At 49.9% G+C, this 56,816-nt stretch carries 59 protein-coding genes and 2 tRNA genes (2 of these 61 only partly in view); 12 read left to right on the forward strand and 49 right to left on the reverse strand.

Going from position 1 to position 56,816, the window contains the following annotated elements; genetic code table 11:
• The 5 genes in view from CBW46_RS00735 to CBW46_RS00755 are tightly spaced (at most 44 nt apart) and all read right to left on the reverse strand, a layout consistent with a single transcriptional unit that may run on beyond the window.
• On the reverse strand, positions 1-46 hold the start of the coding sequence (locus CBW46_RS00735) for an RraA family protein (RefSeq protein WP_089198120.1). 635 nt of this gene lie to the left of the window's left edge; 46 of the gene's 681 nt are visible here — the first part of the coding sequence; the start codon lies at positions 44-46; its stop codon lies off the left edge, out of view.
• A gap of 44 nt (positions 47-90) precedes the next feature.
• Complete coding sequence (locus tag CBW46_RS00740) at positions 91-519, reverse strand: aconitase X swivel domain-containing protein (protein WP_089198121.1); 429 nt, start codon at positions 517-519, stop codon at positions 91-93.
• 4 nt (positions 520-523) lie between these two features.
• The gene (locus tag CBW46_RS00745; protein ID WP_165842163.1) at positions 524-1,765 is read right to left on the reverse strand and encodes an aconitase X; all 1,242 of its coding nucleotides are present in this window, start codon (positions 1,763-1,765) and stop codon (positions 524-526) included.
• 28 nt (positions 1,766-1,793) lie between these two features.
• Positions 1,794-2,474 carry an RraA family protein gene (locus tag CBW46_RS00750; RefSeq protein ID WP_089198123.1) on the reverse strand — a complete coding sequence of 227 codons (681 nt, stop codon included), beginning with the start codon at positions 2,472-2,474 and terminating at the stop codon, positions 1,794-1,796.
• A 22-nt stretch (positions 2,475-2,496) separates the two neighbouring features.
• Positions 2,497-3,558 carry a tripartite tricarboxylate transporter substrate binding protein gene (locus tag CBW46_RS00755; RefSeq protein WP_089198124.1) on the reverse strand — a complete coding sequence of 354 codons (1,062 nt, stop codon included), beginning with the start codon at positions 3,556-3,558 and terminating at the stop codon, positions 2,497-2,499.
• A gap of 218 nt (positions 3,559-3,776) precedes the next feature.
• Here CBW46_RS00755 and CBW46_RS00760 point away from each other — a divergent pair, with 218 nt between their 5' ends.
• On the forward strand, positions 3,777-4,439 hold the full coding sequence (locus CBW46_RS00760) for a GntR family transcriptional regulator (RefSeq protein WP_089198125.1): 663 nt from the start codon (positions 3,777-3,779) through the stop codon (positions 4,437-4,439).
• Positions 4,440-4,580: 141 nt separating this feature from the next.
• Here the strand turns inward: CBW46_RS00760 and CBW46_RS00765 are convergent, their stop codons facing one another.
• From CBW46_RS00765 to CBW46_RS00790, 6 genes are all read right to left on the reverse strand, one after another.
• Entirely contained in the window at positions 4,581-5,462 is an 882-nt protein-coding gene (locus tag CBW46_RS00765) for a carbohydrate ABC transporter permease (protein ID WP_089198631.1), read from the reverse strand.
• A 20-nt stretch (positions 5,463-5,482) separates the two neighbouring features.
• The gene (locus CBW46_RS00770; RefSeq protein WP_243633147.1) at positions 5,483-6,385 is read right to left on the reverse strand and encodes an ABC transporter permease; all 903 of its coding nucleotides are present in this window, start codon (positions 6,383-6,385) and stop codon (positions 5,483-5,485) included.
• A gap of 120 nt (positions 6,386-6,505) precedes the next feature.
• A complete protein-coding gene (locus tag CBW46_RS00775) occupies positions 6,506-8,137 on the reverse strand; it encodes an extracellular solute-binding protein (protein WP_089198127.1) in 1,632 nt (543 codons plus the stop codon).
• A gap of 235 nt (positions 8,138-8,372) precedes the next feature.
• Complete coding sequence (locus tag CBW46_RS00780; RefSeq protein WP_089198128.1) at positions 8,373-10,766, reverse strand: helix-turn-helix domain-containing protein; 2,394 nt, start codon at positions 10,764-10,766, stop codon at positions 8,373-8,375.
• A 168-nt stretch (positions 10,767-10,934) separates the two neighbouring features.
• Positions 10,935-16,709: a HAMP domain-containing protein gene (locus CBW46_RS00785; protein ID WP_089198129.1), complete on the reverse strand. Its 5,775-nt coding sequence runs from the start codon at positions 16,707-16,709 to the stop codon at positions 10,935-10,937.
• Positions 16,710-17,010: 301 nt separating this feature from the next.
• Positions 17,011-17,541: a type 1 glutamine amidotransferase domain-containing protein gene (locus tag CBW46_RS00790; protein WP_089198130.1), complete on the reverse strand. Its 531-nt coding sequence runs from the start codon at positions 17,539-17,541 to the stop codon at positions 17,011-17,013.
• Positions 17,542-17,833: 292 nt separating this feature from the next.
• Between CBW46_RS00790 and CBW46_RS21580 the strand changes: the two genes are divergently transcribed.
• The 3 genes from CBW46_RS21580 to CBW46_RS21590 all read left to right on the forward strand — a co-directional run bounded on the left by CBW46_RS21580 (position 17,834) and on the right by CBW46_RS21590 (position 19,298).
• Positions 17,834-18,319, forward strand: coding sequence for a lipopolysaccharide biosynthesis protein (locus tag CBW46_RS21580; protein WP_243633121.1), 486 nt, complete (start codon positions 17,834-17,836; stop codon positions 18,317-18,319).
• A complete protein-coding gene (locus CBW46_RS21585) occupies positions 18,313-18,783 on the forward strand; it encodes an MATE family efflux transporter (RefSeq protein ID WP_243633122.1) in 471 nt (156 codons plus the stop codon). Before CBW46_RS21580 ends, CBW46_RS21585 begins: the two co-directional genes overlap by 7 nt.
• A gap of 248 nt (positions 18,784-19,031) precedes the next feature.
• Positions 19,032-19,298: a hypothetical protein gene (locus CBW46_RS21590; RefSeq protein ID WP_243633123.1), complete on the forward strand. Its 267-nt coding sequence runs from the start codon at positions 19,032-19,034 to the stop codon at positions 19,296-19,298.
• A 226-nt stretch (positions 19,299-19,524) separates the two neighbouring features.
• On the opposite strand, the gene CBW46_RS21130 is transcribed toward CBW46_RS21590, so the two are convergent.
• Entirely contained in the window at positions 19,525-19,665 is a 141-nt protein-coding gene (locus CBW46_RS21130) for a hypothetical protein (protein WP_165842164.1), read from the reverse strand.
• A gap of 309 nt (positions 19,666-19,974) precedes the next feature.
• Here CBW46_RS21130 and CBW46_RS00800 point away from each other — a divergent pair, with 309 nt between their 5' ends.
• Positions 19,975-20,754, forward strand: coding sequence for an MBL fold metallo-hydrolase (locus tag CBW46_RS00800; RefSeq protein ID WP_089198632.1), 780 nt, complete (start codon positions 19,975-19,977; stop codon positions 20,752-20,754).
• Positions 20,755-20,934: 180 nt separating this feature from the next.
• Positions 20,935-21,237, forward strand: coding sequence for a hypothetical protein (locus tag CBW46_RS00805; protein WP_089198131.1), 303 nt, complete (start codon positions 20,935-20,937; stop codon positions 21,235-21,237).
• Between the two features lie 148 nt (positions 21,238-21,385).
• Here CBW46_RS00805 and CBW46_RS00810 read toward each other — a convergent pair whose 3' ends face one another.
• From CBW46_RS00810 to CBW46_RS00820, 3 genes are all read right to left on the reverse strand, one after another.
• Positions 21,386-21,844, reverse strand: a complete 459-nt coding sequence (locus CBW46_RS00810; protein ID WP_165842165.1) for a DinB family protein — start codon at positions 21,842-21,844, stop codon at positions 21,386-21,388.
• 94 nt (positions 21,845-21,938) lie between these two features.
• A complete protein-coding gene (locus tag CBW46_RS00815; RefSeq protein WP_207802216.1) occupies positions 21,939-22,934 on the reverse strand; it encodes an MFS transporter in 996 nt (331 codons plus the stop codon).
• A gap of 238 nt (positions 22,935-23,172) precedes the next feature.
• The gene (locus CBW46_RS00820) at positions 23,173-23,871 is read right to left on the reverse strand and encodes a PIG-L deacetylase family protein (RefSeq protein WP_089198133.1); all 699 of its coding nucleotides are present in this window, start codon (positions 23,869-23,871) and stop codon (positions 23,173-23,175) included.
• Positions 23,872-24,060: 189 nt separating this feature from the next.
• Between CBW46_RS00820 and CBW46_RS21135 the strand changes: the two genes are divergently transcribed.
• Positions 24,061-24,213, forward strand: coding sequence for a hypothetical protein (locus CBW46_RS21135; protein WP_165842166.1), 153 nt, complete (start codon positions 24,061-24,063; stop codon positions 24,211-24,213).
• 53 nt (positions 24,214-24,266) lie between these two features.
• Here CBW46_RS21135 and CBW46_RS00825 read toward each other — a convergent pair whose 3' ends face one another.
• A complete protein-coding gene (locus CBW46_RS00825; RefSeq protein ID WP_089198134.1) occupies positions 24,267-24,575 on the reverse strand; it encodes a Dabb family protein in 309 nt (102 codons plus the stop codon).
• Between the two features lie 265 nt (positions 24,576-24,840).
• Here CBW46_RS00825 and CBW46_RS00830 point away from each other — a divergent pair, with 265 nt between their 5' ends.
• Positions 24,841-25,107 (forward strand): DUF2533 family protein, encoded by a 267-nt coding sequence (locus CBW46_RS00830; RefSeq protein ID WP_089198135.1) that lies wholly within the window; start codon positions 24,841-24,843, stop codon positions 25,105-25,107.
• A gap of 179 nt (positions 25,108-25,286) precedes the next feature.
• Here the strand turns inward: CBW46_RS00830 and CBW46_RS00835 are convergent, their stop codons facing one another.
• Positions 25,287-25,508, reverse strand: coding sequence for an NUDIX hydrolase (locus CBW46_RS00835; protein WP_089198136.1), 222 nt, complete (start codon positions 25,506-25,508; stop codon positions 25,287-25,289).
• A 177-nt stretch (positions 25,509-25,685) separates the two neighbouring features.
• Positions 25,686-27,071, reverse strand: coding sequence for a class II fumarate hydratase (fumC, locus tag CBW46_RS00840; RefSeq protein ID WP_089198137.1), 1,386 nt, complete (start codon positions 27,069-27,071; stop codon positions 25,686-25,688).
• 190 nt (positions 27,072-27,261) lie between these two features.
• Here fumC and CBW46_RS00845 point away from each other — a divergent pair, with 190 nt between their 5' ends.
• Positions 27,262-28,011 (forward strand): PAS domain S-box protein, encoded by a 750-nt coding sequence (locus tag CBW46_RS00845; protein ID WP_089198138.1) that lies wholly within the window; start codon positions 27,262-27,264, stop codon positions 28,009-28,011.
• Between the two features lie 450 nt (positions 28,012-28,461).
• On the opposite strand, the gene CBW46_RS00850 is transcribed toward CBW46_RS00845, so the two are convergent.
• Complete coding sequence (locus tag CBW46_RS00850; RefSeq protein ID WP_089198139.1) at positions 28,462-29,397, reverse strand: aldo/keto reductase; 936 nt, start codon at positions 29,395-29,397, stop codon at positions 28,462-28,464.
• A gap of 452 nt (positions 29,398-29,849) precedes the next feature.
• Between CBW46_RS00850 and CBW46_RS00855 the strand changes: the two genes are divergently transcribed.
• Complete coding sequence (locus CBW46_RS00855) at positions 29,850-30,152, forward strand: hypothetical protein (protein ID WP_243633124.1); 303 nt, start codon at positions 29,850-29,852, stop codon at positions 30,150-30,152.
• 330 nt (positions 30,153-30,482) lie between these two features.
• Here the strand turns inward: CBW46_RS00855 and CBW46_RS00860 are convergent.
• The 7 genes from CBW46_RS00860 to CBW46_RS00890 all read right to left on the reverse strand — a co-directional run bounded on the left by CBW46_RS00860 (position 30,483) and on the right by CBW46_RS00890 (position 33,068).
• Positions 30,483-30,567: transfer RNA gene (locus CBW46_RS00860), tRNA-Leu, on the reverse strand.
• A 12-nt stretch (positions 30,568-30,579) separates the two neighbouring features.
• Positions 30,580-30,664: transfer RNA gene (locus tag CBW46_RS00865), tRNA-Leu, on the reverse strand.
• A 392-nt stretch (positions 30,665-31,056) separates the two neighbouring features.
• Positions 31,057-31,473: a spore germination protein GerPE gene (locus CBW46_RS00870; protein WP_089198140.1), complete on the reverse strand. Its 417-nt coding sequence runs from the start codon at positions 31,471-31,473 to the stop codon at positions 31,057-31,059.
• Complete coding sequence (locus tag CBW46_RS22120; protein ID WP_341538158.1) at positions 31,470-31,883, reverse strand: hypothetical protein; 414 nt, start codon at positions 31,881-31,883, stop codon at positions 31,470-31,472. The genes CBW46_RS00870 and CBW46_RS22120 overlap by 4 nt, the downstream gene beginning before the upstream one ends.
• Complete coding sequence (gene gerPC, locus CBW46_RS00880; protein WP_165842167.1) at positions 31,883-32,530, reverse strand: spore germination protein GerPC; 648 nt, start codon at positions 32,528-32,530, stop codon at positions 31,883-31,885. The genes CBW46_RS22120 and gerPC overlap by 1 nt, the downstream gene beginning before the upstream one ends.
• Positions 32,531-32,623: 93 nt before the next feature.
• Positions 32,624-32,830 (reverse strand): spore germination protein GerPB, encoded by a 207-nt coding sequence (locus CBW46_RS00885; RefSeq protein ID WP_089198142.1) that lies wholly within the window; start codon positions 32,828-32,830, stop codon positions 32,624-32,626.
• A gap of 1 nt (position 32,831) precedes the next feature.
• Positions 32,832-33,068: a spore germination protein gene (locus tag CBW46_RS00890; RefSeq protein WP_089198143.1), complete on the reverse strand. Its 237-nt coding sequence runs from the start codon at positions 33,066-33,068 to the stop codon at positions 32,832-32,834.
• Positions 33,069-33,214: 146 nt separating this feature from the next.
• Between CBW46_RS00890 and CBW46_RS00895 the strand changes: the two genes are divergently transcribed.
• Both CBW46_RS00895 and CBW46_RS00900 read left to right on the forward strand, forming a co-directional pair.
• A complete protein-coding gene (locus tag CBW46_RS00895; RefSeq protein ID WP_089198144.1) occupies positions 33,215-33,667 on the forward strand; it encodes an Hsp20/alpha crystallin family protein in 453 nt (150 codons plus the stop codon).
• 54 nt (positions 33,668-33,721) lie between these two features.
• The gene (locus CBW46_RS00900; RefSeq protein WP_089198145.1) at positions 33,722-34,054 is read left to right on the forward strand and encodes a L,D-transpeptidase; all 333 of its coding nucleotides are present in this window, start codon (positions 33,722-33,724) and stop codon (positions 34,052-34,054) included.
• A 360-nt stretch (positions 34,055-34,414) separates the two neighbouring features.
• Here CBW46_RS00900 and CBW46_RS00905 read toward each other — a convergent pair whose 3' ends face one another.
• The 23 genes from CBW46_RS00905 to sleB all read right to left on the reverse strand — a co-directional run.
• Entirely contained in the window at positions 34,415-34,810 is a 396-nt protein-coding gene (locus tag CBW46_RS00905; RefSeq protein ID WP_089198634.1) for a YlbF/YmcA family competence regulator, read from the reverse strand.
• A 78-nt stretch (positions 34,811-34,888) separates the two neighbouring features.
• Positions 34,889-36,238 carry a tRNA (N6-isopentenyl adenosine(37)-C2)-methylthiotransferase MiaB gene (miaB, locus tag CBW46_RS00910; RefSeq protein ID WP_424445852.1) on the reverse strand — a complete coding sequence of 450 codons (1,350 nt, stop codon included), beginning with the start codon at positions 36,236-36,238 and terminating at the stop codon, positions 34,889-34,891.
• A gap of 274 nt (positions 36,239-36,512) precedes the next feature.
• A complete protein-coding gene (locus tag CBW46_RS00915) occupies positions 36,513-37,094 on the reverse strand; it encodes a phosphate propanoyltransferase (protein ID WP_089198147.1) in 582 nt (193 codons plus the stop codon).
• A 124-nt stretch (positions 37,095-37,218) separates the two neighbouring features.
• Entirely contained in the window at positions 37,219-38,085 is an 867-nt protein-coding gene (locus CBW46_RS00920; RefSeq protein WP_089198148.1) for a 2-oxoacid:ferredoxin oxidoreductase subunit beta, read from the reverse strand.
• Entirely contained in the window at positions 38,073-39,824 is a 1,752-nt protein-coding gene (locus CBW46_RS00925) for a 2-oxoacid:acceptor oxidoreductase subunit alpha (RefSeq protein ID WP_089198149.1), read from the reverse strand. Before CBW46_RS00925 ends, CBW46_RS00920 begins: the two co-directional genes overlap by 13 nt.
• Before the next feature lie 225 nt (positions 39,825-40,049).
• On the reverse strand, positions 40,050-40,994 hold the full coding sequence (locus tag CBW46_RS00930) for a dipeptidase (RefSeq protein ID WP_089198150.1): 945 nt from the start codon (positions 40,992-40,994) through the stop codon (positions 40,050-40,052).
• A 94-nt stretch (positions 40,995-41,088) separates the two neighbouring features.
• Positions 41,089-41,349 carry a stage V sporulation protein S gene (locus tag CBW46_RS00935; protein WP_006036664.1) on the reverse strand — a complete coding sequence of 87 codons (261 nt, stop codon included), beginning with the start codon at positions 41,347-41,349 and terminating at the stop codon, positions 41,089-41,091.
• A gap of 207 nt (positions 41,350-41,556) precedes the next feature.
• Positions 41,557-42,351: a TIGR00282 family metallophosphoesterase gene (locus CBW46_RS00940; protein WP_089198151.1), complete on the reverse strand. Its 795-nt coding sequence runs from the start codon at positions 42,349-42,351 to the stop codon at positions 41,557-41,559.
• Between the two features lie 86 nt (positions 42,352-42,437).
• A complete protein-coding gene (gene rny / locus CBW46_RS00945) occupies positions 42,438-43,985 on the reverse strand; it encodes a ribonuclease Y (protein ID WP_089198152.1) in 1,548 nt (515 codons plus the stop codon).
• Positions 43,986-44,273: 288 nt separating this feature from the next.
• On the reverse strand, positions 44,274-44,975 hold the full coding sequence (locus CBW46_RS00950) for a RecX family transcriptional regulator (protein WP_243633125.1): 702 nt from the start codon (positions 44,973-44,975) through the stop codon (positions 44,274-44,276).
• A gap of 64 nt (positions 44,976-45,039) precedes the next feature.
• Complete coding sequence (recA, locus tag CBW46_RS00955) at positions 45,040-46,086, reverse strand: recombinase RecA (protein WP_089198153.1); 1,047 nt, start codon at positions 46,084-46,086, stop codon at positions 45,040-45,042.
• Between the two features lie 179 nt (positions 46,087-46,265).
• Positions 46,266-47,519 carry a competence/damage-inducible protein A gene (locus CBW46_RS00960; RefSeq protein WP_089198636.1) on the reverse strand — a complete coding sequence of 418 codons (1,254 nt, stop codon included), beginning with the start codon at positions 47,517-47,519 and terminating at the stop codon, positions 46,266-46,268.
• Between the two features lie 56 nt (positions 47,520-47,575).
• On the reverse strand, positions 47,576-48,163 hold the full coding sequence (gene pgsA, locus CBW46_RS00965; protein ID WP_089198154.1) for a CDP-diacylglycerol--glycerol-3-phosphate 3-phosphatidyltransferase: 588 nt from the start codon (positions 48,161-48,163) through the stop codon (positions 47,576-47,578).
• A complete protein-coding gene (gene rimO, locus CBW46_RS00970) occupies positions 48,160-49,488 on the reverse strand; it encodes a 30S ribosomal protein S12 methylthiotransferase RimO (protein ID WP_089198155.1) in 1,329 nt (442 codons plus the stop codon). Before rimO ends, pgsA begins: the two co-directional genes overlap by 4 nt.
• 135 nt (positions 49,489-49,623) lie before the next feature.
• Positions 49,624-50,115, reverse strand: coding sequence for a YajQ family cyclic di-GMP-binding protein (locus CBW46_RS00975; RefSeq protein WP_089198156.1), 492 nt, complete (start codon positions 50,113-50,115; stop codon positions 49,624-49,626).
• A gap of 94 nt (positions 50,116-50,209) precedes the next feature.
• On the reverse strand, positions 50,210-51,064 hold the full coding sequence (locus tag CBW46_RS00980; RefSeq protein WP_089198157.1) for a helix-turn-helix domain-containing protein: 855 nt from the start codon (positions 51,062-51,064) through the stop codon (positions 50,210-50,212).
• A 35-nt stretch (positions 51,065-51,099) separates the two neighbouring features.
• A complete protein-coding gene (locus CBW46_RS00985) occupies positions 51,100-51,864 on the reverse strand; it encodes a DUF3388 domain-containing protein (RefSeq protein ID WP_089198158.1) in 765 nt (254 codons plus the stop codon).
• A gap of 106 nt (positions 51,865-51,970) precedes the next feature.
• Positions 51,971-52,798, reverse strand: coding sequence for a hypothetical protein (locus tag CBW46_RS00990; RefSeq protein ID WP_089198159.1), 828 nt, complete (start codon positions 52,796-52,798; stop codon positions 51,971-51,973).
• Between the two features lie 257 nt (positions 52,799-53,055).
• Positions 53,056-53,319, reverse strand: coding sequence for a DUF3243 domain-containing protein (locus tag CBW46_RS00995; protein WP_089198160.1), 264 nt, complete (start codon positions 53,317-53,319; stop codon positions 53,056-53,058).
• A 76-nt stretch (positions 53,320-53,395) separates the two neighbouring features.
• Positions 53,396-54,154: an elongation factor P 5-aminopentanone reductase gene (gene ymfI, locus CBW46_RS01000; RefSeq protein ID WP_089198161.1), complete on the reverse strand. Its 759-nt coding sequence runs from the start codon at positions 54,152-54,154 to the stop codon at positions 53,396-53,398.
• On the reverse strand, positions 54,151-55,437 hold the full coding sequence (yfmH, locus tag CBW46_RS01005) for an EF-P 5-aminopentanol modification-associated protein YfmH (RefSeq protein ID WP_089198162.1): 1,287 nt from the start codon (positions 55,435-55,437) through the stop codon (positions 54,151-54,153). The genes ymfI and yfmH overlap by 4 nt, the downstream gene beginning before the upstream one ends.
• Positions 55,438-55,440: 3 nt before the next feature.
• Positions 55,441-56,724 carry an EF-P 5-aminopentanol modification-associated protein YfmF gene (gene yfmF / locus CBW46_RS01010; RefSeq protein ID WP_089198163.1) on the reverse strand — a complete coding sequence of 428 codons (1,284 nt, stop codon included), beginning with the start codon at positions 56,722-56,724 and terminating at the stop codon, positions 55,441-55,443.
• An 87-nt stretch (positions 56,725-56,811) separates the two neighbouring features.
• On the reverse strand, positions 56,812-56,816 hold the final stretch of the coding sequence (sleB, locus tag CBW46_RS01015; RefSeq protein ID WP_089198164.1) for a spore cortex-lytic enzyme. 766 nt of this gene lie beyond the right edge of the window; only the last 5 of its 771 coding nucleotides appear in the window; its start codon lies off the right edge, out of view — the gene reads right to left on this strand; the stop codon is at positions 56,812-56,814.

Below are 56,816 nucleotides of genomic sequence, written 5' to 3' on the forward strand. Positions count from 1 at the left end.
ACGTTTTCATAAACTCTCGCACCATTTCCTGTATGCTCATAGCCATTTTGCTTTGTTCCTCCTTATACGCTTTCGACACCCCTGCACCGGTCACTCTGTCCGCTTTATGACAACAACCGTGCCGGCATCGGCGTCCACTTCCACATAGTCTCCGGTTTCAATCACCACTGTAGGATCTTGATCACAGCCTGCCACGATCGGAATGTTCCCCATAATGGCGCCCACGGTGGTGATCGGTTCCGGCGTGACCTGCACAAAAGCGACAGGCGCCGTGCCGCGCACCGCCATATCATAGATTTTGTAAGAGCCGCCCGTCGAGCCCTTACCGGTGGTGAACACCAACACCTTGCCCGCCACATTGACCCCTTCCAGTTGATGTCCCGGTTCCGTCACGACGCCGGTCATGTTGTCCACTCCGCCATTGAAGCTAATGGCCTCCCTGGCCACGACCGCCTCTCCGCCAACATTGCCCGTTACAATTTTTTGCCCCTGCAGGATGAACTTGTTCTCTTTCGTCATATTTCTACCTCCAAACTCCGTTGATCGCCGCCTGCATAACACGTTTCAAATTGCCGTAATGTGTTGGCAGCCCGAACTGTCCGGGCGCGTAATACGCCATTTTCGCCGAATTGGTCGTGAGGGTTTTGTACCCCTTTTTCGGCGCGATCACGCGGCTGCGTGCGAGAAACGGACAGGTCTCACGCACGACTGTTCCGCCCGCCTGTTCGATGACACGAACGTAACCGACCCGGTCCGCCATCGCATACATGGAGCTGGCCGTGGTTACCCACAGCGAGACGTTAGGGGCAACCTTTTTGTCTTGCAGAGCTTCAGCCACTTCCCTGATTTCCTGCACGGATGCGTTGGGGCATCCGACTAGCACCCAGTCCACGTGATCAGACGGCTCCTTGTTCAAAGCTGCTTCCGCCGCCGACTTCTCCTTGTCGCCGAACACCAGCACCTTCTCCGGTAGACGGCCGCCAAACGCTTCATCCAGCGTCGCTGCCTCCGGTGTGATCCCAACGGCATGGAACATGCTCACCGCGCCCGAAGAGGCGAGGGCTGCGCTTAACGCCTTCAGTTCCTCCAAGGTGGGATTGTCGGGAATACCGAAGAAGACCGGCGTATCCTGACCGGCAATTTTGCCGGTGAAGTAACCTAACGTGCCATAATCCGTCATATCATTCAGCGGCGTCTCCACCTTGACCAAAAATTTACCGTAGCGGTTCTCCTTCAAATGAAAGCCATACTTCGGCGTGCGCCCGGTCAGAGCGGCCGCGAGTGCGCTGGGTCCGCCTTCCCGGTTCGTGCGCGCCCCGCATACCGAGTTCGCGAATACAACGGCGGAAGACTCGCCCCAGGCCATATGCTCGCCAAAGCGGGGCATGTTGCCTGCGAGATAAGGGATACAAGTATTGCAGGTGTTGGCACCCAGCTTGGCGTAAGCACCGGTCAGCCGGTTCTGCAGCTCATAGTCGGATTCGTCTATTCCGATTTCGCGCCATTGGGAGGGATCGATAGCGGTCGGGTTTGTCGTAACGTTTGTGACAAACTTACCGCCCTGCCTCTGCATTTCCTCCACAAACATCGTGCCCGCCTCTTCCGTCACCAAAACCGAGGAGCCCGCCATATGCACGTTCTTAATCGGCTGCATCTTCTCCGCCCTGAAGCTCTCTCCAAGCGCGACCAGAATCTCCATTGCCTTTTTCACGGCCGGTCCCATGTCACCATTCAGCATCTGTTTTTCTTCATCCGTCAGCAGCATGTTAACACCCCCCCTACTGTGAATAACCTCAGCTTTTGTCCAACATTTTGTCATAGCCTGATTTACGATCCACTTCCGAGAACGGAACTCCCGACTGCAGCAGACGCACCATTTCTGCCTCTCTGTCAAACAGCTCCTTGCTGACTCGCAGCACCTCCTCAGCTCGCTCTGCCGGAATAACCACGACACCATTCATATCTGCCATTACGATATCGGAGGGACGCACTTGGGCTCCGCCTAACTGAACAGTACAGTTGTAGTCGCCCTGCACATTGCGGCCCCGTGCAGTGAATGGCACAACGCCTCGCGCATATACAGGGAAGTTGATTTGCCGGATGATATCCACGTCACGTGCGGCGCCGTCTATGACCACCCCGGCAACACCCTGCTGCCGGGCGGCAAATGCCAGGATCTCCCCCCAGCAGTTTTGGTCGACGCGGCCGGCATTATCGATGACAATCACGTCTCCCGGCTCAGAAGCGTTCAATGCATCGGCGCCGAGGTGTCCGGAAGGCATGTCGGGGCCGAAGGGGATGATCCGCATCGTGACGGCCGGGCCTACCACCTTGGCGCAATCGTACAGCGGCCGAATGCCCGCCACTCCGCTCTTTAAGCCGAGCTTATCCAGCGCATCGGACACGTTGCAGGTGGATACCTCCATGAAGCCTGCAATCAACTCTTTCGAGGGGCGTTGTAATTCAGCAGTCATATGTTTTTTCTCTCCTTGCACTTTATTTTTTTGCCGCGTTTATCTCCTTGAACAGCTCGCCGTAAGCTGCGTCATCCTTGTCCATAAAGGCTCCGAAGTCTTTCGCGGGAACGTGAAGGATGCCGTAGCCGCCTGTATTCATAAAAGCCTTGTATTCATTCGACGCGACAGCCTGCGCAACCGCCTTGTCCAGCGCCTCCACAATGGCCGGCGGGGTACCCTTCGGCGCAACCAAACCGCGCCAAACACCGATGACGGTGTTAATCCCCTGCTCCTTTAGTGTAGGCACGTCGGGAAACTGCGGCAGCCGCTGTTCGGAGGCAATACCGAGCATCTTCAGTGAACCGTCCTGCACCAAAGACTGCACTTCACCGGCACTTGCTGTAGTCGCTTCCACGTGATTGCCTGCCACGGCTATAGCTGCGGGATTGCCTCCTTGGAACGGAACATGCGTGAACTTAGCGCCGGTATCTCTGCCCAGCGCGAGAGCAGCGACGTGCCAGATTGCGCCGGGACCTGAGTTAGAGATCCGGATTTTTTCCGGCTCTTTTTTGGCCGCGTCAATGAACTCCTTGGCGGATGCCCATGGTGCCTTGCCGCTGACGGTAATGGTGGCTGCGTCCTGGTTGATTACCGCAATAGGCTCAAAGGACTTATGATCCACATGTGTCTCACCGGCGTATTTTTGCAGTATCAGCGAGTTCCTGATGAGGCCGATCGTATAGCCGTCCGGCTTCGCCTTGGCAATCTCCTGAAATCCTACCAGCCCTCCGCCGCCATTCCTGTTGACGACTACAATAGGCTTGCCCAGCTGCTTTTCCATAAGCGATGCCACTTGCCGACCGATGACATCGGTGCCGCCCCCCGCCGCCCACGGAATGATGAGTGTGATATCTTTCTTCGGATAATCGGTCCCGGCCGATTTCCCGGTGGCGGAACCACTGTTGGCCGCGGTAGATCCGGTATCAGTGGCAGATGCGCCGCTTGCCGCAGAGCTGTTGGTATTAGACGTCCCGCAGCCGAACAACGCGAGGCACGCGCAGAGCACGGCTGCGCACGTCAGCGATAGACGGGTCTTGAGCATTCCTACCTCCTCCTTATTTCTCACTTCTGTGACTACAGAGTTTTGAACCCGTTTGTATACATTACTTGCGATAATATTTTTTATGCATAAAAGATTTCCGGTTTTCGGGCCGATTTTGTGTCGTCAGAGGAAATTTTCCGTCTTTTTGCGCAGCTTTCTTAGTAAAATAAATTCAGGCATTTAACTTTGTATACAACTGGAAAAAACGGGGTGTTTTCTTGTCTGCGTACGAATCGATCAAAGACTTCATCATACGGGGAGTATATAAGCCTGGGCAGCGCCTTACTGAGGAACACCTGGCAAGCGAACTGAGTCTGAGCCGTACACCCATACGTGAGGCGATCATGCGGCTGGAGGCAGAAGGCCTCATCACTCCGCTCAAGCGTGGTATGATGGTCCGAAACTACACACGCGCAGAAATCCGTCAATTCTATGATCTCCGGGCACTGTTAGAGGGTTACGCGGCGGGGCAGGCAGCTATCCATCGCAGCGAGGAGGACATCCGGCGGCTGCAGGAGGCGAATAAGCCCTTTATTTGGCTGGTCGAAAATTATCGGCAGTCGGACTTCACCACAAACAATCAAATTATGGAATCGAACAGCTTGTACCATGATGCAGTATTTTCCGCGTCCAAAAATGAATACATCCGTTTTCTCATCTCTAATGTTGTCGTTGTCCCACTAGTGTTCCGTTCGCTGAATTGGTACACGCTCGAACGGCTGCAGCGTTCGATCACCACCCATGAAACCATCACCGCGTCGATCATCCAACGCGACAGCGAACGTGCGAAGACTGCAATGCTGGAGCATGTGTACCAAGGGCGGGATTTGGTGCTGCAATCGTTGGAGGCGGTCGATAACGTAAGTGAGCCGGAAACATAATGCTTCCATACAGACGCAGCAAAAAGCCGACGGAAGGTACCGCCGGCGTAATCTTCCAAAATAAAAAACGCCCGGCCGAAGCCAGGCTGATCACTTCTAGCGTTGAGTGAACGAACAGGCGGAGATCCATCGGGGTGTCTTTTAACCCTTCAGCGCACCTATCATAACACCCTTCACAAAGTACTTCTGCACAAACGGATACACGCAAAGCACAGGTACCGTCGCTGCCATAATGGTTGCGTACTTGATCGTCTCTCCAATCTGAAACCTGTCCGCTGCACTGGCACCTTCGGTCATGCTTTCCGTCGAGTTAGCAATCAAAATCTCACGCAGGATCAGCTGCAATGGAAAGAGCTCGCGATCCTGTATGAAAATGGATGCATAAAACCAGCCGTTCCATTTCTCCACCGCGTAATAGAGAATCATCACTGCTATGACGGGCATGGAGAGCGGCAGAATAATCCGGAACAAAATGGTAAAGTGATTCGCCCCATCCATTTTAGCCGACTCCTCCAGGCTGTCCGGTACGGCCATAAAGGCGGTTCGCATAATGATCAGATTGAACGTGCTGATTGCAAACGGAATGATCGTTGCCCAGAGACTGTCGATTAAACCAACGTTTTTGACGGTCAAGTATAAAGGCACCAAACCGCCATGGAAAAACATAGTCAGCACAATGATAAAAATAAAGGCTTTGTTCCACATTACATTTTTGCGGGACATGACGTACGCGCCCAGCGCGGTCATGAATAGGTTGAGGATCACACCCACAACCACAATGAACAGCGTATTCCGGTAGCCGGTAAGGATCGATGGGTTGTTAAACACTCCTTTGTAAGCCTCCAAGCTGAAACCCAGCGGTTTGTAGAGCAGTCCCTTGTGGCTTATCAATTGACCGGCGTCGCTAACGGAGGCGAAAGCTACGTACAATAAAGGATACAGTGTAACAATGACCAACAGAATCAGCGCAATGTGTATACCCCAATCGATAATTCTGTCAAACCAGCTTTGTTCAACTTGCATTTTCAGCACTCTGCCTCCCCCTACCATAAGCTGCTCTCATTCACCTTACGGCTGATGTAGTTGGCCGAAATGAGCAGGATGAGATTGATTACGGAGTTAAATAAGCCAACCGCCGCGCTGTAACTCCAACCAAATTCCAGTAATCCTTTGCGGTATACGAAAGAGGAGATTACGTCCGCCGTCTCATATGTCACGGGAGTATAGAGCAGGATAATTTTCTCAAAGCCCACATTCAGCATATTCCCCATACGCAGAATAAACATAATCATTATCGTCGGCATGATACCGGGAAGCGTAATATGCATAATTTGCTTCCAACGGCTGGCTCCGTCCATTCGTGCGGCTTCATACTGCTCTTGGTCGATGCCCATCAGCGCGGCAATGTAGATAATAGACTCCCAGCCGATCTTTTGCCATATTTCAGATAGGATGTAGATGGCACGGAACAGCTCCGGCTTCTGCAGCATCGGATTGCCATCGTAGCCCCAAAAAGTAAGCAGGCTGTTGATGACCCCTTTGGAATTCGTAAAATCGGTGACCATACCGCAAATGACAACGAGCGACACAAAGTATGGCATGTACGTGATCGTCTGAACCGTGCGCTTGAACACCTGATGGCGGACCTCATTGATCATTACAGCCAAAATGATGGGAGCCGGAAACTCAAACAACAGCGAATACACGCTGATGATGACCGTGTTCCTTAGAATGCGCCAAAAATAATGGCTGCCGAAAAAATCAATAAAGTGCTGAAAACCCACCCAGTCACTGCCCAGAATACCCTTCATGGGGGTGTACTCTTTGAACGCTATGACAGCTCCATACATCGGCACGTAATGGAAGACGGCGTAATACACCAAAACGGGAATCATCATGATATACAAATATTTATTTAGAGCAAAATCGCGGATCACCCGCTTCATAAAGCTTAGCTTAGCGTGCCCTACCGTGCGGGACGACTCCAGCGGCATCGTTTTGTCCATGCTGACCCCTCCTTCTCTGATAATAGGGGGAGGCCCAGCGGCCTCCTGTCGGCGAGCTGCTTAACGTTTGTTATAGCGATCCAATGCGGCCGTCTGGATTTCGATGGCACGGTCGATCTTCAGCGACTTCATTTTCTCCATATACTGCTCAAAGCTGTCCACGGGTTCTGCACCCAGAATAATTTTCAGCGTCATTTCGTCTACCAATGTGTTGACATCCGTCATGATTTTAGCGAATTCCGAGCTCTCTTCAGGTGTTGGCGTGATCGGCGGCAGTTCATGCTTGATCATGTCCGTTTTCTCCCAGATCGCTACAGCCTCGCGTTGGTTCGGCATCTCCAGATATTGTTCGATGTAGCGTTTATCCTGAATAAACGGACCGTTGTAGTTGGATCTGAAATGCAGCGTCATTGCTTGGGAAACCGCCAGTTTGTCCGGATTTTTCATGATCAAATCAGTGTACTTCGGATAGCCGTTTTCCATCTTGTAGCTGACATCTTCTACGCCGAAGTTATATAACATATGACCTTCCTCACCATAGCCGTAGTCCAGCATGCGCACGGCCAGCTCCGGATTCTTCGAGCTTCCGGTTATCGCAACCATACCGTTCGTTCCGAACGCCAGGTCTCTTTGGCCAAACGGCGCGATATCTCCCTTCTTCAACACAGGATAAGGGGCCGCCACGAGCATCGCCTTGGGATCCTTCGCCTGCATGAGCGGCTGCCATTTACCGATACCTCCGCCGGCATTGCCCACAGTGGCGCCTGATGCACCGGAAGCCATGTTCGCATCCATTGCTTTGGAGTCAACCGTTGCGATGTTTTTATCCAGTAATCCGTCTTTATACCACTGGCTGAACAGCCTTAGGAATTCCTTATACCCCGGCTCCGCGGGGCCGAACTTGATCTCGTCGTCATCGAGATAGAAATTACGGGTTACTCCGAATGCACCCACAAAGGCACCGCTGTTGAAATCATTTAAAACCCTCGGTTTGCTGTTAAACGTGATCGGCGCGGCAGCACCTTTCTTTTCTTTGAAAGCGGTAAGTGCCGCTGTCCATTCATCAATAGTGGTCGGAACGGGAAGTCCGAGCTCATCCAACCAGTCTTTGCGGACGATCGGCCCCTGGAAGACCATCAGGGAAGCATCCCCCCGGATAAATGGAAACGCATAGTAGCTGCCGTTATCCGTTTTTATCATCTTATCTATTTCCGGGTGCTCTTTTAAATATTTCTTCAAGTTTGGTGCGTGCTTATCGATTAGGTCGTTCAGCTTCAAAATATATCCGTCTTTGATCGCTTTCTCCGGGCCTCCGGGGAACTCGGTGCGGAAAGTATATTCGATCATGTCAGGCAGGTCCCCTGATGCCATCATCACATTGAGCGCTTCCTTCGCTTGATTGGCGGGCGGTGCAATGAACTTGAGCGGAACGCCTGTTCTCTTCTGCAGTTCCTGATAAAACGGAATGTCCTGATGGGTTGCCTTGATTCCCGCCAGACTCGTGGGAAATCCCAACCAATAGGTCAGGGTCTGGTCGGTCTTGATCGGATACGTCGTTGGAGCACCTGGCGCCGTGTCGGATGTCCCGCCTTCAGATGTCGGCTGTGCGGTGTCATTGGAACATGCCATCGTGATCGAGCTCATCATACTGGTTAAAACAACTGCCGAAACGAGTTTCCTTGCTCTTTTCATAACGTTGACCTCCTTTAATTTACCGGCAGCCGGCTGATACTTGGCGGCCGGCGTCACATGGGATGCAGCTCATGGTTTCACTATATGGCAAACGCTTACATTAACGGTATCGTAAATATCGCCAAACCCATCGGCATTTTGCCAAATCCATATTGAAAAAGTACAATTGAGTAAACAAAACAGCCAAACGCGCCGGCCCCTAGGGGCATGCGAACGCAAGAAAAAGCCGCCCTAATCAGTCGGCTTGACGTCCCAGCGTTTCCTTATATTTACCTGGCGTGATCCCCTCGTACTTTTTAAATGTCCGGATGAAGGCATTCACATCGTTAAAACCCACACAGACGGATACTTCACCAATTGTTTTACCGGCTTCCGCTACCAGCTGCTTCGCATGCGCAATCCTTGTCTTGTTGATGCCATCCAGTAAGCCTTCCCCGGTGCTGTCTTTGAACAGCTTGGACAGATAAGCCGGCTTCATATCAAAATGGTTGCCGATCATCGTGATGTTCAAGCTCGGGCTGTGGTAATTATGTTCGATAAAGCTATGCACCTGCCGGATCAGGTCACTCAGCAGCTTCTGGCGAGATTGCAGTATATTTTGCTGGCGTTTGGTTGAAGTATATTCGCACACCTGTTTTAACAATTCGGCCATTTGCCCCTGCATATCTTGAATCGTTGCGCATCGGGCAAGCTTCTCCACCCTTTTTTCGAACTTCGTGCGATTCGGCACGGGAAGACTCTCCTGCACATGTCCGATTTCGCTCAGCGTTTTCACCAAGGTGCTTACCAAATTGAGCATTAAACATCGGGCTATCGGGACGGATACCGCAGCGCCGCGGAAATTCCGGTCGATGATCTCGTCAAGCGTGTTCTGTGCCGAAGGAAAGTCGCCGATTTTGATATAGTTGATCAACTGCTGTTCTACCTGCAGCGGGTAATAGTATCCGACCTGCTGCCCAGCCTCCTCATGCTTATGAATATCCCAATAACACAGAATTTCCTTGCTGCCCATAACGAGCTTATATTCCATTGCATCCAAAGCCTCGACATATGCCTGCGAGAGACCCGCCAGAGAGCTGTGTACGCCGCTGACGGAAAGGGTGAGTTGGATATGGTATTTTGTTCTGAGAAAGGACTGCGCTTCGGTGGCGATTCTCAGCAGCTCCTGTTGACGGTGGTCCGGCTCCCAGTCGGAGAAATTGATCAAGCAGGCGGACATGTCGTCCAGCTCCGCAACGAATCCCTGGTGATGCCGTGCAGATAGCTCTTCCAATACATTTTGCATAATAAACTGCTGCAGCCTGAGCTTATCCGCCGGCTCCTTGCCCATGATCGATTCCATAAACGCGGTGTTGTCTTCGACGTACAGAAGCATAACTGCAAAATCGTTTGTCATTAACCGCATATTGAAGGTGGTCAGCGCTTCGTCGATCGGAATATGGCCGTCGAGCTTACCTTTCAGAAGCCGTACGATGAAATTCGATCGCACAATGTGCATCTGCTTCTTCCGCTCCAGCGTAAACCGGTCCATTGCGAGGAACGTCTGATCGACGGCCTGCTGCAGAAATTGAAATTCATTATATCCCCCGGCCGTATCGGAATCCGCTTTGGTTGTGAAAGCCTGCACCAGCCGCCGCACCGGATTGTAGTTTTTGCGAAGAAAAAAATATGTCAGCATGCCGCCCCCGAGCAGACTTATCAAAATGCTCATATACGTCAGATTACGGACCTGTTCGGCTTTTTGCCAGAACAGCCGGCTTGGGATAATCGAAACATATTTCAATTTGGACTGTACAGATTGAACGTAGGACACCTCATATCGTTCTCCGCCGTACTCCCAGAAAAAGAAGTCCGAAGTCGCCATTCGCTGTGTAAAAAGAAAATCCAGCGGCAGAGGCTCTTCTGAACTGGAGACAAGCACTTCATTATCCTCGTTCAAAATCAATACATGTCCCTTGTTAAACAGGCCTACATGTTCAATCGTATGAAGAATCCGGGACGGATCAATCATTATAACGTTGGTCGCGACAGGACGATTGTTATCCGGCGGATGCGTGCTGACATACGCGACAGCCTTCCGGCGGCTTCCGTCTTCCGTCACACGCCACATTGGAATGAATCCTTTAAAGTTCTTCTGAGTTATGTGCGTTTTCCAGGTTTCAAGAGGGAGTTCCGCACTGTCGTGCATGAGCTTATAGGCAAAAGTCGCGTCACGGTAGACGTCCGGCAGCAAAACCATGTTTTGATCCGCCAAGTAGATATAGAAGCTGTCGACCAACGAATAAGAGTTTTTATAAACATTTAATGTCTTCGTAATTTCATACAAATCATAGGTGTAGTCATTCGGGAAAAGAGTATATTTGTGCGAGTACAACAGCTCCCTTATACGTACGTTCCAGGTGAGCTCATAATTGAGCCGCTCCATCGTTTCGAATTGGTTATCCATAAGTGTGCGAGCCTGTTTGAGCAGCGATTCGTTGGCTGCGTGTATTTCATTCTCTAATGCCTGGCTAGATTGCACGTAGACGATGATACTGATAACAATCGGCAGAAGCAGAACGGCCATGTAGGACAACAGCCAAGTCAATAAAACGCTTTTCCGGTTGATTTGCGACATCCTGCGCAGCATCGGTTGTACCTCCCCGAGGATTGTATCCGCTTACAATTATGCCCCGAACACGGTTCGCTGTCCAGCACACTTTTGTGTATGATTCCGTGCCGTCGCCGTTCACTTCCGTATGACAAAAGAAACCCCAAGAGCGGTAGCTCCTGGGGTATTTCATGGATCATCATTGTCTCACTGCAAAAACATTTTTCCGTATCCTTCGTCGTCATCGTTTGCCTTATCTTTTGCTGAATCATCGTGCATCGCCAGCCAATTGCGGATCATGGAGAGCAGCTGCGCACTGTTCACCGGTTTGGTGATGTAATCTGACGCACCGGCTTCAAGACATTGCTCCCGGTCTCCCTTCATTGCTTTGGCTGTCAGTGCAATGATCGGAAGATCCTTGAATTCCGGTTTCTCACGTATGGCACGAGTCGTTTCGTAGCCGTCCATGACCGGCATCATAATATCCATCAGAACGATCTTGATGTCGGGTGTCTGCTCCAGAATGGTAATTGCATCGTGGCCGTTTTCCGCAGCGATCACCTTCATTCCGTGGCGCTCCAGTATGGTGGTTAAAGCGAAAATGTTGCGGATATCATCGTCCACCACCAACACCTTTTTGGTCTGGATCATCTCATCGGACTGATGCAGCTTTACGAGCGTGTCCTTGGCCCCGTCCGGCAAATCATCCGCCTTTCTGTGGAGGAACAAAGTCGTGTCATCCAATACCTGAGTGGATGATTTCGCCTCCCTGATCACAGCGGTTTTCATTAATTCTTCGAGTTCCTGCTCTTCTTCCCCGGTCATTTTCACTAGATTATGCAGTACGATCGCCCGGTGTTTGTTTTTCGGATTTTTTTGCATTTCCCGGACAAATTGCGCGATGCTCAAATCCGGCAGATCATTGCATGCAAGCACGCAATCAAATTCCTTGGATTTCAATTGGGCAAGAGCTTTGCGTGCCGTATCCACCGTTGTAATTTTTATATCATCATTAGCAAGCAATTCGATATACTGGTTGCTCTGATCCGGATTATTCACGGCGATGAGCAGGTCGTGCACGGTTTTATCGGCATAGCTGTTGAGGTTGTCCAATGCGTTGCTCAGATCCTCTCTCGATACCGGTTTGCAAATGTAATCCCGCACGCCCTTTTGCAGCAGCTGTACTTCGTCCTCTTCAACCGTTATCACACACACTGGAATATGGCGCGCCGCCATATCATTTTTGAGATGCTCCATCACGAGCCAGCCGTCCGTATCTTTGAGACGCAAATCAAGCGTGATGGCCGCCGGTTTATATTTATACGCCAGCTCCAAGGCGTCGGAGCCTTTGGTTGTGATGACGACCTTGATTCCTTTCTTTCTCAGTATGTCGAGCATAATTTCATTGAATTTGTGGTCGTCCTCGATCACCAGAAACACCCGGTCTCCCGGCTCGATGTGATCGCGGTCGTCCAACGTTTCATCATCACGTGAAGTGACCGCCAAAACGCGGGTCCGCTTCGGAGGTGCTACATCGATGACCTCCGGGACATATTTCGGCTTGGGCTCAGGATCCGCAAATTCGCCGTCCAGCGGCAGGTACAGATTGAACGTACTTCCTTTGCCCACCACACTGTAAAGTGAGATTTCTCCCCCCAGCATGGCCGCAATCTCACGAGAAATGGCAAGACCCAAGCCCGTGCCGCCATATTCGCGGTTGGTGCTGCCATCCGCCTGCTGGAATGCCTCGAATATGATTTGCTGCTTGTCCTCCGGAATACCTATCCCCGTATCGCTCACCGAGAAGCACAGCACCATTTTCGCACGATTCAATGTCTCGTTGTCCCGGTTCCACTCTTTGTAAGCTCTGCGGATGAGAAGCATCACTTCTCCTTTTTCCGTAAACTTGAAAGCATTGGACAGCAGATTTTTCAAAATTTGCTGCAGCCGCTTGGAGTCCGTCACGATATTGGCCGGAACGTTCGGTTCGACTTTGATGACGTACTCCAATTCCTTGTCATCAATCATGTGACGGAAGGTCCGATCCAGACCGTCGGTCAGTTCCCTGATGGATACTTCATTAAAGTCCGGCGTGATCGTTCCGGATTCGATCTTGGAAAGATCCAGGATGTCGTTGATCAGACCTAACAATTCATGTCCGGAATCCTGGATGGTTTTAGCAAATTTAACTTGGATGTCGGTCAGGTTCTCATCCGGATTTTCGACCAACTGCTCTGCGAGCAGCAGCAGCGAGTTCAGCGGTGTTCTTAGTTCATGCGACATGTTCGCCAAAAATTCGGACTTATACCGTGATGTTAACGCCAGCTGCTCGGCTTTCTCCTCAAGGATTCGCTTGGCTACCTCGACCTCGTTGTTCTTGCTCTCCACTTCGGCTTTTTGAATCACAAGGAGCTTTGCTTTGTCTTCGAGCTCTTCATTCGTGTTCTTCAGCTCCATCTGCTGCTTTTGCAGCTCCTCCGTCAAGGACTGGGACTGCATGAGCAGCTCCTCCGTCCGTTGGTTGGCCTGCATTGTATTAATCACGATGCCAATCGACTCAGTCAACTGATCGAGGAAAGCCAGATCGATCTCGCTGAACGCGCGGAACGATGCGAGCTCCAGTACTGCCAACACCTGGTCTTCGAAAACAATCGGCAGCAGCACGATGTTCAGCGGCGCCGCTTCGCCCAAGCCGGAAGAAATCACTACGTAATCTGCGGGCACATTGGTCAGCAGAATCCGTTGATTCTCTATGAGACACTGTCCAACCAGGCCTTCACCCTTCCTGAACTCGTTCGAGAGATTTTTGCGCTGTTGATATGCATAGCTCGCGAACAGCTTGAGCACCGGCTCTCCATCCTGCGGTTCGTTGATGTAAAACACACCGTGCTGCATGGAGACGAGCGGTGCCAACTCCGACAGGATCATGCGGGAGACGGCACACAGATCTCTTTGCCCCTGCAGCATCCGGGAGAACTTGGCCAAATTTGTTTTCAGCCAGTCCTGCTCGGTATTGATGCGGGTCGTTTCCTTCAAGTTGCGGATCATCTCGTTCATATTGTCTTTCAGCGTGGTCAATTCGCCGGCTGTCGTGACGTCAATGGTCCTTGACAAATCACCCTTGGTCACCGCAGTGGCAACGTTAGTAATTGCACGCACCTGAGTTGTCAGCGTACTCGCCATGTAGTTTACGTTGTCGGTCAAATCGCGCCAAGTTCCCGCAGCGCCCGGAACGTGCGCTTGCCCGCCGAGCTTACCTTCGGCGCCCACCTCCCGTGCTACGGTCGTGACTTGGTCCGCGAACGTAGCCAGCGTATCGATCATGTTATTGATCGTATCGGTCAGCTCTGCGATCTCCCCCTTGGCATCAACGGTGAGTTTTTGCTTCAGGTTACCGTTAGCGACAGCAGTAACGACCTTGGCGATGCCGCGCACTTGATCCGTCAGATTGGTCGCCATGATATTCACGTTATCCGTTAAATCCTTCCAGATACCGCCGACTCCGCGTACCAGCGCCTGACCGCCCAGCTTACCGTCCGTGCCTACTTCTCGCGCCACCCGGGTTACTTCCGATGCAAACGAGTTCAGCTGATCCACCATCGTATTGATCGTGTTTTTTAATTCCAGAAGCTCACCTTTCACATCCACGGTAATCTTCTTCGACAGGTCGCCATTGGCCACGGCAGTCGTCACGCCGGCGATATTACGCATTTGGGTCGTTAAATTGCTCGCCATGTAATTGACAGTGTCGGTCAAATCCTTCCATGTGCCTGATACGTCTTTCACATCCGCCTGCACGCCCAGCTTACCCTCGGTGCCCACCTCGCGCGCAACCCGTGTAACCTCGGCAGCAAAGTTACTGAGCTGATCTACCATCGTGTTCATGGTGATCTTAAGTTCCAGAATTTCGCCTTTGACGTCAACCGTAATCTTCTTCGACAGATCCCCCTTGGCCACCGCGGTGGTCACCTTGGCTATATTACGCACTTGGTCAGTTAGATTGCGGGCCATGTTATTGACGCCTTCCGTCAAATCCTTCCAGGTTCCGCCGACCCCTTTGACCTCCGCTTGGCCGCCGAGCTTCCCTTCGGTTCCCACCTCGCGGACCACCCGGGTCACCTCGGAGGCAAAGGTGGACAGCTGGTCTACCATGGTATTAATCGTGTTTTTGAGTTCGAGAATTTCTCCCTGGACGTCCGCAGTGATTTTCTTCGACAGATCGCCACCGGCTACCGCAGTGGTAACCACAGCGATATTACGCACCTGATTCGTCAAGTTGGAAGCCATATAATTGACACTTTCCGTCAGATCGCGCCATGTGCCCGCCACGCCAACAACCTGGGCTTGGCCGCCCAGCATGCCGAGCGTTCCGACCTCTCGGGCGACTCGTGTCACCTCGGATGCAAATGTGGACAACTGCTCCACCATCGTATTGATAGTGTTTTTGAGTTCCAGGATCTCGCCCCGTGCGTTCACCGTGATCTGCTTGGATAAATCCCCTTTCGCCACGGCCGTAGTTACTTCTGCTATATTGCGCACTTGATCCGTCAGAGTGCCTGCCATGAAATTCACACTATCAGTTAAATCCTTCCAAGTGCCGGACACGTCCTTGACGTCCGCCTGGCCGCCCAGTTTTCCTTCGGTCGACACCTCCCGGGCAACCCGGGTCACTTCGGAGGCAAAGTTGCTCAGCTGCGCCACCATGGTGTTGATAGTGCTTTTCAGCTCCAGGATCTCTCCTTTTGCGTCTACTGTGATGGTTTTGGACAAGTCGCCTTTTGCAACTGCGGTGGTGACCTCAGCGATGTTACGCACCTGGTTGGTCAAGTTGCTCGCCATGTAGTTGACGCTTTCCGTCAGATCACGCCAAGTGCCGGCAACTCCGCTCACCTCGGCTTGTCCGCCCAAGATGCCTTCCGTGCCCACCTCGCGCGCCATCCGCGTCACCTCGGAGGCAAAAGTGGAGAGCTGATCAACCATCGTGTTGATCGTATTTTTCAGCTCCAAAATCTCGCCTTGTACGTCCGCGGTGATTTTCTTCGACAGGTCGCCATTCGCGACCGCCGTTGTCACAACCGCAATGTTACGCACCTGGTTGGTCAAGTTGGACGCCATATAGTTCACGCTTTCGGTCAGATCGCGCCACGTGCCCGAGGCGCCTTTCACATCCGCCTGACCGCCCAGCTTTCCTTCCGTGCCCACCTCTTTGGCGACCCGGGTTACCTCAGATGCGAATGTGGACAACTGATCAACCATCGTGTTGATTGTATTTTTTAGTTCCTGAATTTCACCTTTGGCGTTCACCGTAATTTGCTTTGATAAGTCCCCTTTGGCAACGGCGGTGGTGACTGCAGCAATGTTCCGGACCTGGTCCGTCAAATTGCTGGCCATATTATTTACGCTCTCCGTCAAGTCTTTCCACGTGCCGGACACGCCCTTAACGTCGGCTTGGCCGCCGAGAATTCCTTCAGTTCCTACTTCGCGTGCGACACGCGTAACCTCGGAAGCAAATGTGCTGAGCTGATTAACCATCGTATTAATGTTATTAGCGGTTCGCAGGAATTCGCCGGTCAATGCTCTGCCCTCGAATTCGAGCTCTACCTTCTGGAACAGATCGCCTTGGGCGACGGCATTGATAACCCTCACCATCTCACTAGTAGGCTGTATCAGATCAACTACAAGGCCGTTAAGTGACTCGACCATGGTCTGCCATGCACCGCCTGTGTTTTTATGAGAAAATCTGCGGGAAAGCTGTCCCTCTTTACCCACCACCTTGGCAACGGATTGGACTTCCGCTACCAGGCTTTCCTGCATGTCCATAATTTCATTGAAAGTATCTGCCACTTTGCCGGCAATCCCGGTGTGATCAAACGGCATTCGGTAAGCAAAATTGCCCTTTTTCAGCGCCATCAAAGCATTCAATAGCTCGCCGGTATCGACCTGGTCTGTTTGCGTGATTTGGTACCCGTCATGCTCCGACATAAATCTCCATCCTTTACACTCCGTTTTTAAAGCGGTCAGTTAGCTGACACAGATCTTTCAAATCTATCATACTATGCCCCGTCAGCTGGTGTCATCATCATAGTTTTGCTTTTTTGCGGCGTTTCAACTGACAGTTTATGTCGGATCTGTCGAAAATTTGAGATTGTCGCACCAAGTTAGACACGGAGCAATAAGTATAAAACATTTTTAGCACTTAATACCTGCCAGTTCGTTCTTGGTAAACCCGCCGGGGAAAAAAATAAAAAACGCCCCTCGTAGAGAGAGGCGCATAATTCCATTATCATGCCCGAACTGACTTAACCGACTCCAAAGCCTTCAGCGTTTCCCGAATAAAGGCCGGTTCATCCTTAGGTGTGCGGGAAGTGATTATATTGCGGTCTACGATCACCTCTTCATCCTTATAATTGGCATCGGCATTTTTCAAATCATCCTGCAGCGGAGGATAGCAAGTAAGGGTACGCCCGTTAACCAGACCTGCGCTGATCAATATTTGCGGTCCGTGACATATCGCCGCGATCGGCTTGCCCCGCTTGTCCATTTGCTGCACAAAGGACTGTATGTGCTCGCTGAGTCGAAGCTGCTCTGGAGATGATCCGCCGGGAATCACCACAGCATCATATGCATTCGGATCGGCGTCGTTAATCATTTGTTCCACTTCATAAGATACCTGTTTATTCTTGCCCTCTACGCGTTCGCCGGCCTTCAGACCAATTATCACCGTTTCATGCCCCGCCTCACGCACTGCATCGTAAGGCTTCTGCATCTCACTGTCCTCGAATTGCGGTGCTAACAAAAAAGCTACTTTTGCCACAACAATCGACTCCTTTCGGTTATAAAGGCATTTAGGCATACGCTAATATATTAATCGAATTCTATGAATCTTAAACATGTTCCGTCGCAGCGACAGCCGCACTGATGTTCACACAATACATTAAAAGACGCGTCCAAAACCACTGGATATGGTATTTTTTACTGTATAATAAGCTGCAGTTTTGGTACGATGAAACCGTATTCCTCACATGACGTCCCTTGTTTGATCTCATGATTCGCATGTTCCCATGTACAGAAGCTCGTCATCACCCAGCCAAAGAAGGTGCATCCCAATGCCAAGGCCGGCGTTGTCCGTCAGCGGAAATCAGCGTTTTCTGCTCCGCAGCGTCTCGATTATGCTTGGATTGTTTATCAATCAACTGCTGCAGACGGCGGGCAGTATCCTATTGGCCCGCGTATTGCACGGTCCCGTGAAGTTCGGCGAAGTTAATCTGCTTCTGCAGGTGTTCGGGATGGTGTCTTTATTTCTTAATGTCGGTTTCAATTCTGCGCTGGTGTATACCTTCTCGACTGACCGCGGCGAGGCCATTCGCAACCGATTCCGGCTTGCCCTGCTGGGCAGCACGTTGTTTGGGGGGATCGTTAGCTTTCTGCTTATTGCCCTGTTGCCGCTGTTATCGGACGTTTATGCTTTGCCTGCACTCAGGGATGCACTGGTCATCGGCTGCATCATGTTGGTCTTCAACTCAGTTATCAATATCGGTGTGTCGTCGTTTTCGGGTAACCGGGATTTCACACACAGGCGGTCTTCATGGTGATTGCTACGCTCTTCTCTACGTTGGGCACCGTTCTAGGTGTATTTTATCCTGTTGGCGGCGGCAATCTCTTATGGAGCGTTGCGGTCTGGATGGGGCTTGGCTCCCTCTTAACGGCGCTTATCATCTGTTGGAGGGTACATACGGTGCACCGTCCCCAATGGCCAGGCTCAATCTCACTTCCGGCTATGTGGGAAATGATGAAATACGGTACACCTTTGTGGGCGGGCAACATTGCGAAGGCGTTTCAACAGCCGTTCCTGGTCATGATCATCGGCTCGACCTCTGTGATAGCGGTCGGACACCTGGCGAACGCTTTTCGCATCACCGGTTTTATAGGTATCGTCACCTGGGCATTCATGATCGTGACGTTCCCCTTTGTAGCGGAAAGCTCCAGGGATTTAGCCGAGAGCAAGTACCGGGGTACCCTTGTATTCGCTATAACAATCTCATGCTGTACCCTTTGACTCTGCTGATCTGTTTGTATCCTAATCAAATCAACGGGTTTTTGTTCGGTGAAAGCTACACTGCCGCTGAGTCGGCAGCCTACATCCGTTTGCTGGCGTTAGGCGTATTTTTCTCGTCGGTGAGCAGGCTGGGCGGAGCTATTTTAGCGGGAAAAACCGAAAGCGAATTTTTGGGTGATGATCGTTGCGGGCATTCCAATCGTCACCGTCGTACCGTTTGTAGCAGCAGATAACCCTATGCTTGCCGTATGGACGCGGGCTGGGCCGCTTCCGCGCTGTCGATGATCTGGTTTTTCTACCATGAGGGCATGACTCTGGATTGGTGGAAAGCTTACGGTGAGCCGCTGCTGCCTTCATTGATCATGGGTGCTTGGATGGAGATCGGCAGATTTGCCGGTAGTTTTTTCGCAGCGTTTGTTTGTCTGGGCGTCGCAAGTTTATTGGCTCTCACGTTGTTGATCGAAGCCCGGTCAGTCAAAGCACGAACACCCAGTCTCTTCCGGCCTAAATCGTAGCCAACAGTCTTATACCTGCGACCAGCGAGTATGTCGCTCTATGTCCGTGTGCTTGCTTCTCGCCATAATCGGTGCAGCGTTCGACGGAGACGCCGGAACGGATGGAACAACGCTGCCGGCGTTCGCGCTGAAGGCACTGTTCCCTGTAGATGTATACGCTTACTTTTTTTCTTGCGCAAACACCAGGTGAACAGCCGATGCGAAGAATCGTTGTTTGACAGCAGATTTAATTCTCATGCTTCTCTATGCGATTAATCGTGAGAGCAGAATTTTGCTCCGACATGAAATCATAAAATTCTTCAGCAGTCTTGAAACGATAAGTATCGCCCTCTGCCACCACAGTATACAAAGCTTCTTCTTCAGCCATCGTTTTCACCCCCTTAGTTTCCATGTTATGGATAAGTTACAATAAAATGCCGACACGTTACATATTATTTAAACACCTTGCGAGCTGTTTAAAACAGGAAAAACGGGTTCCTTAGTGCACTGTGCAGGCAAAAACCTCTGCACAAGCGGCACATATCTTTTGCCCAGTTTTGGGGAAACTACAAAAGTTATAAATTGCTCTGAAAGCATACCCGTGGCTCGAGCGGAGCCCGTTAGGAGGTTACACACGTTGGAACACCCGTTTGACGAAAAGCTCATCCCTGTTACCTCAGTCACAAGCGGTGAGCTGATGCAAGTGCTGCCGGACATTTATTGTCTGCCGATTCAAATTGTTAACGTATGCTTTGTAGGCAATCCGCAGCAGCCGGCCGAGTGGATCTTGATTGATGCAGGCATGCCCGAATCAGCGGAAATGATCATCCGATCGGCGGAAGGACTTTTCGGTACCAAACCTCGCGCCATTATACTGACGCATGGCCATTTTGACCATGTAGGCGCCATTGCGCAGTTGATCGAACGTTGGGATGTGCCGGTATACGCACACCCATTGGAAATGCCTTATCTAACCGGGCGTGCGGAGTATCCGCCGCCGGACGACACTGTGGAAGGCGGCCTGGTGCCTGAATTATCCCGGATGTTCCCTCATTCCGGCATAAATTTGGAAGGCAAGATTCTGGTGCTGCCTCCTGACGGCAGCGTGCCTCATATGCCCGAATGGGGCTGGATGCATACGCCCGGTCACGCACCGGGCCACGTGTCGCTGTTCCGGGAACGGGATCGTGCGCTGATTGCAGGCGATGCCTTTTGCACAGTGAAGGAGGATTACCTGCACGAAGTCGTAATGCAGGAGCCGGAAGTGTATGGACCGCCAAGATATTTCACTCCAGACTGGGACGCGGCGCGGGAGTCGGTTAAATTGTTGGCCTCTCTCAACCCGGTGACAGCCGTTGCCGGCCATGGCAGACCTATGGCCGGACCGGTGCTGGCCGAAGGCCTTCGTATGCTGGCCGAGCGGTTCGACGAGATCGCGGTTCCCGACAAGGGCCGCTACGTTAATGCCCAACCATAGCGCCGCTGGCGGCAAAATAATAGTGCCTGGCGAACATCGCCAGGCACTATTATTTTGTCCTTCCGTCATACAGCACGGTACTCCTGCTGTACAGACAGCATGCGGATGCGTGAATGTGTCGACGTGTGTTATAATCCATGCATTACTTGGACTCAAGCTATGCATGAAAGGGGAGGCAACATGGCTTTCGGCATCACGAGAGCAGAATTACAGCAGTGGAAAGAGGCGGTAGTTCGCGGCGAGCTTGCCTTCTTGACTCACTATTGGTATGATCCGCGTTTCCCGGATGTGAAAACTGTCACAAAAGTGGGCTGCTCCGATCTCGAGACGTTGGTACAGTGGTGTGAAGCGCGTGGCTTAAACCCACAGTACATTCACCACCGGCGCCCCTTCCCCCACTTCGACCTTATCGGACAGAAGCAGTTGGAGATCCTTCGTCAGGAGCGCCTGCTGACCCATCTCCATCGATTTCGCTTGATCTAGCCTCCGCTGCACCGCTGACGGCTCCTGAATAATTTGCCAATTGCAGGGCAGGCACCCCCCGGCCACATCCGTCACCGGGCCATACCCCCAGAGTCATAGGGAGCAGCCATGTTGGTGCTCCCTTTGTTGTTTTTGCCAATTTTGTAACTCAGCTGTTTAATACTTTCAACATCGCATTGATTGAGCCGGCATGGTTATGCTCATGCATCAGATTCACTTGCAGCAGTTCACCCGCCGTTTCCGCGTTCGCAAAGTTTTCCTTTGCCGCTTGATGCAGTCTTCCTGTGAAGTGTGCGATGATTTGTTGAGGCTGGCCTTTCAATTGTTCAATGATGGTTTCCCAGCTAGGAACGCCATCCCCCCAATCAGAAGGCTTCGTGCCGTTGCCGAAAAACGTGCGATAGGATGCGGGCAGCTGTGAAGCCTCACCTGACAACCCGTACATGATTCCGTCTGTGACCGTCAGAATATGACCCAAATGCCACAAAATATTGTTGTTAAAACCGGGAGGTTGAACCGTGCGGTGCTGGGGCGCACATTTGTCCGCCAGCTCTAAAACACGTTCCCGCAGCATCCCCATAGCTCCAAACAAAAACGCTTCTCTCATAAAAAACATCCTCCCATTATGTATAATAGTGATCTTTACCTTCTAATCATACCCATACTCAACGCCGGCAATCAAGCGGATGGCAGCAGACCGGTTAACCAGCCTGCGTATTCATGCGGTGGCACACCCAAACCAATGCTGCCGCCAATACCATACCGCCGCCCACCACACAGACACCATACCACTGACCGGTGCTCCACGCATAGCTGCCCAGCGCAGAGCCCACTGCGCCGCCAAAAAAAGTGCTGACCATGAAAATGGTGTTCAGCCTCCCGCGGGCGTCCGGAATTAACGCGTAGATACGGGTCTGGTTGGAGACCTGAGAGCCTTGCACGCCTAAGTCAACTAAAATCACACCCAGAATGAGCCCCCACAAGTAATAGCCGGCGAAGCCAAACAACAGGTATGACACCAGCGTGCAAGCGATAAAGAAACCGACAATCCCCGTCGCCCCGAAACGGTCCGCCATCCGCCCCGCCAGCGGTGCTGCCGCTGCACCAAACACACCCACCAAGCCAAACAGCCCGGCGATGCCGCTGCCGTAATAATACGGACTGCCCTCTATAAAGAAGGACAGCGAAGTCCAAAACACACTAAAACTGCCAAACATCATAAAACCGATTAGCGACGCTTCCCTTACCGTAGGTTGTGTTCTCACCAGCTCGGCCATCGACTTAAAGAGTTGGCCATACGTTAGATTCGATTGCGGATAGCTTTTCGGAAGTACCCGCAGCAGCACTGCAGCTAACGCGAGCATCATGCTGGCAGCAATCCAATACATGGCACGCCAGCCCCACAGCTCTCCGACCGCACCTGCCACCGTTCTAGCCAATAGCACGCCGGTCAGCAGGCCGCTCATGACAGTCCCTATAATTTTGCCCCTGTCAGCGGGCGGCGCCATTTGCGCAGCCAGCGGCACGATGAGCTGTGGAATTACCGTTGTGAAGCCAAGCACCAGACTGGCGAAGTACATCCAAGACAAAGTTTGCGCAGCCGCAACACACATGAGAGATACCGTGACCGCGGTCAGCATCGTGACAATTAAACCTCGTCGTTCCCTGATGTCCCCAAGCGGCACAAACAAAAACATACCCGCAGCATAGCGATTTGAGTTAACATCGGCACATATCCTACCTCTTGAGCCGACGCCTCGAAGCTGCGGGAAATGTCTGCGAGCAGCGGCTGATTGTAATATAGATTGGCAACGGTCATCCCGCACGCGACAAAATGGTCCCGGTTGATAGGCCGGCTTCCGTTGATTTCGCGGATTCCAACGTGGAAATTTCCATGCGCCCCTCATGCTCTCCTGTTATTTACTCCCCAGTGATTCACAGAAGATCAGCCATAATTGACCTTTCCTGTTTCACCGGCCACAATGTGCCCCGCTCCCAAGCTAAAACGAAGGATTCGTACCTCCTATTCTCCGGACACGCGCTGAGATCGCCGAAGTACCGTGCAATCGCAAAAATTTGTGATTGGTGTGCTTTTAATGCCGCCGCCTTCAACTCCCAGGATGGTCTGGTGTCAATGTGAACCGAGGGTGTGCGTCCCTGCGCACGCAATGTGTCAGATATACTGTAATACATTTTTTGCACAGACGGACACCGGCCGCTATGTACAGCCTCGGCCGTAATCTTGGAGATCGTCATGTGATCCGGATGAAAGTTGCCTCCATCCTCCGGAAAAGTGAATACGATTTTTAACTCATGTCGATTGATGAATGACACTACTTCATCGACGAATTTCTCCTGATCCATCATATTCAACTTCCCGTCCGGATAGCCCAAATGTTCAACATGATTCAGCCCCAGGATGCGAGCGGCTGTGTCCATTTCCTCTGTTCTCATCGCGGCCAGCTCATCATTCGTCAGATGCGCCACGTCACCATTCTTTTTACCGGCATCGCCCCTGGTGGCAAGCAGCAGAACCGGTCGTTCTCCATTATCCGCGAGGCTCTTGATAAGACAAGCACTGAGAAATGTTTCGTCATCCGGGTGCGCATAGATAAATCCTATGTTTGTAGACATCTTGCTGCCTCCTATGCTGTGTTCATTTGATGAAGTGCGGCTTCGCCTGCCAGATTTGTGCAGCTCTGCACGTTATCCCTACGCCCTTATCGCGCGACCGTGCCGAATGTTTCAAAATACGCAAGCATAGTGTAAAAAAATATGTAGCACAATAGCTTAGATTACTTGGAATAAAAGGAGTGTTTCACCATGGATGGACAACACCACGATTATGATACTAACTTTGACACCATCGACGATATCATTAATTTCTATACCAGCAAACACAGCTCTCAAAATACACCCGGCGAGTCGGACATTCCCGACACAGATGACAGTCCCCATACGCTCGGCAGCGATTGATGTGAACGTCCGCGGTCCAGCGGACGTAATCCTCACGTAGTGCGCACCATGTTTTATGCAGTTGTCTCGAAGTCAATCTCGAGGAAGCGCAGTACCTCTTCATTCCAAAGGTTTTTTACGTAGGCAACATGATCAGGATGGCTGCTATACGCTTCATATGCAGCAAGATCGGCGAACTCCATGGAGAACCCGAAATCATAATCCGTTTTGTTGCTGACCTGACGAAATACCTCAAACCGCTCAACGTACGGAATGGCTGTTAAAGCCGCCTCGCTGTCCCTAAGAAATGCCTGGCTCTCTTCCAGATCCATATCATATTTCAAAGTAAAAATAACGATGTGTTTGATTCTTTTTCCTGACATCCCTGCTCCTCCGTTCAATGCTTTTCTCTAGGGTTCAATCCCTCCACATATGCACACATGTTGCTATACAACCCAGTCCTCTATCAAACAACCTATCACACACATCAATAGCACTATATGATGCCAACACTCAGCGCATTGCTAAGTGATCGGATGGGGATGCGGTACAATCGGTCTCACTACCCCAAACAGCTTGCCGACATACACCATAGCATAGTATCATAGCTATCAGCCCTATCTTACATACAAAAAGGAGCAGCTGTCTATGACCGTACACGAGGCAATCACCCGTCATACACGTAAAATGCAGAAGCATCTAGAAATATTTCAAGAGCTGGACCATGACCGCGAGCAAGCCATAGACAGAGCGGTGGAGCTGTGTCTAGCCGGGCGACCGTTCTCTGTGGACGAGATCAACCGCGTTACGGCCAAAATTAACGAGCATGCCAAACACGGCATATCGCCGACACGCCCGCGTGTCACCCCCGAAATGGTACGAGAGTACGACGACCGGTTATCGCGCTCGAACTGAGCTGGAACCCGCGTCCCAACATTAAAGCCGGCACACGCTCGCGACACACAGCTTAAGCGACAGCGTGAGCAATTTTTCTACCAAACTAAAGCTGTACCACCCGCTCTGCCGCGGCAAATAGCAGTTCGTTAATATCTCACGGTCTATTAAATCGGCAGAAATATATTGCTCGCTATGATCTACGCCGCATGGTAGGAGCCGTCGAAGGGCGCGGCAAGCCAAGCTCCTCCTGCACGTTCCCCGTCGTCAATCGATTCTCCCGCTGCAAGATGCCCGGCACTGGAGATATCCAGCAGGCCGGGAAACGCATCCTCAGCCAGCATGCTGCTTTTGAAAAAAGCAATATCGCCTGCCCATTCTCTTCGCTTAGTATCCAGCATCGAAAGGTACGGTGCTACCATCCTCTCTTATGAACCTCGCTGCGCGTGGCGGTGCCCGCCGGTCAGAGGCACTCATCATAAATATCAAATCGCTTTTCATCCCGCATTATATCCCTGGCAGGCTCCTCGATTCACCAATTTTCGCGTGCTATCTGCTAATTTTATCAAAGATATTCCGCTGCGTCCTGCCTGGGTTGTTCATTTTGGCCGCACCATCTGCTCAGGCCGCACGAAAGCATCAAATTGTTCTTCGGTCAACAGTCCGCTCCGAACTGCCGCTTCCTTCAGCGACAGTCCCACCTGATGAGCCAACTTAGCTATCTTGGCAGCATTGTCATAACCAATGTGCGGATTCAAAGCCGTCACGAGCATCAGTGATCGCTCCACATTGCGTTGAATCACTTCCTTATTCGGCTGTATACCCACCGCACAATGCTGATTAAATGAACTCATCACATCAGCCAGCAGCCTCACTGATTGCAAAAAATTATAGATTATGACCGGCTTAAACACGTTCAACTCAAAATTTCCTTGACTCGCGGCGAAACCAATTGCTGCGTCGTTCCCCATCACCTGGCAGACAACCATCGTCATCGCCTCGCTTTGCGTAGGATTCACCTTGCCGGGCATAATTGAGCTTCCCGGTTCATTGTCAGGGATTATGATTTCCCCGATACCGCACCTTGGACCGCTCGCAAGCCATCTGACATCGTTAGCGATTTTCATCAGATCAGCAGCAAGCGCCTTCATAGCTCCATGCACATACACAACTTGGTCGTGGCTCGTTAAGGCGTGAAATTTATTTTCTGCTGACGTAAACGATTTGCCCGTTGCCCGGCTGATCTCCTCCGCTACCAGCCCGCCAAATTCCGGATGCGCATTCAACCCTGTTCCAACCGCCGTTGCTCCGATTGCCAGCTCCTTCATTGTCTCTATACTTTCTTCTAACATCCGACGTGATTTATCGAGCATGGCCCACCAACCGCTGATTTCTTGTCCCAATGTCAGGGGGGTCGCATCCTGCAGGTGTGTGCGTCCTATCTTCACTATATCGTGAAATGCCTCCATCTTGTTCCTCATCGTATTTCTCAAAGCCGCCAATGCGGGCAGCAGCCGATCCTCTACTTCCAACACGCCTGCTATGTGCAGCGCCGTGGGGAATGTGTCATTGGAGCTCTGGGACTTGTTCACGTCATCGTTCGGATGAACGCGGCTGCCGCTGCCCTGTGCTTCAAGCAGCTGGTTCGCCCGATGCGCAATGACCTCATTAACATTCATGTTCGATTGGGTTCCGCTGCCCGTCTGCCAAACAACCAGTGGAAAATGGTCATCCCAATGGCCCGCGATAATTTCATTGGCCGCTGCGATGATCGCCTGCGCTTTTTCAGTTACCAATGTTCCCAGCTTCTGATTTGCAAACGCCGCGGCCTTTTTCAATATCGCGAAAGCTTTTATTACCTCAAGGGGCATCTTTTCCGTCCCGATTTTGAAATTTTCGCTGCTGCGCTGCGTTTGCGCCCCCCACCACCTGTCCTCCAGAACATAAATTTCACCCATGGTGTCTCGCTCGAGTCTAAACTTCATTCGACTGATCCTCCTTTGGGTTGCCCAATGTATACGATATTTTACCCAGTTCACTGGCGTGCAACGCTGCTTAAACAACATGTACAGCTGCAAAAAATGCGCTGCACCTGTTTCACATGATTCAAAGGTGGTTAAGTAGTGAAGGTGTAGCCGTCGCATCAAACTATGGCGCTCAGGAGGAGTAACATCAATGTACACTTTAGACAGCCGGTTTACCGACGCCGCTGAAGGAATGTATTATACATATGAGGAAGATAATCAAACGAAGTTTTTGGAGATAAACAATGCATTCGTTCATCTGAGCGGCATCCCGAAGTCAGAGCTCTTAGCCGCGGATCCCGACACGCTGTTTGCGCCGGAGTCACTAAAAAAGCTGCCACAGAAGAAAAAACGCCTGAATCAAAAAGGCTATGTATATTCCGAAGATCATTTGATCGGCCGCAATGGTGTGAAATTAAATGTAGAAATTCACAGCAGCAAGCTGCGTTGGGGCCAGCGCGATATTTACTTCCATGTGGTGAAAGACATTTCTGAAAAAAAGTGGATCGCATCCCAGGTACGCAACAAGCTTATTTTGGCGTCTGGTATTTTGGATCAGCAGATGAAAATATCCAGTATTTACAACCATTACGCCCCGCTGCCGTTCATTGAGCCCGAAGAGGGAATGCAGGGACTATCCCTGTTCTCGTTTATTGACAAAACCGATCTGCTGAAAGTTCGACGCTGCTTCGCTAAGTCAATGGAGTATCGTCAGGAAAAACAGGTTACCTTTTTAACCAATGAATCGTACGCTTACGGCGCGATCAAAATGAAGGCTACGGTAAAACCACTGGTCAACGGCAGCAACGACGTCACCAAGGTGGCATTCGTTTTGTGCCGAGCAGACAACGCCGAGGATCTCGCCGAAGAATTTTCGCCGTTAATGTTAGCTTGCTTGTAATTTTGCAGCCCATAAACATACGCATACAACACATAACAAGACAGCTGATCGCACCTTGGGGGGTCGATCAGCTGTTCTCTTTTACTGCGTGGTGTAAATTTAGCCTCGTATGCATACCACGCATTGTTTGTCTCCGAGGAACAAACGCGTGTCTTAAGCACTGGCGTGTTTGCATTTGCATTTTTGAAGTAAATGTGATATAATTTTCGAATGTATCAAAAGCAAACGTACCCGTAGTAATTACCCTCTGTTGGCTTTCTTTTACTCCACTCATAAAAACAAGCTCAAATTCCCAATGACCCTGCAAGAATTTGTTGTGTTACTGATCCACACTGGCGCGGCCTAGGAGCCGCAAGGATGAAAGAGAGGTAGGGCTTTCGTTGTTTTAGTACGCTTAAACCATGTTTTTTATGTTAGAAAGCAAGTTGCAATTGATACTTATGCCAATGCTTATTGTTCCGAATCAATGGCTGCAATAACCTTTCGGCTCACCGTGTCCAAAGCGTTAAGCTCCTCTGAAGAGAATTGAATGTCAACTGCCTCGACATTTTCCTTCATATGCTTAATGCTTTGGGACCCGATGATCGCAGTTGTAAGCGCATTCTGATGAAGCAGCCAGCTAATCGCAATCTGCGCAATGGTTTTATTCCTAGTATCGGCTATCTCTTTCATCAGTAGAATCAACTCTTCCTCGAGCTTCAAGTGCTCGGGCAAAAACAACCTGCGGGTGCTGCGGAAATCATTCTCATCGAGCTGTTTGCCACCGACATGAAACGCCCCCGTCAATATGCCCTTCGCAATAGAGCTGTAACTCATAATAGCTATGTTTTCACGCTCGCAATGAGGCAGCACATCCTCTTCTATCGCACGATGAAGCAAGCTGTACTCAGGCTGAATGATATCGATTTGAGCGAAGTTGGCCGCTTCTTTCAGCTGCGCCAACGAAAAGTTGGACACCCCGATAGCACGAATCAATCCTTCTTCTTTCAGCTTATTAAATTCCCCCAGCGTCTCACCGACCGGAATATCAAAGCTTGGCCAATGAATATAATAAATATCTAGGTAGTCCGTCCGAAGCCGTTTCAAGCTGGCCTCGGCTGATCGTCTCACGTCGTCAGGTGCAAGGTGGGCCCGACTGACCTTGGTAGAGATAATCACGTCTTTGCGCTTACCTTCCAGAGCCGCACCGACCACTTCTTCCGAATGGCCCGAGCCATAGCCTTCCGCCGTATCAAAGGTGGTGATGCCCATCTCGAACGCCGATTCGATTACCTTCATGTTGTTTTCATCGCTAGTGAGCTCCCACGGCCCTCCGCCGAGCTCCCAACAGCCGAAGGTGATCGTCGAAACTTGCATGCCTGTTTGACCTACTAGCTTGGTTTTCATAAGCAGCCTCTCCTTCATTGTAAATGGTCGTGTACTCCGCCTTCTTTTTGGATTGCATCGCCACGCCGCACAATGCACCTCCTAGTACATATTATCACATGTAGCCACTGGTCACATTGTTTCCTCGTCTAAGCTACGGCCACCATCGGGAGGCCCCATGGCTATATTCGCAAGGCTGTGCTCACAGGGTGCAGCCGCATAGCTTAGCACTTCGTTACCATCAGGGTGGTATAGTACCTTTACGACGACATCTTCGCGCCAATGAACACAAAATCAATACAAACAATTCTGCTAAAATAAATGCGTTTATCGTAAAAAAATGATTCTAACACACTGTGATGCCTGTCAAAATTTACCGAGACTCGTCACCTATTGACCGAAATATGTGACCCAGGTTAAAATGTTAAAGTGCTTACAGTTTTTCTAATTTAATCCAAGTGGAGGAATTATCTATGAGTATGGATGTAACTTACCAACCTCCTGCCGGTCAACCACCATATCCGACCCATCAGACGACGCAGGTGCCCGTGATGAGTGTGAAAGACTGGCTCATTACCCTGCTTATTAGTATGATACCGATTGCCGGTATTGTTATGTTTTTTGTATGGGCATTCGGTGACAACACGAATTTGAACAAAAAAAATTACGCTAAAGCCGTGCTCATCATGAGCGGCATTGTGATTGCTTTGTATGTAGTGGTTGTTGTTTTAGTGTTAGTTATCGCGGGCATTTCCGACGCCGGCCGGAGCTATTGAACGGCCGCGGCAGTACAACTAGCACGTACGCTATTAATCCCTAGGCAGCAGCTATGTTACTACGGTGTTGCGAGCGCGATGCCCCGGTGGGAGGACTGACAAGCAGGAAACGCGTAGGCGCTGACTTCTCGATCGACATCATCCACATTGGGCCCTACATCGAGGTGGACCGCGCGGCGGACTATTGGGAAGTACCACTGCACTCAGGTACGCGAGACTGCCGCCCGACATCCAGCCAATGGCACAGCGTTTGCTGCTGCCTCCCAACGATAGACTCACACGAAAAAAATAAAGGCTTCGGACTCTTGGTCCGAAGCCTTTATTGATATATGCGGACGAGAGGACTCGAACCTCCACGGGGGGTTAGCCCACACGGACCTGAACCGTGCGCGTCTGCCAATTCCGCCACGTCCGCTCATTGAATTGATGGTGCGGTCGGAGGGATTTGAACCCTCACACCCAGTGGGCACTACCCCCTCAAGATAGCGTGTCTGCCGTTCCACCACGACCGCGAGCCCTCACAGCTGTTATCTCACAGCCGGATTTATAATATAACATAGGTTTGAAGTGTTTGCAACTGTACTATTTTTACCATATGAACAGTGCTGTGATCCGGCGTCCAGTTAATACTGGTTGAATAGATGGGGCAGAAGACGTCGCTCCCACACTAACTCGGGGGCTGCAGCCGTGGATGATATACGCTGTACACAACGATTAAATTACATACTCTGTGCGCAAAAACATGAAATCCGAGCAACTGGGGTAATATATATGCAAACCAAACGAACTTGGAGGCCAGCTATGAATTCACATTTCTCAGTGGCAGACCTATCCCCATCGCTAGTGTCCGAAATCAAACAGCTGGAAGAACGGCTTCGCGCAGACGTCAACGAAAATATCGTTCTCATTGCGTATTCGGAAGATCCGGCGCAGGAATCTGCGAGCCCGTCGGAGCATCCGCACTGAAGAACTGCCGAATGTACTTTGTTCGGCTCTCTGAGGCTATTCTGCGGTTTGTTCCGATCTGCACGATGCCGGATGTAGAGGCTGACATCACATCAACCCTTCCCACTTGAATTCGATCATATGGGTTGTCAATCGCCAACTCCAGCGTTTCATTGAATTCTGGGGCGGGGATTTCCCTCGCAAACAAGGCGTAGTCGTTGAATTCGCCTTCCCGGCCGTCGAAAACAGCCCCTTCCCTGTGCACCTCCAGTACGCGAGAAATGGGCTCGATTGTGTCATTGTCCCCTACGTGTGCGATGGATGCCATAGTTACCGTGTTGATGTTCAGCTCACGTACCAATGACCATCGCTTCATGAGCCGTTCTCCTCATCCTCGCCGTTCTCCTGCTCATCCTCGCTGTTCTCCTGCGCATCCTTGGCGTGCTCCTGTACATCCTCGGCGTTCTCTTGCGCAGCCTCGTCATGCTCCTGTGCGTCCTCGCCGTTCTCTTGCGCAGCCTCGTCGTGCGCCTGTGCATCCTCGGCGTTCTCTTGCGCAGCCTCGTCGTGCTCCTGTTCATTCTCATCATGCTCTTGCGCATCTTCATTCTGCACCGGGGGCAAAGTGGCCAGCGGCCCCACTAGCAGTGACTCCGGCGGGCTGTCGACAATCGAAGAACAAATCACTTGCTCGGTATCCCCGATCAAAAGGACGGAAGAATTCGTGATCTCTATAATTCTGACATCTCCCACCGTTAATCCGTGATTCACCACCTTCATGTTCATCACTCGCCCACATCCTTTTTCGGTAGTCTATGAAAATAGTTCGCCAATGCCTTTCGAATGTCATTTTGTGTGCGGAACAGCACAGAGTCTTTGATCGAAGGCAATTGATCCGCAATCGCTCCGGGGGACATCTGCTGCAAATAATGCTTTATTCTGTGTTCAATCTGTTTTTTCAAATCCTCGATAATCATATTTTGATGATCTTTATTCAGGTAGTGTCCGCTTTGAGCTTGCAGCCGTTCTATGTGTTGCGGCACCTGCTCATTCATGTATTTGTCAAGCTCCCTGCTAATGTCGTTTGCGAGCTCCACACCCGGCCTCGCCGGCAGGTCGCCAGGCTGCAGCGTATCATCGGGCTCTTCTTCTGCAGCTTCGCTGTCTGTCGCACCGGTGCTGCCGACATCCAGGTCACCCCATGTGCCCGGCGTCAGTCCGATATTCAGCGTCCCATCCAACTGTTCCACCTTGAGTTGATCAAATTTGTACTCGACCCGATCGATGTGAATCCGCTTTTGGTCCCTCAGCATATTCATTTCGCTCTGCATGTCTGACAATCTGCGTTCCATATCGGCGATTTGCCTGGTTTGCATTCCAATCAATCCATGCATTTGATGCACGGTCGCCGCTAACTGATGCCAGTAATTCACATGCATCACCTCCACCATTAGCGTATGCAGACACTACCGATGGGTGTTCGCCCATTCCGGCTCATTTGCCGTACAGCTGCCGTGCCGTTTCTGTTATGTGGGAGAGGGCAACGGCACAAGAAACCGCACCTGGCCGCTTTCACCCAGCTGTCCAGCCGCTTCTTCAAAGCATCCCGTGTTATATAAATTGGATAACGGCTTAATCAGCCCGGCACTTCCGATTTGTACCACCGAAGAGTTAGTTACATTGTTTACACGAAATTGATGGATCACAATATTCTGATGTACAACGAGATCCATATTATGCCACCCCCGAGTTCCCCGCTTTCGCTTGGTTCGAATCCTTAACGTCCTGATCGTTGGTATTTGTGCTGCTTATCGCATTATTGGTCCGTGGGAAATCACCTGCATTGAATGAACCCGCTCCTGCGAAGTATTTGGAGGTGCTTTGCGGCGCAAGCTGTACCGCATCACCAATTTGTACGATGGATCCCTGGCTTACGCTGACTATTTTGAAGCTACCCACAATTGAAGGCATAGATTAAGTCTCCTTTTCCAGTCGTTGTATACTGTATGTTCACCAATGGGTGTAGGCTACTCCGAGTGATAACAAATTCCGTTTGTAGCACATACCAGGTCGCATTCATAATATGGATCATCTGGGCGGAAAGGAGCGTCTGCCGCATGAGCAGAAGTGGCGATACAAACAAATCCTTTTGGCAAACACTCGAAAAGTTAATCGGTGCCAAACTGCCTGACTTGCCTGACGACGAGCAGCTGGATTTATTAAAAGATACATCGTGGGTACAAAATTACGTCAAGCGGGCGTTCGAGCAAGTGGTACCCAAGCAGGAGCCGAGTCAAAACCGCAGCGGCGCAGCTGAAGTCTTCGAAACGCATCATTACGTCATCCTCAAAGTGAAAATGCCGTATGAAGCTGACCCGTTGGTAAAGCTCAGGGTCGATCAGGTGAAAATTGAGTCAGCGCTCAAGAACATAAGCCAGATTATACGGCTGCCCTGTCTTGTCGTCCCGAGCACCGGCAGAGCCACTTATAAAGACGGAGTACTACAGGTCAGAATTAAAAAAAGAAAAATCAGCAAATTATACCGGGATATTTCCGTGAGGTATTTGTGAACGATCAGCGGCAGACTTCAATGTGTGCCTAACCAGGTTACAAAGGAGGTTACTATGCTTCGTATCATCGTTGATTTGTCCGATAGGAGGTTATACTTGTTGGAAAACGACAGAGTGATTCGAGGATTCCCGGTAGGCATAGGCAAGGAGCTAACACGCACCCCCACCGGCAATTATTCCATCGTGAATAAAGCACCTAACCCCGGAGGGCCGTACGGCGCTTTTTGGATGGGATTGTCCAGACCGCATTATGGCATACATGGCACCAACGACCCGGCATCGATTGGGACGCAAGCTTCCCGCGGCTGTATTCGTATGTACAACAAGGATGTTCTTGAATTAGAAAAATTGGTCTCAATCGGTACCAAGGTTACGATTAGAGAGTAAACCCACCAAATTGCGATGTCAGCGTCCATGGTCCCAGCTTTCGGGATAGTTCGCTTCTAGCCGCCTTCCCTGTGCGGTATCCGCAGCGGGCCTTTAAGCCCGGCCTCTCCGATTATGCCTCTCCGATTATGCATAGCTGGCCTGTGGGCCCGGCCTCTCCGATTATGCATAGCTGGCCTGTGAGCTCGTCCTCCTCTACCTATAGCTAGCCTCCGCGGCGCCTAGCCGGTATCGTTGCAGCCGATCCTCGGCCGACGCCCCGGGTGATACGTCTCTACGCGAAAAAACCACCTGCGAGACATGCGCAAAGTGGTTAAATCGGTGTAACATTGATGTGATGAATCATGTCACTCAGAGCTTTTATTCCGTCTTACCATCTTCGACCGCTATCTTCTCGGACACGGTATCCCTAATTACAGACATGACGAGCTGCAGCAAGTAATTGATATCTTCTTGTGACTGACGAAATTCGTTTACGATTGGAATAGCATCCAACTGTTCCTGCAACTCTTCGATCTCTTTTTCGATTTTATCAACCATTTTTTTATTTTGAAAAGATTCGAACGCTACGATTTCTTTCTGTTTCTTTTTGATGGCGCTGATTATCGTCTGAATATGGTCATTTGAGGCGATCTGCGCCTCGGCCTTCTGAAAAAATTGCACCTCATTGGAATTAGAAATCAGTTCAGCCAGTTCCTTTGCTTGCGCTAGAATATCCTCGCTAACGATCATCTCCGTATTCGTGTAATGCTCCATTTCACTGCACTGCATATGAGCATGAGCATGATTATCGTGTCCTGCCACTACCGGTCACACCTCTCCTAATGATTATGCTTATTTTACTGCCGCAGCTGGCACCCATTCCCCTTTGACATACCACGTCTGAGCATCCACTATGTTCACCGGCACCGTCCTGCCGATTAACTCCTTCGGCCCCTTGAAATGAACCAGCTTGTTCGTTCTTGTGCGGCCCGCCAGCACTTCCGGATTGTTCTTGCTTTCGCCTTCCACGAGCACCTCCAGGGCTTGACCGATGATGCGATCATTGCTCTCCTTGCTTAACTGAGCGAGTGCGTCGTTCAGGCGGTACAGGCGGTCTTTCTTCACATCGATAGGCACGTCGTCCGCCATATCCGCTGCGGGTGTGCCTTCACGCGGTGAGTAAATAAAGGTGAACGCACTGTCAAATCTCACTTCTTGCACTAGAGAGAGCGTCTCCTGAAAGTCCTCCTCCGTCTCACCCGGGAACCCGACGATGATGTCCGTTGTCAAGCCGACATCCGGTATCGCTGCTTTGATCTTGGATACTAGTTCCAGGTAGAGCTCTCGAGTATATTTGCGGCTCATTTTCTTTAAAATTTGATTGCTCCCCGACTGGACTGGAAGATGGATTTGTTCCACTAGATTGCCTTTTTTGGCGAGCACCTCTATCAAATGGTCGTCAAAGTCACGTGGATGTGAAGTAGTAAAACGGACTCGTGGAATATCTATTTTCGATACATCGTTCATCAAATCCCCAAACCGATACTCTATATCCTCAAAATCCTTGCCGTAGGCGTTTACGTTTTGGCCGAGCAGCATAATTTCTTGGAAGCCTTGTCTCGCCAGGTCCCGCACTTCCGCCAGTACATCCTCCGGTCTGCGGCTGCGTTCTTTGCCGCGCGTGTAAGGCACGATACAGTACGTGCAGAACTTATCGCACCCGTACATAATGTTCACCCAAGCCTTGATACCTTGCCGTTTTTTAGGAAGATTTTCAACGATGTCTCCTTCTTTTGACCACACTTCGATGACCATCTCTTTGCTGAAAAACGCTTCCCTCAACAGCACAGGCAGCCGGTGTATGTTGTGTGTTCCGAAGATCAGATCAACGAAAGGATGCTTCTGCAAAATCCGGTTAACTACCGCTTCCTCCTGAGACATACATCCGCATACGCCCAAAACGAGCGATGGTTTCTCCGCTTTCAAATGTTTTAAATGCCCTAATTCGCCAAACACTTTGTCCTCCGCGTTTTCCCGCACAGCACACGTATTCAACAGGATAACATCCGCTTGACGGCGGTCTTCCGTTGGCTTATAACCCATTTGTTCAAGCAATCCCATGATGGTCTCAGTATCATGCTCATTCATTTGGCAGCCGTATGTTTGAATCAGATAATATCTATCTTTGCCGAACGATTGCATGTCTTCCGGAATATTGAAGTCGTAGTGGACCTGAATCTCCTCTCTGCCCCTCCTCTTTGCATCGGACAATGAAGGAGGCAAGAAGTATTTCTCGTAATTCTTTGTATCTTTAGGCACTGGTGCACCTTCCCTCTATATCAACAAAATAGAATTAATAGAACCTTTGACAATAAATTATAACATTTTTCATGCACTTAATCCATGTCTTAGAAAAGGCGAAATACGCACAAATACGAAAGTACACGACGTGCTTGGAGCGTGACTGAGGTCTAACTCAAGCGTCAACAGATGTTAATAAGTGCGCAATATCCCCTGTTTTGGCGCCGGCCGCGTTGGCCTCGTCCGTGTCGATATGCATCTCTAACGCGTATCTGTCCGACACTCGCGCAATCACCCGTTCAAAAATCAGCGAACGTTCACCTTCTAATTTCACTGTGAGCAGCTGCTTGTCGATAATCCCCCACTTGACGGCATCACTCGTATGAAAATGGATGTGCCGGGCCGTCACAATGAGCCCCTCTACGATCGTAAGCTCTCCTGCCGGACCGATCAGCTTCACGCCTGGCGTCCCTGCGATGTTCCCCGACGCGCGAAGTGGTGCATTCAGGCCTAACGTGACAGCATCCGTACGTGAGACCTCCAACTGTGTTACCGCTCGTGCTGGTCCTACGATGCGGATCTGCTCCAAGGTTCCCCTGGGTCCTACAGCAATGACGGTCTCTTCCGCAGCGAATTGGCCGGGCTGGGACAGCTGCTTCTTCACGTTTAACTGATAGCCTTTTCCGAACAGCTGTTCAATGTGCTCTGCCGATAAATGTATGTGTCGTGCCGACACGCCAAGCGGAATCTGAATCATTGTTGCCTACCACCTCGTTCGTGAATCGCCCAGTGCCTAATTTCGTAGTGACTGGTAACCAATAATATAATCTCACAAACAAAAAGCATATGACAACTGTCATATGCTTCAAAAAACCATTACATTAAATAAATTCCGAGACCAATTTGTTGAAGTCTTCTTGGCTGATTTTCAAATTCTGCTTGGCAAGACCTTCTTCTTTGAAGCCGGGAACGAGGTTTTCATAGCTGGTTTTACTTGTGTTTTGATAAATGAGTCCAGTGAGCAAGCCGTTCGTTTCCATAATCTTAGTCATGGCCATTACCCGGTTGGACGGATCATAATCTGGAATCTCTTCCAAGTCCACGATATTCTCCTTAAACCAGTCATAGGTGTTGACTTTATTGAAAGTGACACATGGACTGAACACGTTGATGAAGGCGAAGCCTTTGTGCTGCATGCCGGCTTCGATTAACGCCGTTAATTGCTTCAGATTACTGGAAAACGATTGGGCTACGAATGTAGCGCCTGCTGCCAACGCCACTTCCAGAGGCGATAAAGCCGTTTCGATGGATCCAGCAGGAGTACTTTTTGTCTTAAAGCCTTCGGAGCTGCGTGGCGAAGTTTGACCTTTCGTCAAACCATAGATTTGGTTGTCCATGACGATATACGTCAGATCGATGTTCCGGCGAATCGCATGCACCGTATGTCCCATACCGATGGCAAAACCGTCTCCGTCTCCGCCTGCGGCCAACACCGTCAGTTCACGGTTAGCCATTTTCAGACCTTGAGCGATTGGCAGTGAGCGCCCATGCACTCCGTGGAAGCCGTATGCGTTGATATAACCGGAGATCCGACCGGAACAGCCGATACCCGAAACAATCGCTAACTGCTCAGGCTCCAATCCTACATTTGCAGATGCACGTTGAATTGCGGCTTGGATAGAGAAATCCCCGCAGCCTGGACACCAATTCGGTTTAATATTATTACGAAAGTCTTTTAACGTTGCCATACAAGGTTCAACTCCTGACAAAATGTAGTGATTTCTGCTGGCAAGAAAGGATTACCGTTATATTTCAATAAGCTTTTAATTTTGTCGGCATTGCCACAGTTTAGTTTGATCAAGGACGCCAGTTGAGCTGTTGCATTGTTCTCTACGACTACTACTGTTTTCGCTTTATCTAGATAAGGCTTGAGTTCATCGGCCGGGAACGGATGCAGCAGTCTCACGGTCACATGGTTTGCTGTGATACCTTTAGCGGACAAGCGGGTTCTCGCCTCATCGATTGTTCCGCCTGTAGAACCCATGCCGATGATCAACAGTTCAGGCTCTTCATGAGGCGCGTCCACGAGAATAGGGTTGGTGACTTTCACATGCTTCATCTTCTCCAACCTTTTATCCATCATCTTTTTGCGATTTTCCGTACCTTCGGATGGACGGCCCTCTTGGTCATGCTCAACGCCGGTAACGTGGTGGATACCGTATTTTTGACCTGGGATAACGCGTGGCGAAACACCGTCTTCTGTGAATTCATAGCGTTTGAACAGGGTGTTTGCTTCCGTAGCAGGCAGCTCGCCTTCGCTCAGCCGACCGCGGTTGATTTGAATTTTATTGTAATCCAGCATCGCGCAGGATTGTTTTCCAAGTGATAGTTGCAGGTCAGTTAACAAAATAACGGGACATTGGTACTGCTCAGCCAGGTTGAATGCTTCAATTGCATCATAGAAGCACTCTTCGATGGTCGAAGGCGATAGTACGATTTTCGGGATTTCGCCGTGCGTGCCGTAAATCATTGCATACAAATCCGATTGCTCCTGCTTGGTTGGAAGACCCGTACTCGGACCACCGCGCTGCGTATCCACGATAACAACCGGTGTTTCAGTCATGCCAGCCAGCCCGATAGCTTCCATCATCAAGGACAGGCCTGGGCCAGCCGAAGCCGTCATGGCACGCACGCCGCCATAGTTGGCACCGACAGCCATTGTGACCGCAGCGATTTCATCTTCTGTCTGAATGACCGCGCCGCCGAACTTAGGCATTGTTTTGGTCAGATATTCCATGATCTCGGATGCTGGAGTGATCGGGTATGCAGGCATAAAACGACATCCGGCGGTAAGGGCTCCCATACCGATAGCGTCATTCCCTATAATAAACAGCTTTTGTTTGCCATCGGCCGGTTCCAGCTGGAACTCAGGCAATGGACCACCGTTTGCTTCCAAAATAAATTCTGCTGCTTTACGGACGGCTTCAATATTTTTCTCAACCACAGCCGCACCTTTGCGGCCAAACTCTTCTTCCACCGCTTTATTAAACACTTCCAACGGCAAGCCGAGCAATGCCCAAGACGCGCCGGAAGCAGCCATATTCTTAAATAGGGACGTGCCTAACTCTTCGGCGATTGCCGTAATCGGTACAGGAAACAAACGAGCCGTGATCCCTTCTGGTACAACCGGATTAAATTTAGCATCCGCCACGATGACGCCGTTAGCCCGAAGCTCATGCGCGTTCAAATCAATTGTCTCTTGGTCAAATGCAACCAGGATGTCCAGGTCATCGGAAATCGCACGAATTGGCTTCGTACTGATCCTGATCTTGTTGTTGGTGTGGCCCCCCTTAATACGAGAGGAGAAATGACGGTACCCGTACAAATAATATCCAAGACGGTTTAATGCAGTCGAGAAGATTTTGTCGGTACTTTCAACACCTTCCCCTTGTTGTCCTCCGATTTTCCAAGATAGTTGGCTTATCACCGTTGTCCACTCCTTTTAAATGTCACTGACTCTGCAACAGATCAACTTATGTTCAAAGAAATTTAATAAATAGATAAAAAATTTCTTTCAGTTGTCATCCAAATTTTATGTTTTTAAGCACGAAAAAGCAAGTGTTTTGCACAATTTGAAAGATAGTAATTTTAGATGATATTCATATCGATTTGAGATGGTTCAGCTAATAGATATCTTTTAGCAAGATAAACGTTAATCCAACGGCAGATTGTCTAGCAGAAATCTATACCAATTGCCATGCGTGATGTTAGCAACGGTTTCATCCTTGTAATATTTACCCAATTCGTGCACTAGATTACCGAATTGTCCGGCATGCTCCAGTCCGGGAATGTGTTTGTCGACTCCATCGAAATCCGAGCCAAGCACTACATGCTGCTCTCCACCCAACGCACAAATATGATCAATATGTTTGATTAATTGTGCAATCGAACCCGCCCCTTTATCGCTAACAAACCAAGGCACGAACGTCGCCCCTATTCGTCCGTCCTTCTCAATGAGCACCCTGATTTGATCATCTGACAAGTTTCTAGGATGTCGGCAGATGGCCGCCGTATTTGAATGCGTTGCCACAAAAGGTTTGGTTGAAATCGCAGCGACGTCCCAAAATGATCTGGTAGAGAGATGCGACACGTCCAATATCATTCCCAGCTGGTTGCATTGCGTAACAAAGCTTTTGCCACGGAGAGATAATCCGCCTTGTCTAGGTTCTAATATTCCATCCCCCGCCCAGTTGGCGTAGTTCCAAGTGATACCGATCATTCTCACACCGAGATGAAACAGCGTTTCCGTGTACAGCGGATTACCTTGAATGGCGTCACCGCCTTCCAAACATAGGATGCCTCCGATGGTTCTTCCGTTCATTACGTTGACCAGATCGGATTGGTTGCGAACTACCGCTAGTTTCCCAGGTTTGACCAGTTTCCGATAGAAAATATTTATATATTCCATGTAATGTTCGAATTGCGGCTGGGTGATAAGTTCCGATAAGTAAATAGCAAAACATTGCAGCTTTACCCCGGATTGGACCAGTCGTGCATAATTGACGTCGAGCAGCGTCTGCTGAGGATTATAAAAATCAATCGCAGGGTTCTCGTACATCCTCCACAAAGCATCGCAATGGCCGTCGATAATATTCATGCGTTCTTCCAACCCCCGCCCGTCATTTTTTGCATAAAAAAACCCTGTCTACAGCGTAAACAGGCGTTCTTCTAACGCGCAATGAAGCACTTAACTACCTCGGCTCCACAATGAGCTTAATGGCCGTCCGATCCTCTCCATCAATCACGATGTCTGTGAATGCTGGTATGCATATCAAATCTACCCCACTGGGAGCCACAAATCCTCGAGCAATCGCGACCGCTTTAATAGCTTGGTTCAAAGCTCCGGCGCCGATCGCCTGCAGCTCTGCTCCCCCGCGTTCGCGCAAAACCCCGGCTAATGCGCCAGCTACGGAGTTTGGATTGGACTTTGCTGAAACTTTTAATACATCCATGAAAAGTACCTCCTCGGGAATGATGGATTGCTTCCAGTACTATTCATATTCTAGGAATTTGCTGTTAATTCCTTCTTCCCGAAGATCTAGTTTTCTCATGATTTAGAATCATCAGACGATTATAAAATCGCAGCTGCCGCTCCAGCCGATGTTGTTAGTAATATACAATAGACTATGATCAGAACTATCCCATAATACCGGCCGAGGTTACTCGAACAGCAGTTGGTCTTCCTCCATCCGGATCAATTGAATTTTCGTGCCCAGTCCAGTGTCAGGATCCAAGTCGATGCTCACCGCGTGAAAATGCCATTTTCCCTCGTCAACCACAAAGCGGACCGGCAGCTGCGTTTGGAATTTCTGCAGCACTGCCCTTTTTTCCATACCGAGAATACCGTTCTGGGGACCGACCATGCCCACGTCGGTAACATAAGCCGTACCGGAAGGCAGAATTCGCTCGTCATGTGTTTGCACGTGAGTGTGAGTACCCACCACTGCGGACACTCTTCCGTCCAGATGCCAGCCCATAGCAAGCTTCTCCGATGTAGCTTCTGCATGAAAATCAACCAGTGTGAATTTGTGCTTTTTCTTTTGCGCTGCCAGTATCCCGTCTACTTTCTCGAACGGACAGTCAAGTGGCGGGAGAAACGTCCGACCTTGCAAATTAATCAGCAGCAGCTCCTTATCTTTAACTTTAATGGTCGTATATCCTCTGCCCGGTGTACCATTCGGGAAATTTGCAGGCCTCACCATACGCTCTTCGCCGTCGATGAAGTCAAATATTTCTTTTTGATCCCATGTGTGATTTCCCATAGTAATCCCATGCACGCCTAGCTCAAACATCTCTTTGGCTATCGCTGCCGTGATTCCTCTGCCCGCCGCAGCATTCTCTCCGTTAGCTATAACGATGGTTGGGTTGTATTTCGCTGTTAGCCGCGGCAAACAAGCCTTTAGCGCCTTTCGCCCGACAGAACCGACGATGTCGCCGATGAATAACACTCTCATGTGATGCTTCCCCTCTCTTGGACTTACACAAACCTAAAAGAAAAGTGGCTTATTCAGCCACTTTTCTTGTTATTGTGTGCTACCTGCTATTTAGCGTATTCGACCGCGCGCGTTTCGCGAATCACGGTAACCTTGATGTGCCCCGGATAATCGAGTTCACTTTCAATTTTCTTGGTAATGTCGCGTGCCAATCGGAATGCTTCCGTGTCGTCAACTTTTTCAGGCTGAACCATTACACGTACTTCGCGTCCTGCTTGAATTGCGTAAGATTTCTCAACGCCCTCGAACGACTCGGAAATACCCTCGAGTTTTTCAAGACGCCTGATGTAAGTCTCAAGCGTTTCGCGTCGTGCACCCGGTCGAGCTGCGGACAATGCATCTGCCGCGCCTACGAGCATTGCGATGACGGATGTCGCCTCACAATCTCCATGATGAGATGCGATGCTGTTGATCACTACCGGATGTTCTTTGTACTTCTTAGCAATTTCCACGCCAATTTCAACATGTGAGCCCTCGACCTCATGATCCAGAGCTTTACCGATGTCATGCAGGAGACCGGCACGCTTCGCCAATGTCACGTCTACCCCGAGTTCTCCCGCCATCAGCCCTGTCAAATAGGCTACTTCCATTGAATGCTTTAATACATTTTGTCCGTAACTGGTTCTAAATTTCAGCCTGCCCAGTATCTTGATCAAATCTGGGTGCAGGCCATGCACGCCGGTTTCGAACGTCGCTTGCTCCCCGTACTCACGAATGCGCTCATCCACTTCCTTGCGGGATTTCTCGACCATTTCTTCAATTCGAGCGGGATGAATACGGCCGTCCGCTACCAGTTTTTCAAGCGAAGTGCGGGCGATTTCCCGACGAATAGGGTCAAATCCGGATAGAATCACGGCTTCTGGGGTATCGTCAATAATAAGATCAATTCCCGTCAACGTTTCCAAGGCTCTGATGTTTCTGCCTTCTCTACCGATGATGCGGCCTTTCATTTCTTCATTAGGTAGTGCCACCACGGAGACGGTGGTTTCGGCCACGTGATCGGCGGCACATCTTTGGATGGCTAACGTGATGATTTCACGAGCCTTCTTGTCTCCTTCTTCTTTCGCCTGTTGTTCGATCTCTTTGATCAATTGGGCGGTTTCGTGACGCACTTCTTGCTCTACGTTAGTGAGGATAATTTGCTTAGCATCCTCCATAGTAAGTGCGGAAATCCGCTCAAGCTCTGCAACTTGATTTCTGTAAATCTCGTCAATTTGCGCTTGAGTTTCTTCAATTCTTTTCTCTTTGTTGGCGACCTGCTCTTCTTTCTTCTCCAGAGATTCTAATTTTTTATCCAGCGATTCCTCTTTTTGCAACAAACGTCTCTCTTGTCGTTGTGTTTCATTTCGACGGTCACGTATGTCTTTTTCAGCTTCGGTTCGGAGCTTGTGAATTTCATCCTTTGCCTCCAGAACCGCTTCTTTCTTCAGTGCCTCTGCCTCTTTGCTTGCACTTTCCTTGATCTGCTGGGCAGCGTGCTCGGCACTCGAAATCTTCGCTTCTGCAATGGATTTGCGGATAAAATAACCAATCCCTAAGCATATCGCACCAACAACGAGAATAATTAAGATCCAGATGACCGGATTGGTAGGCATCCAGTTCACCTCCTCGTTGTTTCTCCAAGGGGTAAGCTTGGGACAGTATGGTTTTTAATCCGTTTTACAAGCATAAGAAAAGTAAAAATTGGCGATTTTACTTTATGAATACTCCTGGTCAGGCATGGCAGGAATATCCTGTGTATAAAAATATACATGATTATTTTATCTTTTGTCGAAGAAGCTTGTCAAGGTGTCTTGGGCAGAAATGATTCCCTACTGCCGGTATGTGGTTGCTCAATGGAGCAAATCGGCGTTAATGCCGCTAATATTTAATGTATTAAATGATCAGTTCAAATAGTCGTCGAACCCTGCTGCACCCGCTTCATCCACGCTGTCACCCAACTGTCTCATCACCCGTGATATGATGTCCGAGCTATAACCTCGCCTCTGCAGCAGTGCTATCGTCTTTCTTTTCAACTTAAGTTGGTCAGCATCTCCCTCGCTCCGATATTTCTTAGATGCCAGATCGAACGCGCTGCGAAACTCTACTTCGACGTCGACTTGATCGAGAGCATGATTGATCTGTTCCGGCTTTAAGCCTTTGTGCAGGAGTTCTTGCTTCACCCACTGCCTGCCCTTCCTTTGAGAGCCGATGCGCTGGTGCGTCAGCTGCTCGGCGAACAAGGTGTCATTTACGTATTGCTCAGCTCGGAGTCTTTCCAAGCTAGCCTCTACAATAGCCGCGTCATATCCCTTCTGTTTAAGACGAAACGCAAGCTCATGCTCGGAACGTAGTCTGATCGACAACAGCCTGACTGCATCCAGATAGGCCTGCTGACGCTCCTGTGCTTGTGCGATCTGACGCATCTCAGCGGTGCTGATGCGCGCGCCTTTGATGAGTCTATATTTGATTAACACGTCCTCATGCAGAGAGAATGCGAATTGATCATCAACGTACAAGTTGTACCGGTCCTTAGACCTTGTCTGCCGTTCGACCTTGGTTATCAGTCCGTGCTGCTGCTGCTCACTTGTCATGTTGGCCCCCATAAGTCAAAGGCACCTCATACCGTTAGATAAAAGGTGCCTCTCAACCAGCTTATTTAGATACCACTTATTCAAATAGTGCTGCTTCCTCATCCTCATCGTTATCAAGAAGATCGGCACCGGAAGCTGTAGTCAAATTGCTGTTCTCTCGGATTTTATCCTCGATTACCTGCGTGATCTGCGGATTTTCTTTCAGAAACTGTTTGGCGTTCTCGCGGCCTTGTCCCAAACGATCGTTATTGAATGAATACCATGCACCGCTCTTCTGCACGATATCCATTTCCGTACCGATGTCAATGATGCTGCCTTCTTTAGAAATTCCTTCGCCGTACATGATGTCGATCTCCGCCTGTTTGAACGGCGGAGCGACCTTGTTTTTAACCACCTTAATACGGGTACGGTTACCAACCATATCGTTGCCTTGCTTTATCGTTTCGATGCGGCGTACATCCAACCGGATAGTTGAATAAAACTTCAATGCGCGTCCACCCGGCGTTGTTTCCGGGTTGCCGAACATCACTCCAACTTTCTCACGCAGCTGGTTGATAAAAATGGCGATAACCTTGGATTTGTTGATCGCACCTGATAGCTTACGCAACGCTTGTGACATAAGACGAGCCTGTAAGCCCACGTGGGAATCTCCCATCTCGCCTTCGATTTCGGCCTTCGGCACCAGCGCGGCGACCGAGTCGACAACGATAATGTCCACCGCTCCGCTGCGAACAAGCGCTTCAGCAATTTCCAGCGCCTGTTCCCCCGTGTCGGGCTGGGATAACAGTAGATCGTCGATGTTGATGCCCAGTTTGCTGGCATAAAGCGGGTCCAATGCGTGCTCAGCATCTATAAATGCGGCTTGTCCCCCTGCTTTCTGCACCTCCGCTATCGCGTGAAGCGCGACTGTTGTCTTACCGGATGATTCCGGGCCATATACTTCTATAATTCTACCACGCGGAAAGCCGCCGATGCCAAGCGCAATATCAAGAGCCAAAGAACCGCTCGGAATAGTTTCAACCTGCATATGGGTGGATTCACCCAGCTTCATAATGGAGCCTTTGCCAAATTGTTTCTCAATTTGACGAAGGGCACTTTCAAGGGCTGCACGCCGATCTGCCAAAATAGTCACTTCCCTTTTTTCAATTGGATAATTACATGATAACTGGTTTTGTATCACTTGCCAAGTATGATGTACGAACATACATTCGATTCAAGATCAAAAGAAAAACCGTAACTCAGCGAATTCGACTCGTTACGGTGCTTCCGTAAAACTATTATATAACAAATCATGCACGGTTTTCAACCATTATTTGATAGAACCTTCCAAAGTTGGTACAGCGCACTCTTGACCGACCGCAGCTTGATCGCGTCCCGATTCCCGGACAACTGCAAGCGCTCCACGAGTGTGCTTCCTCCTTTACGCGCCAGTCCAATATACACAAGCCCGACAGGCTTCCCCTCCGACGGTTCGGGTCCGGCCACCCCCGTGATGGCTACCGCATAGTCTGTATCTGCCCGAAGACGCATCTGTTCGGCCAAAATCAGTGCGGTTTCGCCGCTCACAGCGCCTGGCGCGTGTTCGCCTTCCAACAAATCCATAGGCACATTCAGAAGCCCATGCTTCACCTCGTTGGAGTAACAAACAATCCCCCCTCTATACACGGCTGAACTGCCGGGCACGGAGGTGAGCAAGTGGCTGAACAGCCCGCCCGAGCAGCTCTCTGCCGCGGCGAGAAGCTTGTTTTTCTGTTTGAGCAGTTGTACGATTGCCTCCTCCAATGTTACATCATCCGCAGCGTAGATGTGGTGTCCGAGCCTGCTGCGAATCTGCTGTTCCACCGGATTCAGTTTGCGATCGGCGTCATCCCGGGAGCCAGCTCGGGTCGTCAGCCGAATGGCGACCTCGCCCTCCTTAGCGTACGGCGCAATCGTAGGATCCGTTTGCGCCTCGATCAAATCCAGTAATTCATGTTCTAAAGATGACTCGCCAATTCCGGCAAATTTCAGCATCCTTGAGTACAGAGGAGAGACATGATGCAGCTTGGAGGAAATCCAGGGAGCCGCATACTTCTCAAACATCGGTTTCATCTCTTTGGGAGGGCCAGGCAGAAGTACATAATGGGTTTGATCGTGTGTCAGCGCTACGCCGACAGCCAGACCCGTGTCATTGGTTAGAGGGTCGCTGTTCTCAAGCATAAGGGCCTGTCTACGGTTGCTCTCTACCATATGAATACCGCGCTTTCTAAACATCTCATCCATTTTATCCAATGACGGCTGATGCACCACCAAAGGCCTGCCGACAAACGCAGCAAGAGCATCTTTAGTCAGATCGTCCTGGGTCGGTCCGAGGCCGCCTGTGCAAATTATCAAATCTGCACGGCTTTTTGCTGTTTCTAATGCTGCTGTCAAGCGGGCCGAATTGTCTCCGACTACCGTTTGAAAGTACACGCTCACTCCAAGATCGGCGCATGCTTGGGATAAAAATTGTGCATTCGTGTTCAGAATCTGGCCCAGCAAAAGCTCGGTACCTATTGCGATAATCTCAGCCCTCATGGTCATTACTGCATCTCCTCCACTCCGAATATAGAACAAAAACAATAGGAAATCTGCTACTGTTTCTGTTCATTGAAATTGATTACATGCTTATTTTTCATGAAATAATCTAATCCAGAGTATATCGTTATAATGGCAGCAACCCAGCTCGCCACAATGTCAAAGCGGAAGTTGATGAATGCGAATGGAAAATTGTTAATCAACAGCGCGATAATTGCGGTGATTTGAGTTGCAGTCTTCCACTTTCCCCATTTGCTCGCCGCAATAACATGCCCTTCCAGCAGAGCAATCTGTCTTAAGCCTGTCACGGCGAACTCGCGACTAATAATTACTATGGCGATCCAGGCTCCCACCTTGCCCATCTCCACCAAGGAAACGAGCACAGCTGAAACCAGAAGCTTGTCTGCCAACGGGTCGAGCAGCTTACCCAGATTAGAGACCAGCTTTCGCTTGCGGGCGATATACCCATCCAAGCTATCAGTGCTGGCCGCCACAATAAATATTAATGCTGCAATAATTTGATTATACGTAATGCTAAACTGTTCAATGCGAATGTGCGGAAACTTCACATTCACCAGCAGAAAAAACATTATAATCGGGACAAGAAAGATCCTCGCCAAGGTAATCCTGTTGGCCAGGTTCATGCCACAACCTCCCCAGACAAATCAAACTCGAACGAGTGGGAGATGCGGACTTTGACGACTTCCCCGATTTTAAGCTGGGCACCCGATACGAATACCTCACCATCTATCTCCGGCGCGTCATACTGTGAACGTCCGATATACATATCGTTACGGCCGTCATATTTCTCAATTAACACATCTACTACCTCTCCGATCCGGTTGCCATTGCGAATATTTGAAATCTCACGTTGAATCTCCATCAGCGTGTTTGCTCTATACTCCTTAACGTCATCGGCAATTTGGTCCGGCAATCGGGAAGCAGGTGTATCTTGCTCTTGTGAATAAGCGAACACACCCAAGCGATCAAACTGGACCTCACGGATAAACTGTTTGAGGTTCTCGAAATCCTCCTCCGTTTCACCGGGAAAACCGACGATAAGAGAGGTGCGCAGGCAAACATTCGGAATTTTCGCACGGATTTTGTCAATCAGCGCACGAGCATTCTGCTGTCTGCCAGGTCTTCTCATTCTCTTGAGGATTCTGTCTTCACTATGCTGCAGAGGCATATCTACATACTTACACACCTTGGGATTATTGGCGATGGTGTCGATTAACTCGTCTGTGAAAAATCCAGGGTAAGCATAGTGCAGACGTACCCATTCCACCCCAGGCACCTCGGATATTTTGTTCAGTAACGTAGGCAGCATGAAACTATCGTACAGATCTGTACCGTAATTGGTCGAATCCTGAGCGATCAGGCTGATCTCTCGTACTCCCTGGGAGGCTAGATGTTCTACCTCTTCAATGATAGATTCCATGCTTCTACTTCGGAAGCTTCCACGCATAATTGGGATACTGCAGAAAGTGCAGGCATTATCGCAGCCTTCAGCGATTTTGACATACGCCGTGTACCTGGGTGTAGTGACCTGGCGCGGAAGTGATTTGTCATAATTGAAAATGGGGTTCCCTACCAAAATCGGTTTTTTTCCAGCTAAAGCCTCGTCGATGATGTCGTTTATTTTATCAAAATCACCGGTGCCCACGATTCCATCGATCTCTGGCATTTCGTTCATTAGCTCTTCTTTATAGCGCTGTGTCAGACATCCGGATACGATCAACGCTTTCAACTGGCCGGTTTGCTTCAAATCAGCCATATCTAATATTGTGTTCACCGATTCTTCTTTTGCCGCGTCGATGAAACCACAAGTATTGACTATGATTACCGTTGCATCTTCTTTGTTGCTGACCAGCTCGTAGCCACGTCCAAACACCAACCCGGACATAATTTCGGAATCTACGAGATTTTTCTCGCATCCCAACGTAACTACTTTAACTCGCTCTGTCATGTAGCTTAGCCTCCATCTTTCACCGTGCCGATTTTATTATCAAGTATAATACACCGAATTGAAACGTGTCAAAAAAAGAACCCTTGGAGCGCAGCCCTGCTGTCCCCAAGGTTACATCACCGCATCATACGACACTCAACGGAAATTTAAGAACTGTAATTCCAGCGGCAGATCTGCTTTACGAAGCAGTTGCATCACCTGCTGCAAATCGTCCTTGCTCTTGCCTGTCACCCGTATTTGATCGCCCTGTATTTGACTTTTTACTTTCAGCTTCGAGTCTCGAATCAAAACGTTGATCTTCTTCGCGTTGTCCTGATCGATACCCTGTCTTAGCTTGATTCTTTGTCGTACCGTGGAACCCGCTCCGGCTTCCACTTTGCTATACTCTAAATTTTTCAGAGCGATGCCGCGCTTCGCCATTTTGGAATGCAGGATGTCCAACACGTTTGTGAGCTTAAAATCATCATCCGACACAATGACAAGCTCTTCCTTTTCCAGTTCGATCTTGCTCTTGCTGTTTTTGAAGTCAAAGCGGGTAGCTATTTCTTTCTCGGCCTGGTTGATTGCATTGTTTAATTCTTGCATGTCCAGCTTGGACACAATATCGAAAGAACTTTCCGAACTCATGTCTACACTTCCTTTTTATTCATAATTCTTGACTAATATTAAAATACCATAACAAACACCCTCAGCCAAGGCAAAGGGTGTGTTGTTTCGGGTGCTATGCCTTTATCAAATCGAACTGAACCCGCTTGGGATTCGCTTCGGTCCCTAAATTAATAACAGTACCGTTCACAGTGAGTTCTACAGCGTTCGCGCGGCCAAAATTCATGTCAGCAGTGGCTGGCACTTCCCAGGTTTGGGTTACACCGTGGTCAAAGCTGCCGTATGCGAGCCGCTCTTTCTTTGCACCGAGGGAATGCACGGATATCCAACACGCTTCCCCGGTCACTTTAGCTTGTATCATTAACTTATCGGCGTTTTTAACCGTGTAAAAATCCTTGCCGCCTTGACTTTTCACAAGTTTCACTTCCGCTGCGGGAGCAGTGACGGGCGCCGGTGCAGGAGCCGCTTGCGTGTCAGGCTGCGGAGCCGAATAAGTTGCGTCAGTAATGTCCGCCGCCGGCGCAGGCTCTATTTTATCGGTGACGCGAGTGGGTTCCTCGTTCGGATTGGCATCTGTCTGATCACCGCTATATGTCGTATTGATATAGTAATAAATGATCCCCATAATGAGAACTACGAACGCTATCATCATAACAGTGGAAGCCCACCGGCCGATTTTCTCAGTGTTGCGTGAAGTTCGTTTGCTGCGTACCGGCTCAACGTGCTCGACCGCCGGGCCAGGATTCACGCTTTTATACATCTGCAGCACTTCTGTCGGGTCCAACCCGACCGCCTCTGAATAGGTCTTAATAAACGCCCTGACATAAAAAGCTCCCGGCAGTATTTTATAATTGCCTTCCTCGATCGCTTCCAGATAACGTTTGCGAATTTTTGTCGTTTCTTGTAAATCCTCAAGCGATATTTTTCGTTCCAGTCGTGCTTTTTTAAGTATTTGACCAAGTTCGGACATGTTCTCACCCCTTTCAGCTGCACGTGATGTTGTATTTAATAATCGTTAAAACCGTTGGTCAATGTCTCATAAGTAATTTCTTCGTCGGGTGTGGAGCGCAGTTCCACTATGTAGTCAAAATGCTCATATGTATACTCAGACTCTCGAATAAAAATATCCGGATGCTCGATTACTTTGGTCGATGGCATAGACATAATGTCCTGCAGTAACGAGTAGTGTTTTTCATTCGACCGAAATGTAGACACGATCCCATCGATGATGAACACATTATTCGGCGACATTTCATCCTCTGACAGCTGGCTGCGAACGGTTTGCCGCAGCAGCGTCGAGGAAACAAACGTCCAGCGTTTATTCGAGCACACACTTCCCGCAATAATCGACTCCGTTTTGCCGACACGGGGCATACCTCGCAGCCCTATGACATGATTTCCTTCGCGTTTGAAAATTTCACCGAGGAAGTCCACGAGCAGTCCTAATTCGTCACGGGTAAACCGAAACGTTTTCCGGTCATCCGAATCTCTTTCAATATAGCGTCCGTGCCGCACGGCCAAAATATCCACCAGCTTCGGCTCGCGAAGTGCAGTCACAGTGATGTTATCCACTTTCTTTAACATCTTACCCATCAATGCGATTTTTTCATCGTCATTGGTTTGTAGAAGCATGCCGCGTGTCCGATCCTCCACCCCATTGATCGTGACTATATTAATATCAAGCATCCCCATCAGGGATGCGACATCTCCTAACAGGCCCGGGCGATTTTTGTGTATTCGGTATTCCATATACCACTGCTTGGTCTCCATTGTTTGCACCTCGTGTGATGTTAAGTGCCCATCTGATAATTTTTAGACATAGTACGAAATTATTCTCCAACATTCGATAAAATCCTGCTCGGCAAGGTCAAAAAAGTTACTCAGGCTTGCTAACAGTTATTTCCTCCAAGTTATACTGCGTAACACCGGGCGTCCAACCGCCTTGAATGTATCCAAGTAATCTAGAGAAAATGATTTCCCACTGCAAATTGACCGTGGTTGAAGCCATGTTCATGATTGGAACGTGGAGCGACTTCATCCGTTGAAGCAGGGAGTCCTGCAATGGCGAATACACCACAATCCAGTCCGGTCGCTGCTGCCTTACTCGAGCTTGAAATTCGGAATACCAGCCTTCAGCATCTGACAATGATATATGCTCAGCTTCTTCCGATGGAGCCCAAAGCGAAGGAATTGGGTTATTGGATTGTGTCACCCACTCTATCGTTTTGCCGATCACCTGCTGCTGTTTTACCCACTCCTGCCACTGGGTTTCCATAAAGCCGGGGCCCGTTTGCTTCCACATAATTTGAGATGAGTCCAGCGCCATCGGCACGGTCACAGAGTCGTCCAGTAAGATCCATTTTTGTTCAGCCAAATTGACCGCGGCACCGGCCGCCTGACGGGCGAGATCACTTCCTATGACAATCACATAGTCATACGGTGCTGACAGTATATTAGAAATAGCCTGCTGATCGATTGCACCAACTGATTGCATCCATTCAAAAGCGATATGCTGCGTGTTCCTCCACTGGGTTAGATTTTTCTGGATGATAGCAGCTGACTCCGGCGGCAACCCCTGTTTAGTGATCACAAGTAATGAATGCTTCTTTTGCAAGAGTGCAGGATCAATTTCTGGAATATTTTTACCACAGCCAGTTAACAGTAAGATGGAAACAAATAACAAATAAAACGCGCGTTTCACCATAATAAAACATCTTCCAGCCTTTCACGATTTAGTCATTTAAGTATATCATGAAAAGCATAGAAAAGCCTCCTGCTAGAGGAGGCTTTCATAGCGTCAAGAATTTCTGCAAGATCTGGCGGGCGGACGACCAAGCCCAGCCGGCACTGGAGGAGCAGAAGTGTCACTTATTATCCCGCTCATCCGAGCAGCACTTTCTCGACAAGATGAGGCCTCCTACACAGAGGCCCGACGGTATGTGTAAAAAAGGCAATTAGAAGTCACACGGTTTGTTGTGCAGGTGTGACAAGCTTCACCATCAGACGCGCGATGGTTTTCTGCTCTTCCTGATTCGCCACATCCCACAGTTGCTTTAAGACGCGTTCTTGGCTGTTTTCCGCGTCCACATTCTTGGCTAGAAAATCTCCGATTTCCACAGCCAGTTTGTTAATGGTCTCTTCCTTCATCCCCGACTGTTCCGCTTGCTGTACACGCTCATTCAAAAACTCTTTCCAGCGGTCGAATACGTTCAACACTGTTGCCATATTTGGGTAAGCCTCCTTTATTGAAGTACACTACGCTTACTAATGTTCGCAAAAAGGAGGCAAATTATGCAGACCGTCAGGTGAGCCAGCCGCCGTTGGGGCTGATTATTTGACCTGTGATATAGCCTGATTCCGGCAATGCCAGAAAATAAACTAAGGATGCAATCTCGTTCGGATGTGCAAAACGGCCGGCCGGGATCTCCTGCTCAATGGCTTCTTTTTCCGCCGAATTGAAGTTGCCCATCATGTCAGTATCAACAGCGCCGGGAGCAACGGCATTCACTGTTACGCCCGAGGGAGCCAGCTCTTTTGCGAGAGCTTTCGTGAAAGCGTTGATCCCGCCTTTGGCGGTTGAATAAATGACTTCACAGGAGGCGCCGGATATCCCCCAGATGGATGACACATTAATAATACGACCATATTTCTCGCTGATCATAGACTGCATGAAATGCTGTGTGGTGAGAAACGTCCCCTTGAGATTGACGCTCATTACATCGTCCCATTGTTCCTCACTAACATCAGAGAGCAGACCGTAATGAGCGATGCCGGCATTATTCACTAGTATATCCGGGACCATATCGTGCTGCTGCAATTTCTCATGCAGTCTCACGATTTGCTCTTTGCTGCGTAAATCCGCCGTGGCCGTGAGTACTTTGGCGCCATGCTGCATACAGGTGCGTGCGGTTTCGTTCGCCGCTTCATGTGACTGCAAATAATGGATAACCACGTTCATGCCAACGGAAGCAAACCGCTCCGCTATTGCTGCACCGATACCTCGGCTGCCGCCGGTGACGAGTACCGTCTGCTCCGGGAACGGCCGGTGGGTCCCACTCATCCTTGTTCACTTCTTACGATGGAAGCAGCCAATTGATTCCAATTAAAATGTTCACGGAGGCGCGCGTTAACGTCGTCTAAAGTCATTCGTTCGTACACCGGCAATATATCGAACAAATCGATGTCCTTAAAACGGTACTTCGTGAATTCATTCGCGATGGCTTCCGGGGAATTCAACTGGCGCAAAAACCCGCCGATTTTCTTCTTACGGCTGCGCTCAAAGTCATCATTGTTCACGCCCTGCTCCTTCACCGCGTCAATTTCTTCACGTACTGTTGCGATCAACCGCTCAGGATCCTTTGTGTCCCCGCCTATGACCGAGAACGCATAGTTTTCACCGATATTGTATTCACTGCCAAAATTGTCTGATATCAGCTGCTCATCATACAGCTTTTGATAGATGTCCGAGCTTGGGCTGAGCAGGACGTCCAGCAACACGCGCATAGTTAATTCCCTCTTCAACATGCCATTGCCCGCCGCGGTCTGCTCAGGCTCCTTGCAGCCGAACAAGCATTTGGGGAGGGATACGGGCAGCACCGCCACTTTTTCCCGCTGCTTCACGGAAGGCGGCTCCTCCTCGAAGTGCCGCTGGATGGCCCCTTGCGGTTTATAATCTTTACCCGCTTGGTTTTTCTTCACCAATTCCAATATTTCCTCTGGCTTGACACCGCCCACCACGAACAAATTCATATTACTTGGGTGGTAAAACGTATTGTAACAATCGTACAACAGTTCCTTTGTGATGCGTGAAATGGATTCTATCGTGCCTGCTATATCAATTTGAATTGGATGCTTGTGATACATCGTCTCAATTAGCCCAAAATACGCCCGCCAGTCCGGATTGTCCTGATACATCTTGATCTCTTGACCGATGATCCCCTTTTCCTTCTCCACACTTTCCTCCGTAAAATGAGGTTTTTGCACGAAGTTCAACAGCGTCACCAGATTTTCGTGGATATGCTCGGTCGCTGAAAACAGATAAGCGGTTCGGTCAAAGCTGGTAAATGCATTCGCTGATGCGCCGCGTGCCGCAAATTGTGAGAAGACGTCACCTGTCGGTTCCTCGAACATTTTGTGCTCCAGAAAATGAGCGATGCCGTCGGGAACCTTTATGTCCTCACCGCCTGCCACCTGGAAGTGATTGTCCATCGAACCGTATTTGGTGGAAAAGGTGGCGTAAGTTTTAGCAAACCCTTCTTTCGGCAACACGTACACGGATAATCCGTTGGGCAGCTGCTCGCTGTACAGCGTTTCTTTTACATGGGGATACGGTATCTCCTTCATGTGTTATTCTCCCCCTTTACGATCGCGCAAAAAATAAATGGTATCAAGCTGGACTTTTTCGGCCGCGGCTTGGATCTGCTCTTTTGACACGGTGTTCACTTCCTCAATCAGAGAAGGCACAGTTCTTTCCACACCGGCCAGTATATTATTGAAATCAAAAGCGATTATCTCGAAGGCCGAATCCTGCAGCTCACGAAGATGTCCCGAAATCATCGCTTTCGTTTGCTGCATTTCCATGTCGTTGATGTCACCCGCCTGTAGTGCATCCAACTGCTTACGGATGATGTCAACCGCTTTGTCATAATTATCGATCTCGATGCCGGATTGAATAGTCAATATGCCTTTGTGGCCGTCGAACCGGGACGATGCATAATAGGCGAGACTTGCTTTTTCACGGACATTGGTGAACAGCTTGGAGTGCGGGTAGCCGCCCAGGATGCCATTGTACATCAGCATCGTCGGATATGCCTGATCCGCATAAGTTGTGTGGGCACGTAAACCCATGTTGAGCTTGCCTTGATTCACATCAATTTTTTCAACGACCACTTTCACATCCTCGACTGCGCGGTGCTCTGGCCTGGTGGTATATGCACCAGCAGCTTGTCGATCTACCCCGAAGCTGGCCTCCACGATGGGCATCACCTGCTTCAGTGTAGTGTGTCCCACCACGTATACGTCGATTGGCGAGGTGTGCAACCACTGTTGAAAACGATCATACAGCTCGTTTGCTGTGATAGCCTGCAGCGCCGGAATGTTGCCAAGCGGGTGCAGCCGGTATGGTTCATGTTTGCACATTTCTTCGATACACCGCTCGGCGGCATATCTAATTTTATCGTTTACGATAGCTTCAATGCGCTTCTGCAGGGTGACTTTTTCAGATTCAACATATTTTTGTACGAAGCGGCCGTCTTCCTTTGCCGGATTGGTGATGGCCTCGCCTGCAAAGCGCATGCCTTGTTCCAGTAAGGATTCAGCACTATTCACAAATTGATCTTCGATCAGATCCATTCTAAATTGCACCATCTGATAGTCGCCGCGCTTGTAAATATCAAAGCCGAAGCCAGCGCCATATAAATCATCCAGCCGTTCTCTGAACTTTTGAGTTTCCGGATACGCCTGCGATCCACGGCGCAGCACAAAAGGACTGAATGCGGTGGAAGTCACGGTTTCCTCCTGCAAAGGAGTGCCGATATAAACCGACACAGCGTAAGTTTTAAACTGATCCGTGGGCAGCACATGCACACGTATATTTCGAACGCTGCCGCGCTCAAATTGAATGTTTTTCAACGGGACACTGCTCCTTTCTCTCTTCAAGTACCATTATATTCCTTGAGAAACAGAAGAAGCAACCGCAAGGGTTACTTCCAAGAAACGTTATC

Source organism: Paenibacillus xerothermodurans (assembly GCF_002220865.2).
Classification (GTDB): Bacteria; Bacillota; Bacilli; order Paenibacillales; family NBRC-103111; genus Paenibacillus_S; species Paenibacillus_S xerothermodurans.

What these genes read in the sequence shown, in the direction of transcription:
- CBW46_RS00845 (WP_089198138.1), top strand. Translation starts at nt 27,262, where the DNA reads ATGTACACTTTAGACAGCCGGTTTACCGACGCCGCTGAAGGAATGTAT.
- CBW46_RS00890 (WP_089198143.1), bottom strand. Translation starts at nt 33,068, where the DNA reads ATGCCTTCAATTGTGGGTAGCTTCAAAATAGTCAGCGTAAGCCAGGGA.
- CBW46_RS00920 (WP_089198148.1), bottom strand. Translation starts at nt 38,085, where the DNA reads ATGGCAACGTTAAAAGACTTTCGTAATAATATTAAACCGAATTGGTGT.
- pgsA (WP_089198154.1), bottom strand. Translation starts at nt 48,163, where the DNA reads ATGAACCTGGCCAACAGGATTACCTTGGCGAGGATCTTTCTTGTCCCG.
- CBW46_RS21585 (WP_243633122.1), top strand. Translation starts at nt 18,313, where the DNA reads ATGGTGATTGCTACGCTCTTCTCTACGTTGGGCACCGTTCTAGGTGTA.
- CBW46_RS00820 (WP_089198133.1), bottom strand. Translation starts at nt 23,871, where the DNA reads ATGTCTACAAACATAGGATTTATCTATGCGCACCCGGATGACGAAACA.
- CBW46_RS00755 (WP_089198124.1), bottom strand. Translation starts at nt 3,558, where the DNA reads ATGCTCAAGACCCGTCTATCGCTGACGTGCGCAGCCGTGCTCTGCGCG.
- CBW46_RS00940 (WP_089198151.1), bottom strand. Translation starts at nt 42,351, where the DNA reads ATGAGAGTGTTATTCATCGGCGACATCGTCGGTTCTGTCGGGCGAAAG.
- CBW46_RS00895 (WP_089198144.1), top strand. Translation starts at nt 33,215, where the DNA reads ATGAGCAGAAGTGGCGATACAAACAAATCCTTTTGGCAAACACTCGAA.
- CBW46_RS00740 (WP_089198121.1), bottom strand. Translation starts at nt 519, where the DNA reads ATGACGAAAGAGAACAAGTTCATCCTGCAGGGGCAAAAAATTGTAACG.
- CBW46_RS00780 (WP_089198128.1), bottom strand. Translation starts at nt 10,766, where the DNA reads ATGCTGCGCAGGATGTCGCAAATCAACCGGAAAAGCGTTTTATTGACT.
- CBW46_RS00785 (WP_089198129.1), bottom strand. Translation starts at nt 16,709, where the DNA reads ATGTCGGAGCATGACGGGTACCAAATCACGCAAACAGACCAGGTCGAT.
- CBW46_RS00855 (WP_243633124.1), top strand. Translation starts at nt 29,850, where the DNA reads ATGAGTATGGATGTAACTTACCAACCTCCTGCCGGTCAACCACCATAT.
- CBW46_RS00915 (WP_089198147.1), bottom strand. Translation starts at nt 37,094, where the DNA reads ATGATTCAGATTCCGCTTGGCGTGTCGGCACGACACATACATTTATCG.
- CBW46_RS00905 (WP_089198634.1), bottom strand. Translation starts at nt 34,810, where the DNA reads ATGGAGCATTACACGAATACGGAGATGATCGTTAGCGAGGATATTCTA.
- CBW46_RS00745 (WP_165842163.1), bottom strand. Translation starts at nt 1,765, where the DNA reads ATGCTGCTGACGGATGAAGAAAAACAGATGCTGAATGGTGACATGGGA.
- ymfI (WP_089198161.1), bottom strand. Translation starts at nt 54,154, where the DNA reads ATGAGTGGGACCCACCGGCCGTTCCCGGAGCAGACGGTACTCGTCACC.
- miaB (WP_424445852.1), bottom strand. Translation starts at nt 36,238, where the DNA reads ATGCAATCGTTCGGCAAAGATAGATATTATCTGATTCAAACATACGGC.
- CBW46_RS00765 (WP_089198631.1), bottom strand. Translation starts at nt 5,462, where the DNA reads ATGCAAGTTGAACAAAGCTGGTTTGACAGAATTATCGATTGGGGTATA.
- CBW46_RS22120 (WP_341538158.1), bottom strand. Translation starts at nt 31,883, where the DNA reads ATGAACATGAAGGTGGTGAATCACGGATTAACGGTGGGAGATGTCAGA.
- CBW46_RS00930 (WP_089198150.1), bottom strand. Translation starts at nt 40,994, where the DNA reads ATGAATATTATCGACGGCCATTGCGATGCTTTGTGGAGGATGTACGAG.
- CBW46_RS00775 (WP_089198127.1), bottom strand. Translation starts at nt 8,137, where the DNA reads ATGAAAAGAGCAAGGAAACTCGTTTCGGCAGTTGTTTTAACCAGTATG.
- rny (WP_089198152.1), bottom strand. Translation starts at nt 43,985, where the DNA reads ATGCCTACCAATCCGGTCATCTGGATCTTAATTATTCTCGTTGTTGGT.
- fumC (WP_089198137.1), bottom strand. Translation starts at nt 27,071, where the DNA reads ATGAAGTTTAGACTCGAGCGAGACACCATGGGTGAAATTTATGTTCTG.
- CBW46_RS00835 (WP_089198136.1), bottom strand. Translation starts at nt 25,508, where the DNA reads ATGGTAGCACCGTACCTTTCGATGCTGGATACTAAGCGAAGAGAATGG.
- CBW46_RS00975 (WP_089198156.1), bottom strand. Translation starts at nt 50,115, where the DNA reads ATGAGTTCGGAAAGTTCTTTCGATATTGTGTCCAAGCTGGACATGCAA.
- rimO (WP_089198155.1), bottom strand. Translation starts at nt 49,488, where the DNA reads ATGACAGAGCGAGTTAAAGTAGTTACGTTGGGATGCGAGAAAAATCTC.
- CBW46_RS00960 (WP_089198636.1), bottom strand. Translation starts at nt 47,519, where the DNA reads ATGAGGGCTGAGATTATCGCAATAGGTACCGAGCTTTTGCTGGGCCAG.
- CBW46_RS00850 (WP_089198139.1), bottom strand. Translation starts at nt 29,397, where the DNA reads ATGAAAACCAAGCTAGTAGGTCAAACAGGCATGCAAGTTTCGACGATC.
- CBW46_RS21590 (WP_243633123.1), top strand. Translation starts at nt 19,032, where the DNA reads ATGGACGCGGGCTGGGCCGCTTCCGCGCTGTCGATGATCTGGTTTTTC.
- CBW46_RS21130 (WP_165842164.1), bottom strand. Translation starts at nt 19,665, where the DNA reads ATGGCTGAAGAAGAAGCTTTGTATACTGTGGTGGCAGAGGGCGATACT.
- CBW46_RS21135 (WP_165842166.1), top strand. Translation starts at nt 24,061, where the DNA reads ATGGATGGACAACACCACGATTATGATACTAACTTTGACACCATCGAC.
- CBW46_RS00870 (WP_089198140.1), bottom strand. Translation starts at nt 31,473, where the DNA reads ATGAAGCGATGGTCATTGGTACGTGAGCTGAACATCAACACGGTAACT.
- CBW46_RS00980 (WP_089198157.1), bottom strand. Translation starts at nt 51,064, where the DNA reads ATGTCCGAACTTGGTCAAATACTTAAAAAAGCACGACTGGAACGAAAA.
- CBW46_RS21580 (WP_243633121.1), top strand. Translation starts at nt 17,834, where the DNA reads ATGCCAAGGCCGGCGTTGTCCGTCAGCGGAAATCAGCGTTTTCTGCTC.
- CBW46_RS00750 (WP_089198123.1), bottom strand. Translation starts at nt 2,474, where the DNA reads ATGACTGCTGAATTACAACGCCCCTCGAAAGAGTTGATTGCAGGCTTC.
- CBW46_RS00815 (WP_207802216.1), bottom strand. Translation starts at nt 22,934, where the DNA reads ATGTTTTTGTTTGTGCCGCTTGGGGACATCAGGGAACGACGAGGTTTA.
- CBW46_RS00810 (WP_165842165.1), bottom strand. Translation starts at nt 21,844, where the DNA reads ATGAGAGAAGCGTTTTTGTTTGGAGCTATGGGGATGCTGCGGGAACGT.
- CBW46_RS00935 (WP_006036664.1), bottom strand. Translation starts at nt 41,349, where the DNA reads ATGGATGTATTAAAAGTTTCAGCAAAGTCCAATCCAAACTCCGTAGCT.
- CBW46_RS00885 (WP_089198142.1), bottom strand. Translation starts at nt 32,830, where the DNA reads ATGGATCTCGTTGTACATCAGAATATTGTGATCCATCAATTTCGTGTA.
- yfmH (WP_089198162.1), bottom strand. Translation starts at nt 55,437, where the DNA reads ATGAAGGAGATACCGTATCCCCATGTAAAAGAAACGCTGTACAGCGAG.
- CBW46_RS00770 (WP_243633147.1), bottom strand. Translation starts at nt 6,385, where the DNA reads ATGAAGCGGGTGATCCGCGATTTTGCTCTAAATAAATATTTGTATATC.
- CBW46_RS00900 (WP_089198145.1), top strand. Translation starts at nt 33,722, where the DNA reads ATGCTTCGTATCATCGTTGATTTGTCCGATAGGAGGTTATACTTGTTG.
- CBW46_RS00800 (WP_089198632.1), top strand. Translation starts at nt 19,975, where the DNA reads ATGCAAGTGCTGCCGGACATTTATTGTCTGCCGATTCAAATTGTTAAC.
- CBW46_RS00990 (WP_089198159.1), bottom strand. Translation starts at nt 52,798, where the DNA reads ATGGTGAAACGCGCGTTTTATTTGTTATTTGTTTCCATCTTACTGTTA.
- CBW46_RS00805 (WP_089198131.1), top strand. Translation starts at nt 20,935, where the DNA reads ATGGCTTTCGGCATCACGAGAGCAGAATTACAGCAGTGGAAAGAGGCG.
- CBW46_RS00995 (WP_089198160.1), bottom strand. Translation starts at nt 53,319, where the DNA reads ATGGCAACAGTGTTGAACGTATTCGACCGCTGGAAAGAGTTTTTGAAT.
- CBW46_RS00950 (WP_243633125.1), bottom strand. Translation starts at nt 44,975, where the DNA reads ATGGGGGCCAACATGACAAGTGAGCAGCAGCAGCACGGACTGATAACC.
- CBW46_RS00830 (WP_089198135.1), top strand. Translation starts at nt 24,841, where the DNA reads ATGACCGTACACGAGGCAATCACCCGTCATACACGTAAAATGCAGAAG.
- CBW46_RS00985 (WP_089198158.1), bottom strand. Translation starts at nt 51,864, where the DNA reads ATGGAGACCAAGCAGTGGTATATGGAATACCGAATACACAAAAATCGC.
- CBW46_RS00825 (WP_089198134.1), bottom strand. Translation starts at nt 24,575, where the DNA reads ATGTCAGGAAAAAGAATCAAACACATCGTTATTTTTACTTTGAAATAT.